Here is a 56143-nt window from a genome sequence, read left to right on the forward strand (position 1 = left end):
GAAGCTGTGCAGTAGCCTGCATCTGAGCATTAACCTCTGCAACACCACCTGCAACAACTTGCTGACGGGTGCGCTGTGTGTTCATTCTGGTAAGGGCTTCTCCCTGAAGCTGTGCAGTAGCCTGCATCTGAGCATTAACCTCTGCAACACCACCTGCAACAACTTGCTGACGGGTGCGCTGTATGTTCATTTGTGACAGAGCCTTACCATCAGCCTCGCTGAGCGCGCTGGTAGTAGCGGTAATTGCTGCAGGCTGACTATGGCTGATTGCCTCGCCAGATTCATCAGCGGCGGCAAGTTTGGCCCGTGAATAAGCGTCATGAACACGCTGCTGTGTGCCTGCGTCCTGATGCATGGCATTGTCAGCTATCGCGTCACCTAAGGCTGAGTTAGCTGCGGAAAATTGGTCTGCCTGTGCAGCATTGATAGAAGTAGTCGCAGCGATTACCAGCACAGCGATGGTTGAAAGTTTCATCCTGGTGTTTCCTGTTAAAGTCAGAACGCAAAGTTTTTTATCTATGCGAACAAAGTTGACACAAGTTGACACTGGGTTTTTTGCTCTATGACAACAAAGTGTGACATCAATCAAAATTTTGTTTCGATGCGGACTATCTTCTTTAACATCAGTTTTGCCAGGCGCTGCCGGGTTGGGCTAAAGAAAAGGGACTATCGTCGGTAGCCTGACGTCGGTGATAGCACCGCGACGTAATACCCGTTGCGATAGCTAACATTGCGTCATAGCGCTGCGGAACGGGCGGGCCATACGAGGGAAGGGGTTACGGCTTACAGGAAAATAGTCGTGATGGTGACTATGATAATTCTCTTACTTATCAGTCCTTGCCATTTATTCAGCGCGCTGAACCATCAGCAAATGTGTCTGTGCTGCCGACAGGTTAGCGTTGCGCTGCCGCTGCGGCAAAAAGTATACTGGGAATAGTGTTCCATTTTTTATAAAACAATAAGGCAAAAGCGTTATGGCGAAGGATGAGGTGGATAAACAGCCCGATTCGGTCTCTTCCGTACTGAAAGTGTTTGGCATTTTACAGGCGTTAGGCGAAGAGCGAGCGCACGGCATTACCGAGCTGTCACAGCGGGTGATGATGTCGAAAAGCACCGTTTATCGTTTTTTACAGACCATGAAGTCGCTGGGCTACGTTGCGCAGGAAGGCGACACGGAAAAATATAGCCTGACCCTGAAGCTGTTTGAGCTGGGCGCAAAGGCGTTACAGAATGTCGATCTGATACGCAGCGCCGATATCCAGATGCGCGAACTTTCCCGCCTCACCCGCGAGACGATCCACCTGGGCGCGCTGGAAGAAGACAGTATTGTTTATATTCACAAAATCGACTCGCTTTACAATCTGCGCATGTACTCGCGCATTGGTCGACGCAATCCGCTTTACAGCACCGCTATTGGTAAAGTGCTGCTGGCCTGGCGCGATCCGGAAGAGGTGAAAAGCATCCTGGCAGAGGTCAGCTTTCAGAAGAATACCTCCCGCACGCTTACGTCTACGGACGCGCTGATAACCCAGCTGGAACGGGTACGCGCACAGGGCTTTGGCGAAGATAACGAAGAACAGGAAGAGGGATTGCGCTGCATTGCCGTGCCGATATTCGATCGCTTTGGCGTGGTGATTGCCGGACTGAGCATCTCCTTCCCGACCATCCGTTTTACGGAAGAAGAGAAGGGCAACTATGTTGCGATGCTGCACCGTGCGGGCAGGCTGATATCGGAACAGATGGGCTATCGGGACTATCCGTTCTGAACCGACGGGCCGACAGCGCTCGGCCCGTCGCGGTTTCAGTTATCGATCACTTCACTGCTTTTTTTCAGCAAAGGGCAGTCGGTGACGCCGACAATGCCGCTGTCGCTGTGCAGATACTGGGCGGTAGTCATGCCGCGAGCGGTAAGATACTGGCATTGCAGCCCCATCCCTGCGACATTCTTATGGCTTCCGGCCAGTACGCCATAGCCGGTGACCAGCAGAGCCAGCCAAATCAAGACCAGCAGGCCAACAAGACGAACAAAAAATTTCATGCTTTCTCCTTTATGCGTCGGCCTTTCCCGTAGTCGCCGACGCCAGTACATTGTGAGCAGATACGCAAAACATTGTCAGCATACAGCAGTGCCGCCATAAAGCCTGCGCGAAGGTTCCTAAATTTCCATCAGCGCGCTATCAATTCGTTGATGAGCAGGTAAAATTCGGCTCATTATAATTATATGTAACATCAGGAGTATAGGTATGTTAAACGAGGTCGCCAACGGCGCGGCGGGAGCCGGTTTGCTTATCGGCATTATGCTTGTCGGGCTGGTCGCCTGGTTTTTTATCACTCGCGCCAGCGTCAGAGCTAATGAACAGATCCGCCTGCTGGAGGCGCTGCTTGACGAGCAGAAACGGCAGAACCAGCTGCTGATAAAGCTTGTCGGCGCGCGGCAGGTGCCGGCTGAAGATAACAATGAGACTGATTTTATTCGTTTAATTCCGGAGCGCTAATCGCTCCGGCACAAGGAGCACCGCATGGCCTGGCAAAACCCCTGGTACGATCCGCAAAAAGCGCACCACACGCCGGAAGGCTTCCGTAACCCTGAACAGGATCTCCGCCAGCCCGGTGATTTACAGCGCTGGCGCAAAGAGCGCAAGGCGCAGGGGCTGCCTTTTCCACCGGCGCAGGGCTACGATGCGTTTATTCGTCAGTGGTGGCAGCCTGCCGATTTAAGCGGCGAGGAGGATGCCGTCTGGTGGCTGGGCCATGCCTGCCTGCTGCTGCGCACCTCGGGCAAATACACGCTGATCGATCCCGCGCTGGCGTCGCGCGCGTCGCCGCTCCAATTTTACGGGCCGCAGCGCAAAACGCCTGCCGCGCTGAAAGTCGAAGACCTGCCCGCGTTGGATCGCGTACTGATTTCGCACAGCCATTACGACCATCTTGACTGGCCTACCATCAAACTGATCCTGCGTCATTTTCCGGACGTGCATTTTGTGGTGCCGCTGGGGCTGGCGCCCTGGTTTAAAAAACGCGGGGCGAAAAAGGTCACGCAGCTGGACTGGTGGGAAAGCGTCACCGATCGCGAAATGCAGATCTTTGCCGTTCCGGCGCGTCACTGGAGTATGCGTACGCCCTGGGATCGCAACCGCTCTTTATGGTGCGGTTGGGTAGTGAAGAGTCAGGGCGTAAATTTCTGGTTCAGCGGCGACAGCGGCTATTCCGAAAGCCTGCTGGAGATCCCGCGCAGGCTGGGGCCTTTCAACCTGGCTGCTTTGCCAACGGGCGCTTATGCGCCGCAGTGGTTTATGCGCGGACAGCATATGGATCCGGATGAGGCCATTTCGCTTCACCAGGCGCTGGGCCAGCCCGTCACCATCCCCATTCATTGGGGCGTATTTGAACTGGCGGACGAATCGCTGGATGAGCCGCCGCGCGTGCTGAGCGAAAAGATGCAGACAGCAAAGCTGGACGAGCGACGTTTCAGCGCGTGGAAAATTGGCGCGAGGATGCCCCTTAAAAATATAAATTAAGATTAATCCTGGTGAGAGAATTTAAAATGCGTACGCGCTGATATCAATGCCGGTTAATCCAAATAGATTGATGGTACTAATGGCAATTAAGCGGGAAGGGGGCTGCATTTAAATGGGGCAGGGAGAAATACATTTTCCTGATTTTGGTGCAGTTTAAATTTAAATATGAACCATATGCTCCTTTTGATACCCCAATGCCATTCTAATTTTGCGTGGCGCGGAGCCATCTTTAAATGAAGATTTTTGAGTAAGCAATGTCATATTTCTGCAATAAGCCAGATGGAAAATCGCCCGGAGCGCAGCGAGAAGCCGTAGACTTGGCCGCAGCGGCAGGCTAAGATGTGCTTAGAAAATTGCATGACCGACGGGCCTGTGCCATTCGGTTTTACTCTGGCGACGTTCAATAATTCCTTTGTTGATGTGCAATAAGTGCCGCAGACGTTTCAAATATGTGCGACAGTCCGACGACCTTATAAAAATGACTTGCCATTAATAATCGAATATGTGATAACGCTTTTGGTAAAACGGGGTACAGTTCTGTTTATGTATGGCATCTTCAGTAAAGAAGTTCTGAGTAAAGACGTTACGTTGAATACCGCTTCCTTGCCGAGCCTTAATTTATGCCTCATGCAGTTGTGTCTCTGATTTTTCTGTACGTCACGCCCCCGGGCGAATTAACACTCTAAGGAATTTGCAAAATGGCAAAGATTAAAGGTCAGGTTAAGTGGTTCAACGAGTCTAAAGGTTTTGGCTTCATTACCCCTGCAGACGGCAGCAAAGACGTGTTCGTACACTTCTCTGCTATCCAGGGCAATGGCTTCAAAACTCTGGCTGAAGGCCAGAACGTTGAGTTCGAAATTCAGGACGGCCAGAAAGGCCCTGCTGCTGTGAACGTCACCGCTATCTAATTTTCGATCTTGCCGTTGCCCGCGCGACGGTTCAGGCAAGCATCAGAATAATAAAGCCCTGCCGGTATCGGCGGGGCTTTTTCCTTTCCGGCCATGAAAACCTGCCCTGGCCTGCATATTTCCGGTAAACTGCCGCTCTTAACGTTACCGGAGAGTTGTTATGTCTTATCTTTGCCCGCTTTGCCATCATCCCTTGCTGCCCGATGCTTCCGGCTGGCGATGTGAAAACCGGCATCAGTTCGATCGGGCAAAAGAGGGCTACGTCAATCTGCTGCCGGTGCAGCACAAGCGATCTAAGCAGCCGGGCGACAGCGCCGAGATGATGCAGGCGCGACGTGAATTTCTGGATGCCGGGCACTATCAGCCTCTCCAGTCCAGCGTCTGCGATATTTTCCAGCGCATCCTGCCGCCCGAAAACGCCAGCGTGCTCGATATTGGCTGTGGCGAAGGCTATTACACCCACGCGGTGGCCGATATGCTGCAAAAAAACGGCGAGGCGGAAGTCCACGCGCTGGATGTATCCAGAGTCGCGGTGCGTGCTGGCGCTAAACGCTATCGCAACGTTCGTTTTTGCGTGGCGTCCAGCCACCGGCTGCCGTTTGCCAGCGAACAGTTTGATGCCGTGCTGCGTATCTATGCGCCCTGCAAGGCGGAGGAGCTGGCGCGGGTAGTAAAGCCCCACGGCTACGTCCTGACCGTTACGCCGGGGCCGCGTCACCTGCTGCAGTTCAAAGAGCTAATCTATCAGGAAGCACGCCTGCATGATGAAACGCCCGAAGCGTTGCCGGGCTTTACGCTGGTAGAGCAGCATTCGCTTAATTATTTAATGAGCCTTAACAGTGAGACGTCCGCCGCACTCTTGCAGATGACGCCTTTTGCATGGCGCGCCCGTCCTGAAGTCTGGGGCGTGCTGGCTACCACGCCGTCGTTTGAGGTTGAAACGGACTTTACGCTGCGCCTGTGGCAAAAGGAAAAGCCTGAGGCTGCGCAGCAGGCAGAGGCGCCTTCTTCTGGCGAATAGCGGAGCAGGGCCGTTTGTTACAGAACGGTCTTCTGTAAATGTAAGCAAATATTTTGACGTTGTCCCGTGCGCTGTTTACAGTAGAACTCCTTAATTTTTACAGGAGCCACGGGCCTGCGCCCTCCCTATGGATCGTCACCGAAGTTGTTTAACTAAGCCACCGGCCTACGCGGCCACTCTGACTTTGCCTTTTGATGGCGCTTATCTTTCCTTGTCTCCAGCCATAAGCTGCGCGATGGTGTTGCCAGTTTCTTTTTCCCCTATCTCTGTTCGGAGCCTGTCATGGAATTTCTCTTAGACCCGTCAATCTGGGCCGGTCTGCTGACGCTGGTCGTCCTTGAAATCGTGTTGGGAATAGATAACCTGGTTTTTATCGCCATCCTGGCCGATAAGCTGCCACCAAAGCAGCGTGATAAAGCCCGTCTGATAGGCCTGTCTCTGGCGCTGATTATGCGCCTGGGTCTGCTTTCTCTGATCTCCTGGATGGTGACCCTGACGCGTCCGTTGTTCAGCGTCGCGGATTTCAGCTTTTCGGGGCGCGATCTGATCCTGCTGGTCGGCGGTTTCTTTCTGCTGTTCAAAGCGACGATGGAGCTGCATGAAAGGCTGGAAAACCGTGAGCACATCGGCGGAGGCGCTAAGGGCTATGCCAGCTTTTGGTCCGTGGTTATCCAGATTGTGGTGCTGGATGCCGTCTTCTCGCTGGATGCGGTAATCACTGCCGTTGGCATGGTCAACAACCTGGCGATTATGATGACGGCGGTGGTGATCGCGATGGGCGTGATGCTGCTGGCCTCAAAACCGCTGACCCGGTTTGTCAACGCGCATCCTACAGTCGTGGTGCTCTGCCTCAGCTTCCTGTTGATGATCGGGCTTAGCCTGGTGGCGGAAGGCTTTGGCTTCCATATTCCAAAAGGCTACCTCTACGCGGCTATCGGCTTCTCTATTCTGATCGAGCTGTTTAATCAGATCGCGCGGGTGAATTTTCTTCGCCATCAGTCCAAAAGACCGATGCGTGAGCGTACCGCCGAAGCTATTCAGCGGCTTATGGGGGGACGACGCGGCGGCCATACGGATAACGGCGAACAGGAGAGCGAAACCCTCAAGCTGATGCCGCAGGAAACCTTTAAAGATGAAGAGCGCTATATGATTAACGGCGTGCTGACGCTGGCCTCGCGCTCGGTACGCAGCATTATGACGCCGCGCGGCGATATTTCCTGGGTCAACGCCGAGCGTCCGGCGGATGAAATCCGCGTGCAGCTGCTGGATACGCCGCACAGCCTGTTCCCCGTCTGCCGGGGAGAGCTGGATGAGATTGTCGGCGTCGTGCGGGCAAAAGAGCTGCTGGTGGCCCTGGAGCAGGGCATTGATGTTGCCACCTACGCTGCCGCTATGCCGCCGGTGATCGTGCCGGAAACGCTGGATCCGATCAATCTGCTGGGCGTGCTGCGTCGCGCCAGGGGCAGCTTTGTGGTGGTAAGCAATGAGTTCGGCGTGGTGCAGGGTCTGATAACGCCGCTGGACGTGCTGGAGGCGATTGCGGGCGAGTTCCCGGATGAGGATGAAACGCCTGATATCGTCGCTGATGGCGAAGGCTGGCTGGTGAAGGGCGGCACCGATCTGCATTCTTTGCAGCAGCTGCTGGATACCCAGATGCTGGTAAAGCCGGCAGACGATCATGCTTCGCTGGCGGGACTGCTGATTGCCCAGAAAGGCCAGCTGCCCCAGGCGGGCGAGGTAATAGCACTGCCGCCGTTCGCCTTCCAGATTGTCTCTGCTACCGACTATCGTATTGATCTGGTCCGCGTGACGCGGGAAAAAGCCCCGGTGGAAGAAGGCTAAACCTGACGAAACATCAGCCGCCGCCGGGCGGCTGATGTTCGCTAAGCCACTGAGGGAAACTTTCCAGCGGCATCGGTCGGGCAAACAGATATCCCTGCAACACATCCACGCCTTTCTCACGCAGGTAGGCCGCCTGAGCCGCCGTTTCCACGCCTTCCGCAACCAGGCTGATATTCAGCCGCTGCGCCAGGGAAATCACCATATCCGTAACGGTCGCGTTAATCGCGTCTGTCCCTATCGCCGCGGTAAAAACCTTATCGATTTTCAGCACGTCCGGGCTAAGCGTTTTCAGATAGGAGAGCGAACTGTGGCCGGTGCCGAAATCGTCAATCGCCAGCTTCACGCCGTTCTGGCGCAGCTGAGCCACCACGCGCTGGTCAACCTCCGGCAGCGCATCGCGCTCGGTCAGTTCCACAATCAGCTGCGGAGCCGGGTTCGCCGGCCACCAGAGCTGCTTCAAATCCGTCACGATTTGCCGGTCATGAAAATGGCTGGAAGCGACGTTGATGGCAATATGGAAATCGGAACGGGCCGGCAGCAGCGGCAGCTGGCTGACCACCTCGGTTAACACATAACGCGTCAGCGGCGCGATTAAATTATGCCGCTCGGCCAGCGGAATAAAAAGATCCGGCGATACCCAGCCCTGGCGGTCGTTATGCCAGCGCAGCAGCAGCTCGATGCCTTCGCATTCGCCGCTGCGGGCGTTAATCAGCGGCTGGCAGTACACCATAAATTCACGCGCGTTAATGCCGTAGCTGATCTGCCAGGCAAGGCTCATGCGGTTCGCGGTCGCCAGCCAGACAATGTAGCCGGACAGCAGGCTCAGCAGCAGCGCCAGCGGCAGCTGTTCAGGCAGCGCCAGCAGCGCCAGCCTGGCGGGCGCCGGCCCATACAGCGTGACGGAAAAAGGATAGCGCAGCGAGGCGTCCTGATAGCTGACTTCATCCTCGGACGGCAGCGCTTTTTCTATCAGGGGATTGCCGTATTCCAGGCTGTGTTCGCCTACGTTGAAAATAACGCGTTCCACCCACGGCAACTCAGGCTCAAGCAGGTAGTTGCTCATCAGCTCGATATTAACGAGTTGCAGGATCCCGGCCCTGTTGCCTGCTTCCAGCGGCGTCCACAGCAGCAGTACCGGTGATCCCTTAAGCAGATGATCGTCGGTGCTTAGCAACATTCGCTGATTGTTTACGGCCAGTTCGGGATAGGTGGCGCTGAAGGCAAGATTGGTACTGCCATAAATGCTGGAACAGTACATATTGTCCCGATCGACCAGGATAATTGATCGCACGGTTTGCAGCGAGGCCAGCTTTTCTACCAGCGGAAAACGAACCTGATCGCACGGCAGGCCCACCAGCCCCTGCGTATTATTAGCCGCCACGTCAAGCGGCGAAAAAAGGCGATCGAAACGCTGGATCGCTTTGCTGGCAAAAGTGTGCGACAGCTTTTCGATATGATTTTTTTCGACGATAAAGCGTAAAGCCAGGGTAAGGATAAGCACCAGCGCGGCGACTACCACAGCAATTAACAAGCGTCTGCGGCGAAACGCCCCAGTGGCTTCCTGTGACACTTGCATTAATGACCATCCTTAAAGCGAAACGCGAACCAGCCTGTTATCGGCAAAAGTAAGATTAAGTTTAGTCCTGAGAAATGAAAAACGGGGTTAAACAGCGGGTTGCCAACAGCAGAAATAGAGGGAAAAGGAAAGCGCCAGCGCCGCAGAAGGCGCTGGCGGAAAATCAGTCACACTGTACTTTTATCGCCAGGCCGCCGCGGGAAGTTTCACGGTATTTGGCGTTCATATCCTTGCCGGTTTCATACATCGTTTCGATCACTTTATCCAGCGAAACGCGTGCCTCGCTGGTACGCCGCATCGCCATGCGCGCGGAGTTAATCGCTTTTACCGAAGCAATGGCGTTACGTTCGATGCAGGGAACCTGCACCTGACCCGCAACCGGATCGCAGGTCAGGCCCAGGTTGTGCTCCATGCCGATTTCCGCCGCCACGCAAACCTGCTCCGGGCTGGCGCCCAGCAGCTCGGCCAGACCCGCCGCCGCCATTGAACAGGCCACGCCGACCTCGCCCTGGCAGCCCACTTCCGCGCCGGAAATCGAGGCGTTCATCTTGTACAGGATGCCGACAGCGCCCGCCGCCATAAAATAGCGGATAAAAATATCGGGACTGACCGAAGCGATAAAGTGATCGTAATAGGCCAGCACGGCCGGCACGATGCCGCAGGCGCCGTTGGTTGGGGCCGTCACCACCCGGCCGCCCGCCGCGTTCTCTTCGTTAACGGCCAGCGCAAACATGTTTACCCAGTCGATCACGTTCATAGGATCGCTGGAAAGTTTGTCGGAGGAAACCAGCAAACGGCGCAGCGCGGCGGCGCGGCGCGGTACGCGCAGCGGGCCAGGCAGAACGCCTTCGGTATTCAGGCCGCGATCGATACAGTCGCGCATGCTCTGCCAGACGTCCGCGAAATAGTGTTCGATCTCCGCCCGGCTGTGCAGCGCCAGTTCGTTCTTCATCACCATACCGGAAAGCGACAGGCCGGTTTCATGACAGTGGGCCAGCATCTCTTTCGCTGAGTTGAACGGATAGGGCACCGACACTTCGTTCAGCGTGGACTGGCCGAAATGCTCTTCATCGACGATAAAGCCGCCGCCGATGGAATAGTAGGTTTTGCTGTAAATCAGCTCGTCGCCCGAGAAGGCATGAATGCGCATACCGTTTTCATGCAGGGAGAGATTATCGCTGCGAAACACCATGCCGCCTTCGCGTGGAAAATCGACTTCGTGCGCGCCGCCGGCCAGCAGCAGACGCTGTCGCGCCTCTACATCACGAATAAAGGCCGGAATGCCGTCGATATCCACACTTTCCGGCGAGGCGCCCGACAGGCCCATAATAATCGCGATATCGGTGTGGTGCCCTTTACCGGTCAGAGAAAGCGAACCGTAAACGTCGACGGCGATGCGCGTCACATCGGTTAATTTGCCCAGGCTGACCAGATCGTCAACAAACTGTTTGCCGGCTTTCATCGGCCCCACCGTATGGGAACTGGATGGGCCTATGCCGATCTTAAACATGTCGAAAACGCTAATCACATTCTGCTCCCGGGTCCGCAGTTAATCGCTGGATAATATTTAATGGTAATCATCATGTGAACGATAGTCGCATGAAATAAACTAATCTTCTGCAGACAGAAAAGTTATTGCGGGCTGCATCACACTGGCGTCCGCTGCTTTTTTCTGCCTGACCTGAACTAAGGCAAACAAAAACCGGCCCGCTATGATTCGGGGCCGGTCTTTTGCGCTGCAATATAAAGGATTTACGCTAATTGTGAAGGGGTAAGGCAAACTAAAAGAGGGAATTTCTTTGCCGTTTTGCTGTAAAGCTCTGGCAAAGCGGGCAAGCGACGCTATTTTGTGCGAAACCGCTACTCTGTTACCTGCAGGCTGAGCTGGCGGATAATGCCCGCAGTCATGCCCCAGATAAAATAGTCGTCAAACCAGGAAAGCCAGATCCGGTGTGTTATGCCGTGGCGCTGGATATCCAGCGGTGCATAGCGCCCCAGCCGGAGTGCTTCCTGAAGCGGCATCTCAAAAACCGATTCCACCTCCGCTTCATTGGCGTGCCAGGCAAGATTATCAGGCAGAATGCCTACTACCGGCGTAACCTGAAAACCGGTGCTGCTGGTCACGGGTGGCAGCACGCCGATCACCTTTACGCTTTCAGGCGGAATAGCGACCTCTTCCTGCGCTTCGCGCAGCGCGGTGTAAATCAGTGACCGATCTTCATTATCCCGCATCCCGCCGGGGAAGGCGACCTGCCCGGCATGCTTGCGTAGCGTGGCGGCGCGTCGGGTCAGCAGCAGCGCAGGACGCGGACGGTTAATAATCGGCACCAGCACCGCCGCCTGGCGCGTGGGCAGCTGAGGCACGGCAGGCTCGGGCCGCTGTAGCTGAAAACGGGTGATAAAACGCTCCAGCGCCGGTGACGCGTCAGGCATGATAGTGCTCCAGACAGGGAAGAATGCGGTTTACCTTATCGAACGTTTCCTGATATTCCGACTGCTCGTCGCTGTCGGCCACGATACCGCCGCCAGCGGTACAGTAAAGCTGGCCCTTTTCCGCCGTCAGGGTGCGGATGGTGATGCTGGTATCCATGCGGCCGCAGACGCTGAGATAACCGATGCTGCCGCACCAGGCGTTGCGGCGGTGCGGTTCAAGCTCATCGATAATAGCCATTGCCCGTACTTTAGGCGCACCGGTGATAGATCCGCCAGGGAAACAGGCGCGCAGCAGATCGCAGGCCGTAAGCCCGGGTTTCAGCGTGCCGGTAATGGTACTGACCAGATGATGCACCGCCGGGAAAGGCTCTACGACAAACAGCTCCGGCACTTTTACCGTGCCGGGTACGGCTACGCGGCCAATATCGTTGCGCAGCAGGTCGACAATCATCAGGTTTTCCGCCCGATCCTTAGGCGACTGCGCCAGCTTCTCCGCCTGACGGCGATCGGCCTGGGGATCGCTCAGGCGCGGCAGCGTGCCCTTAATTGGGCGGGTTTCGATTTCGCCCGCCGCCATATGCAGAAAGCGTTCGGGCGAAAGGCTTAAGATGGCGCTGTCCGGCAGGCGAAGAAAGGCGCTGAAGGGCGCGCGGTTCTGGCGGGTCAGCGATCTGTATGCCTGCCATTCATCGCCGCTGTAGCTGGCCTGAAAGCGCTGGGCCAGATTGATTTGATAGCAGTCGCCGCTGCGCAGCCACGCCTGCACCTGACGGAACTTCTCGCCGTAGGCTTCACGACTCATATTGGAAGCCCAGGCGCTGGTCAGGCGAAAAGGCTCGGGCACCTGCGGCGTTTGTTCATCGAGCCAGCGCAGCCGTTGCGCGGCGTCGCCATGCGTGATCAGCGTCAGGGTCTGGCGATGGTGATCGGCAATCACCGCCCAGTCGTAAATGCCCACGGCCATATCCGGCGTGGTTAAATCCGGCTTCGCCCGCTGCGGCAGCTTCTCGAACCGCCGCCCCAGATCGTAGCCGAACAGCCCCAGCGCGCCGCCCTGAAAAGGGTAGTCGCTGCTTTCAGCCGCCTGCAAATTGCTCTCCTGCAACGTCTGATGCAGCAGAACGAGCGGATCCTGTTCGCTTTCCGTCACCAGGCCGTCACGTACTACGCAGGTCAGACCGCCGCAGGTGGTCAGCGTGGCGACGGGGTCGGCGACCATAATATCGAAGCGATTGTCGCTGTGTTCCGCAAAGCCGGAGTCCAGCAGCATCGCCCAGGGCTGATGGGCGACAACAGTAAACAGATCCCCGAGCGATTCGGGCGTATACTCCAGAGGATAATAAACAGGTGGCATGATTAAGGCAGATTAGAACTAAAACAGGCAGCAAGCCTGACATATTTTTCTGCTGCTGGCATCTGTTTGTTACGCGTGGAATAATTCCCGCGACTGAAACAGGAGCAATTATGATTAGTGGTTTACCGGCGCTGTCGCTTGAGCAGCAACAGCAGGCAGTGGAGCGTATCCAGGAGCTGATGGCCGACGGCATGAGCAGCGGACAGGCTATCCAGCTGGTGGCGGCTGAAATTCGCGAAACGCACACGGGCGAGATGATTGCCGTTCGTTTTGACGATGAAGATGAAGAGGATGAAGACGAGGCGCGCGAGCGGGCTAACTACCACGACGCTCACCACGCTGACGACGAAGAAGAAGAGTAAGTAAATGGCGCACCGCCCGGTGCGCCATAAGTTTATCTGGCGGCGACGATCTTGATCTCAACCAGATATTTCGGGTTCATCAGGCCGGCCTGCACGGTGCAGCGCACCGGCGCGTTGCCTGGCGACACCCAGGCGTCCCAGGCGCGGTTCATCGCCGGAAAATCCTCTTTGTGTACCAGAAAAATCGTGGCGTCCAGAATACGGCTTTTATCCGAGCCCAGGCGGGTCAGGATGCGGTCGATTACCGCCAGCGCGTTAGCCGTCTGCGCTTCGGCGTCCTCCTCCAGGTTTTCCGGCACGCTGGTGTAATAAATCGTATCGTTATGCACAACCGCTTCCGACATGCGGTGTTCCGGGTCAAGACGATCAATAGGCATCAGGTTCTCTCTTGTTATCACTTTAGTGGCCGATAGCCTGGCATAATGCCTGCGTGGTTGTCATCCCTCAGCATTCCTGTCGGCGGCGGGAGAATGCTATGCTGGCGCTCTGCCTTACTTTTTCTGCCTGGATTGATTATGCCCGCCATTGACGATCTTTTTCTGCGCCTGTCGCGCTCGCCGTTTCGGCAAAAATTCCATTTAGGCCACCGCGAATACCGCTATTGCCTGGACAAGGGCGAAGAGGAGATCGTCGCGCATGCTGCTGACTTTATTCGTGAGCGCCTTGCTCCCGCAGAGCCGGTTAATGACGGCAAGCAAACGCCGATGCGCGGTCATCCGGTATTTATTGCCCAGCATGCCACGGCCACCTGCTGTCGCGACTGCCTGAGCAAATGGCACCAGATACCTGCGCACCAGCCGCTAACGGCAGCGCAGCAGGCGTGGGTTGTGCAGGCGATCCTGCACTGGCTGCGGCTGGAGATGCAGCGGCCGCAGCCTCCCGCGCCGCGCCGCAAAAAAGACCCGACAAAGGATAAACAGCTCAGGCTGCTGTAAGGCCCGTGGCGGGATGTGGCTATAAAAACGAAATATGCATTAACAAAGTTAATTGAATTGATAAAGGGAAAGGCTTGCGATTTTACCGGTAACATTCTAATTTTGCTCTGGCAGGCAAATCCACTGGTAAAATAAGGGGTATTCGTATGCAATCTTCTAAGATTATTGTTTTAATTGAAAAAATAGCCATAGCCGTTTTTGCGGTTTTGCTGGTCTATTTTATCGCGACCGGCTTGCTTTCGGCGTCGGGCTGGGATCATAGCTGGCCTTACCCACACCGCTAAAGATGATTCTTTCACCAGGGAAAATAAAGCAGTGTTAATACTATAAGCGCCTCGCTACAGTGGCGCAGCCTCCTCCTTTTCTGCCCCCCCTTTCTTTGTGTCCGTTCGCGGCATAACATGCCTGATTCAGCTATAACCTTTTGATTTGTATTGGTTTGTATCCTTACGGTAATACTGCCATAATAGCCTGCTTTTTTTAACGGGCGGTGAGGATACGTGGTAAACGATTTTGCAGCAGACGGCGCGCTGGCGCAGGCCATTCCAGGCTTTAAGCCACGCGAACCTCAGCGCCTGATGGCGGAGGCGGTCACAACGGCCATCGATAACAAGCGCGAGCTGGTAGTAGAAGCGGGCACCGGAACCGGCAAAACCTATGCCTACCTGGCACCGGCGCTGCGCTCGGGTAAAAAAGTCATTATTTCTACCGGATCTAAAGCGCTTCAGGATCAGCTTTACAGCCGCGATTTGCCTACGGTCGCCCGTGCATTAGCATTTAAAGGGAAACTGGCGCTGCTGAAAGGGCGCTCGAACTACCTCTGCCTGGAGCGGCTGGAGCAGCAGTCGATGGCGGGCGGCGAGCTGGCGGCGCAGGCGATGAGCGATCTGGTGCACCTGCGCGGCTGGTCGAGCGAAACGGTGGACGGTGATATCAGCACCTGCGGCGGCGTGGCGGAAGACAGCCCGGTCTGGCCGCTGGTCACCAGCACCAATGACAACTGCCTGGGCAGCGACTGTCCTCTCTATCAGGACTGTTTCGTGGTGAAAGCGCGCCGCAAAGCGATGGACGCGGATGTGGTGGTGGTGAACCATCATCTCTTTCTGGCCGATATGGTGGTAAAAGAGAGCGGTTTTGCGGAGCTGATCCCGGAGGCGGACGTGATGATCTTTGATGAAGCGCATCAGGTGCCGGATATCGCCAGCCAGTACTTCGGCCAGCAGCTTTCCAGCAAGCAGCTGCTGGATCTCGCCAAAGACATCACCATCGCCTATCGCACCGAGGTGCGTGACGCCCAGCAGCTGCAAAAATCTGCAGATCGGCTGGCGCAAAGCGCGCAGGATTTCCGCCTGGCGCTGGGCGATCCCGGCTTTCGCGGCAATCTGCGGGAAGTCCTTAATAACGCCAATATTCAGCGCGCGCTGTTGCTGCTGGACGATGCGCTGGAGCTTTGTTATGACGTCGCGAAGCTGTCGCTGGGCCGTTCGGCGCTGCTGGATGCGGCCTTTGAACGGGCGGCGCTCTATCGCGGCAGGCTGAAGCGGCTGAAAGATGTCTCGCAGCCCGGTTTCAGCTACTGGTATGAGTGCAACAGCCGCCATTTTGTGCTGGCGCTGACGCCGCTGTCGGTATCGGATCGCTTCCGGGAAGTAATGGACGAGCGCCCAGCCAGCTGGATTTTCACCTCCGCCACGCTGGCGGTAAATGAGCAGATGACCCACTTTGTTGAAAGGCTGGGCGTCGCTGGCGCAGAAACGCTGATCCTTAATAGCCCGTTCGATTTCGCCAGCCAGGCGCTGCTGTGCGTGCCGCGCAATCTGCCTTCGCCCAATCAGCCCGGTGGCGCCAGACAGCTGGCGCGCATGTTGCTGCCGCTGATCGAGGCTAACAACGGCCGCTGCTTCTTCCTTTGTACCTCGCATCAGATGATGCGCGAGCTGGCCGAGCAGTTCCGCGCCATGCTGACGCTGCCCGTATTACTACAGGGAGAAACCAGCAAAGGCGAGCTGTTAAAACAGTTTATCGCGGCAGGCAACGCGGTGCTGGTGGCGACCAGTAGCTTCTGGGAAGGGGTGGACGTGCGCGGCGATGCGCTGTCGCTGGTCATTATCGACAAGCTGCCGTTTACCTCGCCTGACGATCCCTTGCTGAAAGCGCGCATGGAAGACTGTAAGCTGCGCGGCGGCGATCCGTTTGACGAGGTGCAGCTGCCGGACGCGGTTATCACGCTTAAACAAGGCGTCGGCCGCCTGATCCGCGACGTTGACGATCGCGGCGTGCTGGTGATCTGCGATAACCGCCTGGTGATGCGTCCCTACGGCGCGGTGTTTCTGAACAGCCTGCCGCCCACGCCGCGTACGCGGGATATTCAACAGGCGGTGGATTTCCTGCGGCCGCAGTAATTACCCGCGCAGTATGCTATGCTGCGCGCCGAAAATTTTGTCCCGCCTGAGGTAAAAATCCATGCGAATTTTAGCTATTGATACGGCCACCGAGGCCTGTTCGGTCGCGTTGCTGAATAATGGCAAGGTCACGGCGCATTTTGAGCTGTGCGCCCGCGAACATACGCAACGTATCCTGCCGCTGGTGCAGGCGCAGCTGCAACAAGAAGCGCTGACCCTGAACGAACTGGACGGACTGGCCTTCGGTAAAGGGCCGGGCAGCTTTACCGGCGTCCGTATCGGAACCGGCATCGCGCAGGGGCTGGCTTTGGGCGCGGCGCTGCCGTTAATCGGCGTGTCGACGCTGAAGACCATGGCGCAGAGCGCCTGGCGTTTACAGGGCGCCGATCGCGTGCTGGCCGCGATAGATGCGCGTATGGGCGAAGTGTACTGGGCACAGTATCAGCGCGACGAGCAGGGCGTCTGGCAGGGAGAAGAGACCGAAGCGGTGCTCAAACCAGAGGACGCGCTGGCGCGTATGACGCAGCTGAACGGTAGCTGGGCGATGGTGGGAACCGGCTGGCAGGCGTATCCGCAGCTGAGCGCGGAGAGTACGCTGACCTTACAGGCGACCGAGGTAACGCTGCCCTGTGCGGAAGATATGATCCCGTTGGCGGCGCTTGAGCTGGCGGCAGGCAATACGGTGCTGCCGGAAGAGGCGGAACCGACCTACCTGCGCAACGAAGTCACCTGGAAAAAGCTGCCGGGCAGGGAATAAGTCTGGCCGCGCCGCGCCTTAAGCTGCGTGAAACGAGCCGGGCAGAGAAAAACTCAGCAACTAATTGGCCCGAAAGGAGTCAAAGTGAGTAGTATCCCTGGAGAGTTTTTATGCGTAATAAACGGTTATTGCGGTCAGGTAGTTTGCTGTTAATTTCCCTGCTGCTGGCGGGCTGCGCCAGCGTGCCGGATTCCGTCAAAGGGCATTCGCCTACGCCGCAGCAGGATTTGGCGCGGGTGCTGAATGCGCCGCAGCTGTATGTCGGCCAGGAGTCGCGCTTTGGCGGCAAGGTGGTGAAGGTCACCAATCAGAACGGCTCGACCCGGCTGGAGATTGCCGCCATGCGGCTGGACGATTTTGCGCGTCCGCTGCTGGGCAGTCCGTCGATTGGCCGTATTTATGCGGATATCAACGGCTTTGTCGATCCTGTCGACCTCAATAATCAGATGGTGACGGTTGTCGGTACGATCAAAGGCACGGAAAAGGGCGAAATCGGCCAGGCGAGCTACCAGTTTGTCACGGTCGCCGTGACGGGCTATCAGCGCTGGCGCCTGACGCAGCAGGTTGTTTCACCGCAGCCGCCGATGGATCCCTGGATCTGGTATGGCCCGCCGCGCGGTCGCCATCGTGGCGGCTACTGGGGCCCGCCGCCGGGAATGATGTTCTATAATCCAGGGCCAGCGGAAGTGCAAACTATCCTGACCGAATAGCGCTCAGACCGAGCGTTACAGACCCGACGGCTGGTTTCCGGCCGTCGGGTTATTTTTTGGCTTCTCAAAACGAGAAGAAATTAGTGATATGCTTCGCAACCTCAAAACGGAACGGGCCAGCAAACTGGTACGCTGAGTTAATATAATGTTAACAGATGGAGCAGTTAAGAGGTTGTGATGACGACAACGTTGAGTTTCCGAGGTGTTTCCTTGAATAAGGTTTGGCTGAACCGCTACCCTGCAGATGTTCCCGCAGAAATCGATGCCGATCGTTATCCTTCCCTGATCGATCTTTTCGAACACGCCGCTAACCGCTATGCCGACAGGCCCGCCTTTATGAACATGGGCCAGGCGATGACCTATCGTAAACTGGAAGAGCGCAGCCGGGCTTTCGCCGCCTATCTCCAGCAGGGACTGGGACTGAAAAAGGGCGATCGCGTCGCGCTGATGATGCCCAACCTGTTGCAGTATCCGATTGCGCTGTTTGGCGTTCTGCGTGCAGGCATGATTGTTGTTAACGTCAATCCACTCTATACGCCGCGCGAGCTGGAGCACCAGCTTAACGACAGCGGCGCCAGCGCCATCGTCATCGTGTCAAACTTCGCCCATACGCTGGAAAAAGTGGTAGCGAAAACGCAGCTTAAGCACGTGATCCTGACCCGGTTGGGCGACCAGCTTTCCCCGGCTAAGGGCACGCTGGTTAATTTTGTGGTGCGCTATATCAAGCGGATGGTGCCGAAATACCATCTGCCGGGCGCTATCTCCTTCCGTCGCGTGCTGCAAGAAGGCTACCGGATGCAGTATGTCCGGCCTGCGATCGTGAACGACGATCTGGCTTTTTTGCAGTATACGGGCGGGACGACAGGCGTGGCGAAAGGGGCGATGCTGACCCATCGCAATATGCAGGCCAACCTGGAGCAGACCAAGGCGACCTATGGCTCGCTGCTGAAAGCGGGCGAAGAAACGGTAGTGACCGCCTTACCGCTTTATCATATTTTCGCGCTGACGGTGAACTGCCTGCTGTTTATCGATCTGGGCGGGGCGAACCTGCTGATCACCAATCCGCGCGATATTCCGGGGCTGGTGAAAGAGCTGGCGAAAAACCGCTTTACCGCCATTACCGGCGTCAACACGCTTTTTAACGCGCTGTTGAACGACAAAGACTTCCAGCAGCTGGATTTTTCCAGCCTGTCGCTATCGGCGGGCGGCGGCATGGCCGTGCAGAAAGCCGTTGCCGAACGCTGGGAGAAGCTTACCGGTCATTATCTGCTGGAAGGTTACGGCCTGACGGAGTGTTCGCCGCTGGTTTCGGTGAATCCTTACGATATCCGTTACCACAGCGGCAGCATCGGCCTGCCGGTGCCGTCGACCGATATCCGCATCGTGGACGGCGAGGGTAACGAGGTAGCGCCGGGCGAACCGGGCGAGCTTTGCATTAAAGGGCCGCAGGTTATGCCGGGCTACTGGAATCATCCGCAGGCCACCGGCGAGGTGCTGAAAAACGGCTGGCTGCACAGCGGCGACATTGTTACCGTCGATGCGGAAGGATTTATTCGCATCGTCGATCGGAAAAAAGATATGATTCTGGTTTCCGGTTTTAACGTTTATCCTAATGAGATCGAAGATGTGGCTATGCTGCATCCCAAAGTGCGCGAGGCGGCGGCGGTAGGCGTTCCTGATGCGGTAGCAGGCGAGACGGTGAAGATCTGCGTGGTAAAAAAAGACGCCTCGCTGACCAAAGAAGAGTTAATCGCCCACTGTAAGAAGCATCTGACCGGATATAAAATTCCTAAGATTGTCGAATTCCGCGACGAGCTGCCGAAAACCAACGTCGGCAAAATTTTGCGCCGCGAGCTGCGCGACGCGTCGGCAAAAACGACGCCGTAGCCGTAGTCAGGCGCACGCCAGTAACTTCTACGCCGGTTAAGCCGGCGTTTTTATTGAACCACACTGAGGCACAAGAAGCCGCAGCGAGAGGATCACCTTGAATTACACCATGATAACCACCAACGAGGCGCTGGCCGAAGTGTGCCAGGCCGCCCGTCAGGTTCCCGCCGTGGCGCTGGACACCGAGTTTGTTCGCACCCGCACCTATTATCCCGGCCTTGGACTGATTCAGCTGTTTGACGGCGAGCGGGTTTCACTGATCGATCCGCTTCCCATCAGCGAATGGACGCCGTTTCGTGAGCTGCTCCTCGATCAAAACGTCATTAAATATCTGCACGCGGGCAGCGAGGATTTGGAAGTTTTCCTGCATGAGTATGGCGTGCTGCCGGAACCGATGATTGATACGCAAATCCTGGCTGCTTTCACCGGCCGGCCGCTCTCCTGCGGTTTTGCCACCATTGTGGAATCTTTTACCGGCATCGCGCTGGATAAGAGCGAATCGCGCACCGACTGGCTGGCGCGTCCGCTGACGGAAAAGCAGTGTCACTATGCCGCCGCGGACGTCTGGTATCTGCTGCCGATTGCGCAGAAACTGATGGCGGAAGCCGAAGCTGCCGGTCGGCTCGACGCCGCGCTGAACGAGTGTGGCCTGCTGTGTCAGCGTCGCCGTACCGTTGTGGTGCCGGAAGAGGCCTGGCGCGACATCGCCAATGCCTGGCAGCTGCGTCCTCGCCAGCTTGCCGCGCTGCGCCTGATGGCCGCATGGCGTCTGGAGCTGGCGCGTGAAAAAGACATGGCCGTGAATTTTGTGGTGCGGGAAGAGAACCTCTGGAAGGTGGCGCGGTATATGCCGGGTTCGCTGGGCGAACTGGATCACCTTGGCCTGGGCGGCCAGGAAATACGATTCCACGGCAAGGCGCTGGTGGCGATGGTGGCGCAGGCCAATGCGTTGCCGGAAAGCGAACTGCCAGAGCCGGTCGCTAACCTGATCGACAATCCCGCCTATAAAAAAGTCTTTAAAGCGCTGAAGGCACTAATGGCGGAAGCGGCGGAGAAAAACGGCGTCAGTCAGGAACTGCTGGCCTCGCGGCGGCAGATTAATCAGCTGCTGAACTGGCACTGGAAGCTGAAACCGATGGGGACGCCGGAGCTGCTCGACGGCTGGCGGGGCGATCTGCTGCGCGACGACATTCTGGCGTTGCTGGCAGACTACTAACGACGCGGGCTGCCCGCAGCCCTTTTCCCCTGCAAACAGGCAGGGGAAAGTCAGGCGTGGCAAAGGCTCATTTCGGGGTTTCTTCTGCCTCAGGCAGCGTCACGTTAAGCTCCAGAATGGAGATATCGTCATCTTTCTGATCCAGTTTAACGCTCAGCATTTCCGGATCGATCTTCACGTATTTGCAGATAACTTCCAGAATGTCTCTTTTCAGCTGCGGCAGATAGTGAGGCTCGGCGTCGCCCCTCCTGCGCTCCGCCACGATAATCTGCAGCCGTTCCTTGGCTATATTGGCTGTGCTTTTTTTACGGGATAAAAAGAAATCAAGTAAGGCCATGTTTTATCCCCCAAACAGGCGTTTCAGGAAACCCTTCTTCTCTTCTTCAATGAAGCGGAAGGGACGTTCTTCACCCAGAAGACGATCGACGGTATCGGCATAGGCTTTGCCCGCGTCGGAATCGATATCCAGAATGACCGGTTCGCCCTGGTTAGATGCGCGCAGCACGGACTGATCTTCAGGGATCACGCCCGCCAGCGGAATGCGCAGGATCTCCAGCACGTCTTCCATGCTCAGCATATCGCCGCGGCTAACGCGCCCCGGATTGTAACGGGTGAGCAGCAGATGTTCTTTAATCGGATCCTGACCGTTTTCCGCGCGGCGAGACTTGGAAGAGAGAATGCCGAGAATACGGTCGGAGTCGCGGACAGAGGAGACTTCCGGGTTGGTGGTGATAATCGCTTCGTCAGCGAAATAGAGCGCCATCAGCGCGCCGGTTTCAATACCCGCCGGTGAATCGCATACGATGAAATCAAACGCCATCGTGGCTAAATCGTTAAGCACTTTTTCCACGCCTTCGCGGGTCAGGGCATCTTTGTCACGCGTCTGTGAAGCAGGCAGGATAAACAGATTTTCAGTACGCTTATCTTTAATCAGCGCCTGATTAAGCGTGGCGTCACCCTGGATGACGTTAACGAAATCGTAGACTACCCGGCGCTCACAGCCCATGATCAGGTCGAGATTTCGCAGACCGATATCGAAATCGATTACGACGGTTTTTTTACCTTTCTGGGCTAAACCGGTAGCGATGGCCGCGCTGGACGTGGTTTTGCCCACGCCTCCTTTACCCGATGTAACAACAATAATGCGTGCCATATAATAATTTTCCTTAAGAAAAGAAAGGGCTCGTGAGCCTGGCTCAGTTCAGTGTCTGTATAGTCAGGGCGCCATCTTTTAAGCAAAGACGTGACGCTTTTCCAAAAAATTCAGCAGGGATTTGGTCCATAATCCAGTACTCACCGGCAATGGACACTAACTCTGCGGATAAATTCGTGCAAAAAATCTGGCAGTCGCGATCGCCGCCGGCCCCGGCTAAGGCCCGGCCGCGCATCATGCCATAGATATGGATATTGCCGTCGGCTATCAGTTCGGCACCCGCGCTGACGCTGCTGGTGACGATCAGGTCGCTGTTTTTCGCGTATATTTGCTGGCCAGAGCGAACGGGCGCGTTGATGACGCGCGTTCTGGCCGCCGGGATCTCAACGGGCTTAGCCGGTTCCGGCGCTTCAGGCGCGGGCTTTTGTTCTTTGCCTTCAGACAGCAGCGGCAGGCCGGCACGAACAATCATGCGCTTGAGCGCCTCGTCTTTGCAGCCGCTGACGCCGACAATATGCAGGCCGGTCGACGCGATAGCCTGCTGCATTTGCCGCCAGTTAACCTCGCTGTTTAAGGTGGAAACATTCAGCACAACCGGCGCGTTTTTCAGGAAAGCGGGAGCCTGGCTGACTTTATCCTGAAGCGCCTGGCGCACCACATCCGCATCGTGGTGATGTAAGTGAACTACAGACAGAGTAAAACTGCTGCCCTTTAACTCGATTGGCGTTTGTGACATCTGTCCCGCTCAGTCCTGTTATTTCAAATCCCGGCGAAATCTCCGTCAGAGTGACGGTTAATCGCGCCCGGACGATATTCCGAAGTTCAGCAAGCATGTTATAGTTACTGCTATATTCAGGCAAGCCACCGACCAGGTTAATTCGAGTAAAAAATATGTTTTGTGTGATCTACAGAAGTCCTAAACGTGACCAGACTTATCTTTATGTTGAAAAAAAAGACGATTTCTCGCGCGTGCCTGCTGAACTGCTTCAGGGATTTGGTAAACCCCAGCTGGCGATGGTCCTGCCGCTGGACGGCAGTAAACGCCTGGCCAATGCGGACCAGGCAAAAGTGAAAACGGCGCTGCTGGAGCAAGGTTATTATTTACAAGTGCCGCCGCCGATGGAAAGTCTGCTTAAGATGCATCTGGAAAAAGGTAAAAAAGATTAATTAGGAATCATCTGCAAGCTATTTCCCCACCGCTTTTCTTCCCGCCGGATATTATTGACGGCGGGAAGCACGTAAAAAGGGCCTTTTATGAAGCAACCTCTCTTCACCACGCTTATTTTTTCCCTGCTGCTGGCCGGCTGTGCCAGCAAGAACAGTAAAGCCCTTGAGAAAAAAAACGCCGCGCCGGCGCAGCAGAAAACCACGCTGGCCGCAACCGGGCGCGATCCGGCGGAGTTTCCCGCCTATGTCGAGGAGCTTAAGCGCCAGGCGCGGGAGCAGGGCATAGATGCCGCCACTATCGACACTGCCTTCAGCAATATTCATTTCGTCGACCGCGCTATTTCTGCCGACCGTAACCAGTTAGAAAAGAAAGTCACGCTGGACGACTATCTGACGCGCGTGCTGCCGGAATGGAAAAAGCAGCGTGCGCGCGAAAACTTCCAGCAGTATTTGCCGCAGCTGCAAACGGCCAGCCAGCGTTATGGCGTGCAGCCGGAATATATAGTGGCGCTTTGGGCGATGGAAAGCAGCTTCGGCAAAATCCAGGGAAAAGAAGAGATCGTCTCTGCGCTCTCTACGCTGGCTTTTGAAGGACGCCGCGAAGCCTTCTTCACTAAAGAGCTGATGGCGGCGCTGCGGATTATTCAGCAGCAGCATATCAGCGCGGCGCAGATGAAGGGCTCCTGGGCTGGCGCGATGGGGCAGAATCAGTTTATGCCTTCTTCTTTCCTGCGCTACGGCGCGGACGGCGACGGCGACGGGCAAATCGATATCTGGAATAACGTGGAGGATGTGTTTGCTTCTACGGCCAACTATCTGGCAACGGAAGGCTGGAAGCCCGGCGGGCGCTGGGGCCAGGAGGTGATCCTGCCGGTCGATTTTGCTAAAGCGCAGGCAGGGCTGAAAACCGACCAGGCGAAATCGGTTGGCGACTGGCAAAAACTGGGCGTACGCTTCAGCGATGATGCGCCGCTGCCGGATAATGCGCAGCGCAGCTGGATTATTTTGCCCGACGACGCGCCGGGCCGGGCCTTTATGGTTTACGACAACTTCCGCGTCATTATGCACTGGAACCGATCATATTATTTCGCCATCAGTATCGGCATGATGGCCGACGCCATTTCTCAACAGGATGTGGTCCACTGACCACTCACGCAAACAGGCAGGGGAACAGTATGTATCAGCATCATAACTGGCAGGGCGCTTTATTAGATTACCCGGTGAGCAAAGTGGTCTGCGTAGGCAGCAACTATGCAAAACATATTAAAGAGATGGGCAGCGCGACGCCTGCTGAGCCTGTCCTGTTTATCAAGCCGGAAACCGCGCTGTGCGATCTTCGTCAGCCGCTGTCGATCCCGAAAGATCTGGGCGCGGTGCATCATGAAGTTGAGCTGGCAGTGTTGATTGGCGCCACGCTGAAACAGGCAACGGAAGAGCACGTGGCGAAAGCTATTGCAGGCTACGGCGTGGCGCTGGATTTAACGCTGCGTGACGTGCAGGCCGGCTGTAAAAAAGCGGGACAGCCGTGGGAAAAAGCGAAAGGCTTCGACAATTCCTGCCCGGTTTCCGGTTTTATTGCCGCCAGCGAGCTGGGCGCCGATCCGCAGGATATCGAGCTAAAGCTGAACGTCAATGGCGAAGTGCGTCAGCAGGGTTCCACTGCGGATATGATCCATAAAATCCTGCCGCTGATTGCCTATATGAGTAAGTTCTTCACGCTGCGCGCGGGCGATATTATCCTGACCGGCACGCCTGAAGGCGTTGGCCCGATGTCCTCTGGCGATACGCTGGAAGTGTCGCTGGGCGGACGCGGCGTGGCGACGCGCGTGCTGTAAGACTTGCAACTCAGGCCCGAACTGTTTATAAGGTGCGGGCTTTTAACTAAACAGGACAGCAAAATGAGTGATACCCCTTTCTGGCAGCAAAAGACGCTGGAGCAAATGAGCGATGAGGAATGGGAATCCCTGTGCGACGGCTGTGGCCAGTGCTGTCTGAACAAGCTGCAGGATGCCGATACGGATGAAATCTACTTCACTAACGTCGCCTGCAATCAGCTGAATATTAAAACCTGCCAGTGCCGTAACTACGAACGCCGCTTTGAGCTGGAAGAAGACTGTATCAAGCTGACGCGCGATAACCTGCCGACGTTTTCCTGGCTGCCGCCGAGCTGTGCTTACCGGGTGCTGGCAGAAGGCAAGAATCTGCCCGTCTGGCATCCGTTGCGCAGCGGCAGCAAGGCGGCGATGCACGCGGCACGTATTTCTGTTCGCCATATTGCCGTACGTGAAAGCGAAGTGCAGGACTGGGAAGATCACATCATCAATAAGCCGCGCTGGTACGGCAAGTAGATTGATTTGCCAAAATGCATTAACGGGCTGACAAATATCTTCAGTCCCGGCTGCTATCTGACTACGCAGTTTAGGTTTTGCCTATCTCAATGAGAATCAGCACCGCCTGGATAAGTTACGTCACTCTGCAAATAATCAGGGTATGACTACATACCGTGTGAGAGTGGGTTTCCATAACCCTTCAGCCCTGACTTTCAGGCAGCTTGATGAAATATTGGAACAGCAGAGGTTCTGGAGAACAGCATCGCGCAGCGCTACGTTTCGTTATTTTATGGAATATGAATACGAATCAGAGGTACGCGATCTGTGTGAGGTTTGTGAACTCGCCTACTCCCAGGCCTGTAAGGTTAAAAAATGCCCTTTGGTCATGGTCGTCGAGGATACGACTGAGGAAAAAACGCTTGCTGACATGCAGCAATAGCTGTTCTGTTGCGCACGTTAACGATAAAAGCGCAGACTAACTGCGGGACAGTCGTCCCGCTCTGTTTGCAGGCCCGGCTGTTATCCCCATTCCGAGAGATGAGCTTTAGCACGCTTAAAACAAGCTCAAACGCACTAGCGTTGCGCTTCGTCATTTGGCCTTCGGCCGTTCGCATAGTTTCACCCAAGAGAGCTAAACAAAAGCAGTCTGTTAGTGAGCAGTCTGCCCACAGATATGCGCACAGAACTACAAGGTAAACAGCGAGGTAGGGCAATGCATCTGTTTCATTGATGTTTTATTAAATATCAAAATGTAATTTTTTGTTTCTTTCGCCTTTAGGGTTATTCTTATTCCATTAGATAAATTATTATTCCTGAAAGGAAAATGATGCGCACATTATATTTAAATTTGTACACGTCGGTGTGCTTGTATAATTTTTTATTAAGCGAAGCGGTTAACATATTTGCGAATATAAACCTTTTATCTAGACTTAATAACGCAACACGAAATTCCCGGCGTAAAAGCCGGTTGCCAATTAACTAATGAAGTTTATATTCAGGAGGAAATTATGGCCGAACATCGTGGCGGTTCTGGAAACTTTGCAGAAGATCGTGAAAAAGCCTCTGAGGCAGGTAAAAAAGGTGGTCAAAACAGCGGCGGTAATTTCGCTAACGACCGTGAGAAAGCATCAGAAGCAGGCAAAAAAGGTGGCGAACATAGCCACGGCGGCGGACGTAAGTCTGAATAAAAGCGAACGGAAATATATCGCTTGATACGCCAACCCCGGCATTTTGTGCCGGGGTTAACTTTATTCAGGGTAAGCGAATAGTTTATTCAGAGTCGGTAAATATTTTGTCGCGTACTTTTTGCAGTCCGGATTAAGCACCCTTAATAGCGCCTTTCTTTTTTGCTTTCTTACCCCTCCAGTATTCTTCCAGATAAGGTATAAGTTCAAAAAACAAGATCCCGGCCAGAACACAGGCAATATATGCGTCAGGTAAAGGATCGGCTCGCTGATGAAGATCGAAGCGGGCAGGCTCTACGCCCAGACCGAACAGCGCCAGAAACTGCGACCAGTGTCGCGAAATCACCAGCAACAGCGCCATTAACGGCACCATCTCCAGAAAGCTGTGGATATGCTGCTCAACAGGTGATACTCGCCGGGCGGTTACGGCATAGCTGACATCCCATAATGCTGTTGCTTCGTGGCAGAAGAACATCACGATCATAAAGCCAATCACCAGCGCATTGATATCCAGAAAAAGCGCAGCGAGGAGCGGGGTGCCCATTTCCAGAAACATCAGAAGATGAATAAAGGTTTCTTTCAGCCCGGCGGTAGTCTCTATGTTTGTGGCTCTGTGACACAAATAGTCGGCAAAACCGGCAATAAGCCAGACAGGCAGCACAAAATAAAGCAGCAACAGCATCTGCGGATCAAAGTTTTGCATAGCAAAGGCTCATCAGTCTAAGAATGCATAAAGCATAGTCATGCAGAATAAAGATGCCAGAATAAAGCAGTGTTTCCTGGGTAATAATAAAGTTGCATAATTCCTGGAGCAAGGCAGAAAAAGCGGCTTATTAAACGCAAGGCGCCCATCGCTAAACGCTAAGTAAGCTATTATTCAATAGATGTGAATGCCACTACAGGGTATTGCTCCCAGTGTACTCAATAAGGAACACCAGATGCTCGCTTCAACAGTGGATAGTGATATTAGCAAGGTAAAAATGAAACCGATTCCTCTTGCCATGCTTGCCGTGGCACTTGCTTTGCCACAGCTTGCTTTAGCGGATGTTAAATGCGGGCCTTTTCGTCTGGCCGGGCAGACGGCGAACGGCAGCTGGGCGACCGTGGACGGCGTAAAAACCCGCAGGCAGCAGGTTAGCTGGCTGCAGCAGAAAGGCGATGTCGACAATGTGAAAATGCACTGGACCGTGGCCGCTACCAAATTTCAGGGCGATTACGGGATGACGTACCTGAATAAGGCGGGTAGCGCCACGCTGGATGTTGAGGTATTGCGTAGTAGCCGCAGCCAGATAAAAATTTCCGGCTCGTACGACTGTCGCAAGATCGATTAGCGTCTGGCATCCGTCAAGGGCAGTGCGCTACCGCCCTGATTTCCTTTGCTATGCTTAAAATCTTTACCCTTAACCAGGAGGTAAAGCGTTATGCATCGCAGAGAGTTTATCGGTTGCGGGGGCACACTGGTCGCCCTTTCGCTTATGTCTTCCACACCCGCCGCCACAGTCTCCGAAGCTTCGACACCGCCTCAGCTTGATAAACCCGTTTTGAAACTGAAAGGGATCGCTATTGGCGAAGGGCAGCCCAAAGTGATTATTCCCACCACTGACAGCAGCGAAAAGGCGGTTTTGGCTTTCGTTGATAAGATTGCGGACAGAAGCGATTTTCATATGCTGGAGCTAAGGCTCGATCCGCTGGACAACGTGGACGATACCGACGCGATGGCGGCTTTAACGCGGCAGGTGTTCTCGCGTCTTGGCGACAAGCTATTGCTGCTGACGTTTCGTACCAAAGCTGAAGGCGGCAAGAAGGCTATCAGCGATAAAAAGTATGCCGCGCTGTATCACGCCTTGCTGAAGGATGGCCAGTTCGATCTGCTGGATATTGAAATGTATCGCGACAGCGCCCTGACCGATCCGCTGATCGGGCTGGCACATCAGCAGGGGAAATACGTCATTCTCTCCAGCCATGAACTGCACGCTACGCCTGCTGCTCAGGAAATTATCGCCCGCCTGAGCGAGCAGCAGCGGCGCGGCGCGGATGTGTTGAAGCTGGCGGCGATGCCGAAAGGCCCGGAAGACGTGCTGACCCTGCTTAACGCTACGCTGGATATGCATCAGCATTATGCGCAGCGCCCGCTGTTAACGATGTCGATGGGTGAAACGGGCGTGCTGTCACGCATGAGCGGAGAACTGTCCGGTTCGGCGCTGACTTTCGCCATGTTTGGCGATGCTTCGGCGTCGGGGCAGGTTGACGTACAGGATCTGGGAAAAGTGCTGGAGGTGGTACATAAAGGCATGGGGGCATAAAGCAGCCACAGTCGCGCATCCTGACGTTCTGGCCGGAACGTTTTCAATGCGGCCTGTGGCCGGGGTCGGGGTGACGAAAGGCGTCGCCACCCCGTATTACATTAAGCCGTGACGGTGACCACTGAGACGTTCGTGGTCACCTGGTTGGTGGTGACGGAAGTGTCAACGGCGCCGACCTGTCCCTTGATCACGCAGCGATACTGACCGGCATCGGCGCTGGTGACGGCTGCCTTGCTCCAGGTAGCGCTTTTGGCATTGGCGATATTTGTCCAGGTGGTGCCGTTGGTCGATTTCTGCCACTGCCAGGTTGCCGCATCCTTAGCCGCAACGGTCAGGTTTAACGTGCCGCCCGCCGCAACGGAAACCGTGGCTGCCGGCTGGGTATCAATCTGCGGCGTAAAGGCGTAATAAGGCATCGCGTATTCAATCCCGTTGACGTTAATGCGCATCCACTGCCGTGGTTTAGATTGCTCTACCGGCACGGTAGTCGAAGCCTGGGAGCGGGTGCTGATCCCGGCGACATCATCCTGCGCGCCAAAACCGGCCTGGCCGTTGTTCATTGACATCCGCGCCTGCGCTGCCACGCCACCTTCCGGCGCTGCGTTTTGCGTCACGCCGCTCGGCGTAAACCTTGCCCAGCTGCCGTTATCCTCGCGCATTTCACCTGTGCCGCGAACGTGCACGCCATATTCTGCAATAGTATCAGGCAGCTTGACCCACAGGCCCGGCAGGATATCGTTAAAATCCTGAGGGATATACTGCACTTCGCTAATACCCGGCGTGCCTTCCATCCAGTAGCTTACTGCCGGAACCGAGCCCGCGCCACGCGCTACGTGGATATGCAGCGTACCGGCTGCACGGTCGTTCTGGATCGGCATGGCGGTGTCGCCACCGATGCCGCCGTAGGTACTGCGGCAGTCCACCTCAATTTTCCAGTGGCTGCCGGTTTTCGGCATCCGAAACGTACCGATATTCAACCAGCGCTGGCTGCTGTCAATGGTGCCGCGCAGCACGCCGCTCAGCCACTGCGCGCGCAGCGGATGGTCCAGATAGGTGCCGCTGTTTTGAAACAGCGACATGCCCATTTCATACCCGGAGAGTCTGGCGACAATATCGCTGCCGTCCGGGTTTTTCGGATAGCTGAACCAGGTTGCGCTGCCTGGCGCAGAAGTGCGGTCGTACTCCACGCCGGTCGGATTTGACCATTGCGACATAATAACGCGTGAATTAAAGAACACGGCATCGTAGGTAGAGGACTCAATGCTCAGCGCTTCAATCAGCCACTGGCCGTTGTTGATATCCATCGGAACGGCGCTGTGTTCGATCCAGCCGTTACGGATCAGGCCCTGACCATGACGAGGGATCCAGATAGCCGGCGCATAGCAGTACTGGAAGTTAAATTCCGTAAGCTCAATCGCCGTGGAGTGATCCCAGGCGCCGGACGGACGGTTGCTCCAGCCTACCTTAATCACCGGGCCCGCCACGCGGCTGCAGTAAATCTGGGTGAATTTACTGTCAAGACTGTCGAGGTAGTAAATCGCCGCTTCGCCGGTATTGCTGGCTTTAAAGTAGGAGACGTTGGCAAAGGTGCCGCCCACGCATTCGTTAGTGATAAACGGCTGTTTATTGGAGGCGGTATCGTTGAAAACGCCCACCGTTGCGCCAATCAGCATATTGGTTTTTTCGTCCTGCTTCACCGTTTGCTGGCCTTCCCACTCAATGCCGTAGATGGAAAAGTAGCGGTGGTTCAGCGCCAGCACGGCCGAAGCGGATTTGTCAGAGATAATACGCGTGCCGATCTGCTTGCCGAAGCTGGTGGTCACGCCGCGCATCACGAAATCGCCGGCGGCGAAGTAGCCGCTTGGGTTATAAGGCAGTTCCGAATGGTTGGCCGGGATTTTGTCGCCATAGGTGCGCAGGTCGAGCGGCTTAACCAGGTAGGTGCCCGTGCCGAAACGGATACCGACTTTGCTGGAAAGGCCGTCGGTAAAGCCGCGGGCGAAGCTGCCGGTCATAAATTCATACATCGCCTTAACGGCAGGCGCGCAGTCAACCTTGCCGCCCGGTACGGCGCCGAAGTCATGAACGGTTAACGCTTCAATATCGCTGTCGCGACGCCAGTGGTACGCGCCGCCGTTGCTGGCGATAAAGCCGCCGTCGTCCGCCGCCGCGACCAGATAACCGGTAAACCAACCTTCGCCGAAGGTGACAGAGCGGTCGCCGGCAGCGCGGGCATTCCAGGAGCTCAGGAAAACGCGTTCGCCTTCAGCGGCAGGTTTGCGAGCACGCAGCGCGGCGAATGAAGCAACTTCATTAAAAATCAGTGTATCAGCCATAATGTTTCCATCCTTTGTTAGTGAGTTTTTAACTGTATGTTTATACAGTAACTGCACTGTATTCCTTTGGTGAAGAATTGGCAATGGTGTTTTTTATTATTTATTTCATATATTTACGCGATTAGCTCGTTACGATTTAATAAGCGGCGTGATATTAACTTAACAATATTTCTTATGTTTTAAGCAGGTTAAAAAAGGGGAGGTAAACGGTGAAATGACGTTCTGAACCCGGCCTGGCTTTAAGGTGCCGGAGGGAGAAAGACAAAAAAATCCCCTGAGCGCGTGACTTCAGGGGAGGCGGGTTCAGGACTGAGGCTGACCGACAGGGCCGCTGCCGCCCGGTGCGCCCGGAGGCTGCTGTCCACTCGGCGGCGCCGGCGGCGGGCTGTGCGTATCATTGGCGCCCCAGTGGGCGCAGCCGGAGAGTAGCGTAACGGAAAAAGCAAAGGAGAGGGCTAACGCAATGTTTTTCATAGTTTCCCTTTTCGCATCGAAGTATGCCTAAAGCGTAGCCGCCTTGTTAAGGGCTGACAACGCGGCCTGCGGGAAAAGGCAAAGCCCGGCCGCCCGCAGACAACGGGCACGACCGGGAGGAGGAGTGCGTTTAGCGGGAAAAAAGATCGCGTTTTTTCGGCGTGAAAAACTGCGCAAGCAGCACCAGCAGGGCGACAACGAGGTAGGCGGCAAAGATAATCGTCATCCACTGCGGCATACCCAGCGAAAACAGCGACCACTGATTTTCCGCACAGTCGCCCGTCGCAACGAATACCGACGGCAGCCACTTATCAAGAGGCAGCCACTGCGGGAAGCGGGCGGCGAAATCACAGGTGGTAAAAGGATTCGGATGCAGCTGGATCATCGTATGCTCCCATGCCAGACGCACGCCTTCCACGGCGCTATAGATCCAAATCAGGATCGCCACCCAGCGCAACGGCGTTTTGGGGGCAATAGCGCCCACCAGCGCAGCGCCAAGAATACCGAACAGGGCGCAGCGTTCGTAAATACACATCACGCAGGGCTTTAGCAGCATCACGTGCTGGAAATAGAGCGCAACCATCTCCAGAGCAAAAGCCGTCAGCGCCATCAGCAACCAGGCGCCGCGACCACGAGAACGGCTATTAAAATAGTGCAACATAATCAATCCCTGTAATAAGCGTTGAACCGGCAGTGTAAACCAAAAGGGCTGCCGTGCCAGCCACTATGCGGTAAATTTACGCTGCTGAATACGGCGCGGCTTAGCCGCTGTGTAAAAAAATGTATCGCTTCGACGGCGCGCTGAAAGCGGCCACGGCTTAATAACGTAAATCAAGGGCTTAATTTCAGGAGAAATGCGATTTCGGCAGCGTTTTACGCTTTCGTCAGTCTAGGTGACGGCTAAGCCATCTGGTATGATGAGCCGAATTTTTGCAGCCCTGAACGCAACGGAAACAATACGCTATGGTTATTAAGGCCCAGAGCCCTGCGGGCTTCGCTGAAGAATATATTATCGAAAGTATCTGGAACAGCCGCTTCCCGCCGGGGTCAATTCTGCCTGCTGAGCGCGAGCTGTCAGAGCTGATCGGCGTGACCCGCACCACGCTGCGTGAGGTGCTGCAGCGCCTGGCGCGCGACGGCTGGCTGACCATTCAACACGGCAAGCCGACCCGGGTAAATAATTTCTGGGAAACCTCGGGCTTAAGCATCCTTGAAACGCTGGCGCGTCTCGATCATGACAGCGTGCCGCAGCTTATCGACAGCCTGCTTTCGGTTCGCACCGATATTTCCTCCGTATTTATTCGCCGCGCTATCCGTATTCATCCGGATAAAGCTGAGGCGGTTCTGGTCACCGCGCAGCAGGTAGAAGACAAGGCGGAAGCCTATACCGAGCTGGATTACAATATCTTTCGCGGGCTGGCTTTTGCCTCCGGTAATCCTATCTACGGCCTGATCCTTAACGGGCTGAAAGGGCTGTACACCCGCGTAGGCCGTCACTATTTTTCAAATCCGGAAGCGCGTCGCGTGGCGCGTGAATTCTATCAGCAGCTGCTGACGATTTGTCAGGCCCAGCAGCTGGACAAGATTGTGGAAACGGTGCGCGATTACGGCCATCGCAGCGGTGAAATCTGGCACGGCATGCAAAACACCATGCCCGCTGAATCCGGCATACGTCGTTAGTATTCCTGTAAAATCTCTGGATAAGCCGTAAAAAAGCCGGTCTTCAGCACCGGCTTTTCAGGTTATTACAGGGAAGAAGGTCGGGGCGGACAGCGGTCGAGGATTTCCGTGCTGCCGTCGTCGTTTTGCTGCTCCAGATGGACATCAAAGCCCCACAGGCGATGCACGTGCTTCAACACTTCGCGGCGGCTCTTATCCAGCGGCGCGCGGCTATGCGGCACGTAGCGCAGCGTTAATGAGCGATCGCCGCGCAGATCGACATCATAAACCTGAATATTAGGCTCCAGGTTGCTTAAATTATACTGCGCGGAAAGCTGCTGACGGATCGCCCGATAGCCCGCCTCGTCATGGATAGCGGCAATTTCCAGGAAGTTATTGCGATCGTCATCCATCACCGTAAACAGGCGGAAATCCCGCATGATTTTGGGCGACAGGAACTGGCTGATAAAGCTCTCGTCCTTGAACTCGCGCATCGCGAAGTGCAGCGTTTCCAGCCAGTCTGAACCGGCAATATCCGGGAACCAGTAACGATCTTCTTCCGTCGGCTCCTGACAGATGCGCTTGATATCCTGAAACATGGCGAAGCCCAGCGCGTAAGGGTTAATACCGTTATACCACTGGCTGTTATAGGGCGGCTGATAAACCACGTTGGTATGGCTGTGCAGAAACTCCAGCATAAAGCGCTCGCTGACTTTGCCCTCGTCATACAGATGATTAAGGATGGTGTAGTGCCAGAAGGTCGCCCAGCCCTCGTTCATCACCTGCGTCTGCTTCTGCGGATAAAAATACTGGCTGACTTTACGCACGATACGCAGGATTTCTCGCTGCCACGACTCCAGCAGAGGCGCGTTTTTTTCCATAAAATAGAGCAGGTTTTCCTGCGGCTCGTTGGGATAGCGTGCTGCTTCGGTATGGGTCGCCTCCGCTTCGCGACGCGGCAGCGTGCGCCACAGCATGTTCACCTGGCTTTGCAGATACTCTTCGCGGCTGCGCTGACGGGCCTTCTCCTCCTGCAAGGAGATCTTTTGCGGGCGCTTGTAGCGATCGACGCCATAGTTCATCAGCGCATGGCAGGAATCCAGCAGCCGTTCGACTTCCTCCACGCCGTAGCGCTCTTCACACTCGCTGATATAGTTACGGGCGAAAATCAGGTAGTCAACGATAGAGCTGGCATCCGTCCAGCTGCGGAACAGGTAGTTATTTTTAAAAAAGGAGTTATGGCCATAGCAGGCGTGCGCCATCACCAGCGCCTGCATAGTGATGGTATTTTCCTCCATCAGATAGGCGATACACGGATTGGAGTTAATGACGATTTCATAAGCCAGGCCCTGCTGACCGTGCTTATAGCGCTGTTCGGTTTCGATAAATTTTTTACCGAATGACCAGTGCGCGTAGTTGATGGGCATCCCGACGCTGGAATAAGCGTCCATCATCTGTTCAGAAGTGATGACTTCGATTTGATGCGGATAGGTATCAAGGCGATAGAGTTTGGCGACGCGGTCAATTTCTGCAAGGTAGACGTCAAGTAGATCGAACGTCCAGTCGGGACCGTCGCTGAGTCGTTGGCTGTTCGTAATGGACTCATCAAAGATAGTCGTCATAGCGCACCCCTTTTTTAAAACCGGTTTTCGACGTTACATCAGTAGCGACAAACATCCGTTTTCATTACGACCTGCCATGACGCTGCCGCCGTCGGAACAGGCCTGGAATTGAAGCCAGTAACTCAATGATAGTTCACTCTCTCCGATCGCTCAGGGGAATACAATGGAAATCTTCGGCAGAAAATAGAGCGGAAGCCGGAAAATCATTTTAACGTCAGGCAAAGCGCAAAAAATAATAATCCGGACAGGATAATATCCTGTATATAAGCGGAAAATATGGCGTAATCATATTCTGCTGCGGAAAGGAATAAATAGCGCCTTCATGATTATTTGCTGCTGCCGTCGCAACTATTGCAATATTAAACTCCGATTTATCATCGGCATCTTGTTTTTATTCCCGCCCAGGGTAAAAAAGAAGGGCAATATTTTTACAGGGCGTCCGCTGTCATCCCGCAGCTTTTTTCACCGCAGCGGCCGCCTGTATCCAGTGTATTCATCTTTAAGAAACCGGCGGTGGAGTAGCGATGCGAGTTGTCATTCTGGGAAGTGGCGTGGTGGGCGTGGCCAGCGCCTGGTATCTGGCCCAAAGCGGGCATGAGGTGACGGTTATCGACCGTCAGCCCGACGTGGCGCTGGAAACCAGCGCGGGCAACGCGGGACAAATTTCGCCCGGCTATGCGGCACCGTGGGCGGCGCCCGGCGTGCCGCTGAAGGCGATAAAATGGATGTTTCAGCGTCATGCGCCGCTGGCTATCCGCCCGGACGGCAGCCGTTTCCAGCTGGCCTGGATGTGGCAAATGCTGCGTAACTGCGATATGCGCCACTATCAGGAAAATAAAAGCCGCATGGTGCGCATCGCCGAATACAGCCGCGACTGCATGAAGGCGCTGCGCCATGAGACGGGTATTGCCTATGAGGGACGCCAGGGGGGAACGCTGCAGCTTTTCCGCACCGCGCAGCAGTTTGAAAGCGCCACCAAGGATATTGCGGTATTAAAAGAGGCGGGCGTGCCCTATGAACTGCTGGAAGCCAGCCAGCTGGCCGAAGCGGAACCCGCGCTGGCGACGACCAGGCATCTGCTGACCGGCGGTCTGCGCCTGCCTAACGACGAAACCGGCGACTGTCAGCTGTTTACTCGTCGGCTGGCGGAGATGGCGAAGGCGGCAGGCGTGACTTTCCGCTTTAATACGCCCGTCGACGCGCTGCTGCAGGAGCATAACCAGATTGTCGGCGTGAAATGCGGCGCTGAGATCGTGACGGCGGACGCGTACGTAGTAGCGTTCGGCTCTTATTCCACTTCGCTGCTCCGCGACATTATCGCTATCCCTGTTTATCCGCTGAAAGGCTATTCGCTGACTATCCCGATTACCAATCCGGAGGCAGCGCCCGTTTCCACGGTGCTGGACGAAACCTATAAAGTGGCGATTACGCGTTTTGATAACCGGATCCGCGTGGGCGGCATGGCGGAGATCGTCGGCTTCAATACCAAACTGCTGCCCGCCAGACGCGAAACGCTGGAGATGGTGGTGCGGGATCTCTATCCGCAGGGCGGCGATCTCGCCCAGGCGACGTTCTGGACCGGGCTGCGTCCGATGACCCCGGACGGCACGCCGATTGTCGGCCGCACGCCGTTTAAAAATCTTTATCTGAATACCGGTCACGGAACGCTCGGTTGGACCATGGCCTGCGGCTCCGGACAGCTGCTTTCTGATATTATCTCAGGACGCGCTCCGGCGATTGCCGCTGACGATTTATCGGTTATGCGCTATCTGCCGGGATTTCTGCCCACTACAGGCCCAATACTGCACGGCGCGCGCTAGTTTCCGCTTATAACAGGAGAAGTTATGTCTCGTCCTATTGTCGCAACTATCGACACCAGCGCGTTGCGGCATAACCTGGCCGTCGCCCGCCAGGCTGCTCCTCGCTCCCGCGTCTGGTCGGTGGTAAAAGCCAACGCCTACGGACACGGTATCGCTCGCGTCTGGCAAAGCCTGTCAGAGACCGACGGTTTTGCGCTGCTGAATCTTGAAGAGGCTATTCTGCTGCGCGAAAGCGGCTGGAATAAGCCCATCCTGCTGCTGGAAGGCTTTTTCCATGCGGATGAGCTGCCCATTCTGGATCGCTACCGGCTGACCACCAGCGTGCACAGCAACTGGCAGATCCAGGCGCTGGCGAAGGCGAAGCTTTCCGCGCCGCTGGATATTTACCTGAAAATGAACAGCGGCATGAACCGTCTTGGCTTTCAGCCCGCGCTGGTACAGCAGGTGTGGCACAAGCTTAAAACGCTGCCGAACGTTGGCGAGATCACGCTGATGGCGCATTTTGCCGAAGCGGAAAGCAATGAAGGCGTGACGGCGCCGATGGCGCGCATCAATCAGGCGGCGGAAGGGCTGAACTGCCCGCGCTCGCTGGCGAATTCGGCGGCGACGCTGTGGCACAGCCACACCCATTACGACTGGGTGCGTCCGGGCATTATCCTCTATGGCGCTTCGCCAAGCGGCGACTGGCAGGATGTCGCCAGCAGCGGGCTACGGCCGGCCATGACGCTGAACGGTGAAATCATCGGCGTCCAGTCGCTCAGGCGCGGCGATGGCGTAGGGTATGGCGCACGCTACCGCGCCAGCGACGAGCAGCGTATCGGCATCGTTGCCTGCGGCTATGCCGACGGCTATCCGCGCCATGCGCCAACCGGCACGCCGGTTTGGGTTGATGGCGTCAGAACGCAGATTGTCGGCGCGGTTTCCATGGATATGATCACGGTGGATTTGACGCCCTGCCAGCAGGCGGGCATCGGTACTCAGGTGGAGCTGTGGGGTAACAACATCAAAATCGACGAGGTGGCAAAAGCGGCCGGTACGGTAGGCTATGAGCTGATGTGCGCGCTCGCGCCTCGTGTACCGGTAAACGTCGTTTAAAGTTAAAGCGCGGTCAGCGTGCCGCGCACTTTTTTACTGTAGTACCAGGCCGTTCCCGTCAGTATCGCGCCCACCACCATCATCAGCGCCAGCGCGGATTTTTCCGCCAGCGGCAGCGCCATCGCCAACAGCCCACCCGACGCGCCGCCGGCCATCTGGATAAAGCCCGCCAGCGCGGAAGCGACGCCCGCCTGTTTCTGATAGGGCTCCAGCGCGTAGCTGGTGGCCGGGCCGACGGTAAAAGCCAGCCCGGCGACGGATACCGCCACCGGCAGCATATAGAGCGCCCAGTGATGCTGCCATGCCAGCGGTAACAGCAGCACGCCGCCCAACAGCATCACCGCGCCCAGCGTCATCGCCACGCTGCCCGTCGCCAGACAAATCGGGCGACCCACCTTGCGGATCATCTTATTCACCAGCACGCTGACCAGCATGATCCAGAAGCCGTTGGCGCCAAAGGCGATGGAGAACTGCAGCGCAGAGAGCTGGCCCTCGGTCATCAGCACCTGCGGCGCCAGCGAGACGTAAGTTAATACCATCCCCAGCGCGCCCGCGTTGGCAAAGGCGAAAGCCAGGAAGCGAGGCTGACGCAGGATCTGCCAGTACTGACGCAGCGGAATGCCTTTTACGGCCAGCGTGCCTGCCGGGCGGGTCTCCGGTAAAAAGAAAATCACCAGCAGACCAATGACGACCGCATAGGCGGTTAAAAACCAGAAGGGCGCGCGCCAGCCAAAGGCCTCGGCAAGAAAGCCGCCCAGCATTGGTGCCAGCGCGGGCACGATATTCAGCGCGCCGTTCAGAAAGCCATAGGCGCGGGCGGCATCGTCGCCGTCAAGCCTGTCGCGCACGCCGCTGAAGGCGACCACGGCGGTACAGCAAACGGCGCAGCCCTGCACCACGCGCGCGCAGAGGAACTGCGGCCAGCCGGAAGCGGTGGCGGCCAGCACGCTGCCAACGATATACAGCAGCAGCCCGGCCAGCGCCACGGGCTTTCTGCCCAGGTTATCCACCAGCGGGCCGGCGACAATCTGCCCCAGGCCCATCACCAGCAGAAACAGAGGAATAGTCGTTTGCACGGTGCTGACCGGCGTATTCAGCCCAAGCGCGATATCGGGCAGCGTAGGCAAATAAAGATCGATGCCAAGCGGTGCTAACAGAACCAGGCTGAGAAGAAGTAAGGTGAATTTTTGCATCGAGGCGGCGGCGTCCAGTAAAAAAAGCAAGCCGCACAGAGTAGTGATAACGGGGAGAAAAGAAAAGGAAAACTTATGGGGCGGTGCCGCAGCAGCCGCCCCGGAACTCAGTAAGCGCCGTCGCGACGCAGCACCACGCCAGCCGTTTTAAACAGGATGGCGATATCCGTCCACAGCGCCCAGTTTTTCACATACCAGGAGTCGAAATAGACGCGGGTATCGTAGTCGATATCGTTACGGCCGCTAACCTGCCACAGGCCGGTCATCCCCGGTTTCGCCATCAGATAATAGTCAACGTCGCCCGCGTAGCGCTCCAGCTCCGCTTCAATCACCGGACGCGGCCCGACCAGGCTCATCTCGCCACGGATCACGTTCCACAGCTGCGGCAGCTCGTCCAGGCTGGTTTTACGCAGGAAAGCACCGATTTTGGTTACGCGCGGATCGTTTTTCAGCTTGAAGTCTTTATCCCATTCGGCGCGCGCTTCGGCGCTGGTTGCCAGCAGCTCTTCCAGCACCTCTTTCGAGTTGGTGACCATTGAGCGGAACTTCAGGCATTTAAACTTCTTGCCGTCCTGACCGACGCGTTCGTGACCGTAAATTTTGTTACCGCCGTCCCGGCCCACCAGCCAGCAGATCAGGCCGAAAGCCGGGGCCAGGAACAGCAGCAGCAGCGAGGCGACCACCACGTCGAACACGCGCTTCAGGAAGCGTGAAGAGCGTTTGGCCAGGTTATTGCTGACGCGCAGGATCATCACTTCATGACTGAAGATAAAAGACATATCGGTGCCGTAGAGCGGCACGCCGCGCAGCGTCGGGACGACCGAAACGCTGCGGCATTTCTTTTTCGACAGCAGCTTGAGCCACTTATCGCGCATCGCCTGCTGCTCGTACTCCATGGCAACGATAAACTGGGTGTTTTCCAGATCGACCGTGTCCCAGACGATGTCCTTCGCGGTAATAACCGGCACGCCGTTCAGGCTTTCCGCGCCGGTATGGCCGTTAGAGGCGACAAAAGCTTTTACCTCATAGCCCAGGATCTCTTCGCTTTGCAGCGCCGCATAGGCTTCGCGGGCGTTTTTACCGGAGCCGATGATGATAGTTTGCTTCTGCCACTGTCCCGCTTTCAGAATGGCGTGCTTGACGCTGGAGCGCAGCAGCGGCACCAGGACCAGCGCATAGATCCAGGTGAAGCTCCACAGCAGACGGGAGAAATCCCATTTTGAAAACGCAATCAGCGCCAGGTCGAGCAGGGAGAAAATCACCAGGGTTTTAATGATCTCTTTCAGCTCAAACCAGAAAGGCTTGCGGTAGGTATAGTGACGAAGCCGCATCCAGAACCAGGCCGTACAGACCACGGACATCACAAACTGGGCGGTAAAGCGTATTTGCACTTCCTGCGGGGGAAGAAATATATCCAGGTTCCCCCAAATACCTCGTACGGTTGCCGTGGATAAAAACAGCGCCAGGTTAATGGAGATTAAGTCGCTAAGACTTAATGCCAGCTTGGCGATAATGTTTTTCCGGGTGCCGCTAAATGCGCGGCGACGGTCATTCAGTACCAGAGTACTTGCCATAATGCCTGCTCTCTTTTCATAAGGGATTGCTGACCTGACGAGGATCAAGCACGCGTTCAGGGGTTATCATACTGAAATTAAGTGTTTTAATTTCAGCGTATTAAATAGTTAACGGCCGTATGTTTCAGGAGATTAAATAAATGAAACACGTCGGCGTTGTTTCATCATGAAGCAGTGACAGAGTATGCAGGAGAGCAGAGAGTTAGTTAATACGGGTAATTCCTAAAATGGGAAAAATGCTTTTTGAAAGGAAATGGAAAGTAAACGAAGCGGGAAATTAAATTGCAAAAGATAATTTATGACAGGCGTATAACAAATATAAGACATTATTATAGCTCACCGCCGCGAAATAACGCGGCGGCAAGATAAGCGGCTTTGGTTCAGATTCAGGCTGGCTTTTTCAGTACCCACTGATCCTGCTCGGTATCGTAGTGACCGATAGCCAGATCGACAGGTTCGCCATCAATCCAGGCGGGCACGCTGGTCTCATTATCCCACCCGTCGAGCTGATAGCTCAGCGCCGGGTTGGTCTTGCAGGGAATAATGACCGTATCGACATTTTGCGCATCCAGCTCTGCGTCGATAATTTCATAGCGACCAATCTTTACGACATGACCCATGATTTTCTCCCTTCCGGATTAGACACGAACTTTAAGCGTAGTCGTTATTTGCCAGTCGGCCCCAGGATTATTCTCGCTCTTCCGCCATCCGCACGCCGATTTTCACTATTTCGTTATCCTGCTTTTCCGCCACGGTCCAAATCATGTTTTTCCATTCCACCTGATCGCCGACCACCGGCGCGCCGCCGATCATGCTGGCGACCAGATGCCCGAGCGTCTGCTGCATATTCATCTCTTCATCCAGCTCGATACCGTAAATTTCTGAAACGTCGTGCAGGCGAGCATCGGCCTGAAGAATAAAGTCGCCAAAGAAGCGCTGATCGAGCGAAACGGGCGGCGACTGGCTGAACAGTTTACCCAGTTCCGGCAGATCCTTTTCGCGGCCAATCACGCATAGCACGTCGCCTTCGCGCAGGCGGGTATTGCCGGTTGGATGCAGCAGCAGATTATCGCGGAAAAGCGCGGCGATACGCGTCTCGCGCGGCATTTTCAGCTCGCGTAGCGCGGCGCCGATACACCATTTATCAGCGCCCAGCTGGTAGACAAACTGCTCCCAGGGATTCTCAGGGTGGATATCCAGGCCCACGCGGGAAACAGGCGAGGCGGTAGGCGGCACGATCACCCTGGCTTTACGGGCAGCATAGCTGAGAGAGGTTCCCTGTACCATCAGCGAAACCAGCACCACAAAGAATGCGATGTTAAAGAACAGCGAGGCATGCGGCAGTCCGGCCATCATCGGGAAAACCGCCAGGATAATAGGCACCGCGCCGCGCAGACCAACCCAGCTGATAAAGAAGCGCTCACGCGTGGTAAATCCACGAAACGGCAGCAGGCCGACAAAAACGGAGAGCGGACGGGCAAACAGGATCAGCCACAGCGACAGCAGCATGGCCGGTAAGGCGATATTCCAGAGATCGGTAGGATTCACCAGCAGCCCCAACACCAGGAACATACCGATCTGGCTCAGCCAGGCCATGCCGTCAAAGGTTTGCAGAATGCCGTGCCGGTTGCGGATTGGGTTATTGCCCAGCCAGAAGCCGCAAAGATAGACCGCCAGAATGCCGCTGCCTTCCAGCACGGTGGTCAGCGCAAACACCAGAATGCCCCCGCTGACGGCCAGCAGCGGATAAAGCCCGCTGGGCAGCGAGACGCGATTAATCAGCTGCAACAGCCCCCAGCCGCCGCCCAGGCCCAGCACGATACCCAAACCAAACTGCTGAATAAGATGCACGATAAACATCCAGCTCAGGCCGGTCTGACCCTGTTCCAACATTTCGATCAGCGTGATGGTCAGGAACACCGCCATAGGATCGTTGCTGCCGGATTCCATTTCCAGCGTGGCGCTGACGCGTTCATTCAGCCCTTTACCGCCGAGCAGCGAAAATACGGCCGCCGCGTCGGTCGAACCGATAATCGCCCCGACCAGGAAGCCCTCAATCATGCTCAGGTTAAACAGCCAGGCGGCCGCCATGCCGGTCAGCCCGGCCGTAATCAGCACGCCGATGGTCGACAGCGAGAGCGCCGGGCCCAGCGCAACTTTGAACGAGCTGGCCTGGGTGCGCATTCCGCCATCCAGCAGGATCACCGCCAGCGCCAGGTTACTGATAAGGTAAGCGGCAGGATAATTATCAAAAGCGATGCCGCCAATGCCGTCCACGCCGGCCAACATGCCCAGCGCGAGGAAAATAACCAGAATAGGGATGCCGAGCTTTGAAGAGAAGGAACTGAGCAAGATGCTTGCCGCCACCAGCACTGAACCGATGATAAACAGACTATAGATAGCACTGGCTTCCAATGGGGCAATCTCCTGTATCTGATAAAAAAACTGCGTCGATGGCGAGGCGTAAGCATACCCTGAATATGGGAATAGGGGCAATTTTGTTTCGCCACGGCTGTTTTGGCGTATTTTCTGCTGCTGCAGCTAACAAGTGTATGATAATTTAGAAATTCTGGAACGATCGCGGGAATAATAGTAACAAATAGCCTGTGCTTTTGACATCAGAATACGATTAATGTCGTTAGCTTGAGAGGGACTAGCGGGAAGGATGGGAGCGAAACGGGAGAAAGAAGAGGTATTTACTGCATAATCAGCAGCGGTAAGCGTTGCATCGGACGTCGTTTTTAGCGTAAGCCTGGCCTGACGGCGGCGAAGGCTAAGGGAAGGGTATAAACGCTTAAGCATCGAAAGCGAAACGCAATGCACTCTTCAGGAGCAAGGTTTTTTCAGAAGGCTGCTGCCTGACCCAGGCATAAGTACGTTGCCCGGCCCAGCACGTCATTTTGCCAAAGCTGTAAATAGCCCGGGGTTGAAAGGCGGCTTCAGGCAGCGCTGAATGTTGCTAAGCGGGTAAGAAAATCAGCCAGCCCGAAATGCTGACTGATTTATCACTACTTTCAGGCGTTTTCCGCCTGCTTGTGGAAAAGCTCACGGAATACCGGATAAATATCTTCCGGCTCACGAATATGTTGGATAGCAAAGTTGTCGAACATCGCCTGTAAATGCTCATACTCGCGCCACAGCGTCTGATGGGCGCGGCGGGTAATTTCGATGTAGCTGTAATAACGCACTACCGGCAAAATATGCTTGGCCAGGATTTCATGACAGAGCGGTGAATCGTCCGCCCAGTTATCGCCATCGGAAGCCTGAGCAGCATAGATATTCCACTGCGCCGGATCGTAACGTTCTTTCACCACTTCATCCATCAGCTTCAGGGCGCTGGAAACAATGGTACCGCCCGTTTCCTGCGAGTAGAAGAACTCCTGCTCGTCCACTTCTTTCGCCTGCGTATGGTGGCGAATATAGACCACCTCGACGTTTTTATAGGTTCTGCTCAGGAACAGATAGAGCAGAATATAAAAACGCTTAGCCATATCTTTGGTGGCCTGATCCATGGAGCCGGAAACGTCCATCAGGCAGAACATCACGGCCTGGCTGGACGGTTCGGGACGCTTCTCAAAGTTTTTATAGCGCAGGTCAAAGGTATCGATAAAGGGCACGCGTTTAATACGGGCGCGCAGGTCGGCAATCTCCTGACGCAGGCGCTCTTCTTCCAGCAGCTGAGCCGGTTCGGCTTTCTGCACGGCTTCCAGCGCGGCCTCCAGCTCGCCCAGCATTCGCCGCTTCCCGGCGGTCATAGCCGTACGCCGCGCCAGCGAGTTCTGAAGCGAACGCACCACGCTGATATTTGCCGGCACGCCGTTAGAGGTGAAGCCGGCGCGATGCACCTTGTACTCGTTCAGCTGACGATGCTGATTCTTTTTCAGGTTCGGCAGGGCCAGATCTTCAAACAACAGATCCAGATACTCATCCTTAGAGATATTAAAGACGAATTCATCTTTGCCCTCGCCATCCTGACTGGCATTGCCCTGTCCGCTACCGCCGCCGCCGCCGCCTCCCTGAGGGCGTTCAACACGATCGTTTTGCACAAAATGGTCATTGCCGGGATGCACACGATGGCGCTGGCCGCCACGGCCCTGATGAAACACCGGTTCGTTGATATCATCAACGGGAATAGAAACTGACTCGCCGCTCTCAACGTCGGTTACCGAACGCTTATTAATGGCCTCGGAGATCGACTGTTTGATTTGCGACTTATAGCGGCGTAAAAAGCGCTGACGGTTCACCGCGCTTTTGTTTTTACCGTTAAGACGCCGATCGATAAAATAGGCCATAATTCCCCCAAACAACGTTGCCGTTGGGCCAGGTTTGCTGACCCACGGGAATGCATTTATGAAGTCGGGTTTAGGATGATTTTCTCACGCGCAGATACCATTCGCACAGCAGACGAACCTGCTTGCGGGTATAGCCTTTTTCCATCATACGGTCGACGAAATCATCATGTTTTTTCTGTTCATCCGTGGACGTTTTGGCATTGAACGAAATAACCGGCAGCAGTTCCTCGGTATTCGAGAACATTTTCTTCTCGATTACCGTGCGCAGTTTTTCATAGCTGGTCCAGTTTGGATTACGCCCGCTGTTGTGGGCACGGGCACGCAGCACAAAGTTGACGATTTCGTTACGGAAGTCTTTCGGATTGCTGATCCCGGCAGGCTTCTCGATTTTTTCCAGCTCCGCATTCAGCGATTCACGGTCGAACAGCTGGCCGGTATCCGGGTCGCGGTATTCCTGATCCTGGATCCAGAAATCGGCATAGGTTACGTAGCGGTCAAAGATATTCTGACCGTACTCTGAATAAGATTCCAGGTAGGCAGTCTGGATCTCTTTGCCAATAAACTCGGCATATTTCGGGATCAGATAGCCTTTCAGGTGCTCAAGGTATTTTTCGGCTAAATCCTGCGGGAACTGTTCGCGTTCAATCTGCTGCTCCAGCACGTAGAACAGATGCACCGGGTTGGCGGCAACTTCGGTATGATCGAAGTTAAACACGCGGGACAGGATTTTAAAGGCGAAGCGGGTGGATAAACCGTTCATCCCTTCATCGACCCCGGCGTAATCACGGTATTCCTGGTAGGATTTAGCTTTTGGATCGGTATCTTTCAGGCTTTCGCCGTCATAGACGCGCATTTTCGAGTAGGTGCTGGAGTTTTCCGGCTCTTTCAGGCGAGAAAGAATGGAGAAGCGCGCCAGCGTTTCCAGCGTGCCGGGCGCGCATGGCGCGTGCGTCAGCTCACTGTGGTCAAGCAGCTTGTCGTAGATCTTGATCTCTTCCGACACGCGCAGGCAGTAAGGCACCTTGACGATATAAACACGGTCAAGAAACGCCTCGTTGTTTTTGTTATTACGGAAGGTCACCCATTCTGATTCGTTGGAGTGCGCCAGAATGATGCCGTTGAAAGGCAGGGCGGAAATCCCTTCGGTACCGTTATAGTTACCTTCCTGGGTCGCCGTCAGTAAAGGATGCAGCACCTTGATTGGCGCTTTAAACATCTCTACGAATTCCATAATCCCCTGGTTAGCCCGGCACAGCGCGCCAGAGTAACCATAGGCGTCCGGATCGTTCTGTGCGTGGTTCTCCAGTTTGCGGATATCCACTTTACCCACCAGCGCGGAAATATCCTGATTGTTTTCATCGCCCGGTTCGGTTTTGGCAATGGCGAGCTGTTCCAGAATCGACGGCCAGACTTTTACAACTTTAAAGCGGGAGATATCGCCGCCAAACTCATGCAGCCGTTTGGCCGCCCAGGGCGACATAATGGTGCCGAGGTAACGCCGCGGCACGCCGTACTCTTTTTCAAGGATATTGGCGTCTTCCTGCGGGTTAAACAGGCACAGCGGATGATCGTTGACCGGGCTACGTTCGCCGTCGGCGCTGAGCACGTAAATGGGTACGCGCTGCATCAAAGATTTCAGACGCTCGGCAAGCGAAGATTTACCGCCGCCCACCGGGCCCAGCAGATAGAGGATCTGTTTCTTCTCTTCCAGCCCCTGCGCGGCATGCTTCAGATAAGAAACGATTTGCTCAATCGCTTCCTCCATGCCGTAAAACTCCTCAAAGGCGGGATAGCGTGCAATGACGCGATTGGAAAACAGTCGGGAAAGGCGTGGCTCCTGAGCAGTATCGACCATTATTGGCTCACCAATAGCCATTAATAGCCTTTCTGCCGCGTTGGCGTATGCACTACGATCTTGCCGGCAAACGGTAAGAAATTCCTGCAGTGTGAACTCTTCGTCCTTGGCAGCTTCATAACGCTGACGATAGTGATCGAATATATTCATAGCGATGCCCGTCCTTTCGTTTTTAGCACAGGTACCAGGAGCCTAATGAGGGAAAGCCCCTGAAGGAACTTATAATGAGTACAGCAACCCTTATGCCAACCTGACTTCTAATCGGGATACACAACAAAGATGGTTACTCTGCTCTTCAAACTTAGCGTCTTTGATTAAAGCTTAGTTGGCATTCAGGAAATTTCCTGAACCTCCTCGCATTTCTGATGCAATTTCAATAACAAAGTCAGAATTGATCTTAGCGCTGCCCCTTGCCTGATGCGGGCTGGCGGGATTTTGTAAATAAGCACGCCTGGTATCTTCAGGCGCTGGCAGCGTTAAAGTTGATTCTGCGTGCGGCAGAATCTTTAAAATTTTAAACAAATGATGTAACACTGATAAACTCACTCTGCTGATTGTTATATTTATGGAATGAATTAATTGTGAACTATTTCAAAGTTAGCGCGCTTGCCGTGCTTTTACCCGTTTGTTTTACCGCTGGCGTAGCTCATGCCAACCCGTTAACGCTTGGCGCCTCGGTGATTTACAGCCAAAGCCCTTATAAAGGCGGAGACGATCGTTATTACCCGGTACCGGTCATTAACTATGAAGGCGACAGCTTTTACGTGCGCAGCCTGACGGCGGGCTACTACCTCTGGAAAGATTCACAGGATCAGCTGTCGCTGACGGTGTTGGGCTCGCCGCAGAACTTCGATCCCGATGATACCGACAATAAACAGCTGAAAGCGCTGGATAAGCGTCATATGACGCTGATGGGCGGCCTGGCTTATCGCCATACGGCTGACTGGGGTACGATCAGGACGGTGCTGGCTGGCGATATGCTGGATAACAGCGATGGCTATATCTGGGATCTGACCTATTTATACAGCTTCCACTTCGGCGATTTCAGCCTGACGCCGGGCATTGGCGCGCTCTACAGCAGCGAAAACCAGAACGATTACTATTATGGCGTTTCTAAGAATGAATCGCGCCGTAGCGGATTGCGCAGCTACGAGGCCGACGACAGCTGGAACCCTTACCTGGAGCTGACGGCTGCCTGGTCGATTAATCAGAGCTGGAACGCCACGGTTGCCGGTCGCTATACGCGCCTGAGCGACGAGGTCAAAGACAGCCCGATGGTGGACAAAGATTCTCAGGTCAGCGTCTGGACCGGCATCAGCTACACCTTTTAATTAAGGCTGCATCATAAAAGGGCGCTCAGCGCCCTTTTGCATCATGATGGCGATCTGAAACAGTGCAGGAGGGCATGATGAACAAAACCGTAACTTTCTCCGACCAGAGCGTACCGGCTATCGGCCAGGGAACCTGGTATATGGGCGAGGAAAGCAGCAAGCGAGGCCAGGAAGTCGCGGCATTGCAGGCCGGCCTTGAGCACGGGCTGAAGCTGATTGATACCGCTGAAATGTATGCGGACGGCGGCGCGGAAGAGGTGGTAGGCGAAGCGCTGCGCGGCCGTCGCGACAGCGCCTGGCTGGTTTCAAAAGTTTATCCGTGGAACGCGGGCGTAGTGGATGCCGTAGAAGCCTGCGAACGCAGCTTACGTCGTCTGCAAACTGACTATCTCGATCTTTATCTTCTCCACTGGCGCGGCACTGTTCCGCTGGAAGAAACCATCACGGCGATGGAAAAGCTACAGCAGGCAGGCAAAATTCGACGCTGGGGCGTGTCAAATTTTGACAGTAGCGACTTAAAAGAACTGCTGGCCGAAGAGGGGGGCAACGCCTGCGCGGCTAATCAGGTGCTTTACCATCTGGCTTCGCGCGGCATTGAGTATGATTTATTGCCGGACTGCCAGCAGCATGCGATCCCGGTAATGGCCTATTGCCCTTTGGCGCAGGCTGGCCGACTGCGGCACGATTTGCTGACCCATCCTGTTCTGAACAATATTGCACAACAAAAGGGCATTACGACGGCGCAGCTGCTGCTGGCCTGGGTTATTCGCAAAGAAGGCGTGATGGCGATCCCTAAAGCCAGTTCGCTGCAGCACGTGGCTGAAAACGCCGCCGCGCTGGAAGTTGTGTTAAGCAATGAGGAGCTGGCGTTAATCAACGAAGCTTTCCCGCCGCCCAATCGCAAAATGCCGCTGGACGTGGTGTAGAACCGCAGGCGGGCATTGGGCCCGCCGTCTTCACTAAGCGCGTTTACGCACTTTAATCGTGGTTGCCAGCCGGGCCGGAGACTCGCCCGCGCTGACCATGGGCTGCGTCACGTGAGCCGTTTCCACGCATACCATGCTTTTATAGCCTTCGTTTGCCATATCGCTCATGCTGCACGAAAGCGCCGGGCCGGGATTCCAGGTGACAACGTCACTATGATAGTGATGATAAACCTCTATGATCCTGTTACCCGCCGTATCGTGGATAGTGCTGCAATCTTCCGGCTGGGTAAATATGCGATCGACGCGGTCAGGATAGGTTTGCCTGCCGTTTTCGGCACGGCCTTCAGCATTCTCTTTTACCTTATCGATATAAGGCTGACCCAGTCCGCTCACCTCTACGCCCGCGATATCCTCAACGGCAAAGTAAGTGTGCAGGGCACCGGTGGCCTGAAAGTCGCCGTGCGCTTCCAGCTCAATTTCACAGCGATCGCTGAAGCGGAAACGGGCAAACAGCGTAAAATCGTGCGGCCAGAATTTTTTCGTCTGCTCGCTGCTTTCCAGCGTCAGCGTCAGCATCACGCTTTCTTCGTTCTCGTCGTGCGCCGACAGCGTCCAGGGCAGCGAGCGGGCAAAGCCGTGCGCCGGTTCGCCGGCCGGGCCAAACCATGGCCAGCAGACGGGCACGCCGCCGCGAATGGCTTTGCCAGACGTCCACGCCGTTTTCTCACTCAGCCAGATAACCGGTTTCTCGCCGCTGGGCTGCCAGGCAACCAGCTGCGCGCCCTGAAGCGTCACCGCCGCGCGCACCTTCGGATGCGCGATAACGACTACGGGCAGCTCGCCCATTAAGCGCAGTGAAATATAGGGCGTGATTTGGTCGGCTACGGGCAGCGAAAAAAGTTTTTCGTTCATCGGAGCTCCTGTTATTCAACGAAAAAAAAGGGCGACCGCAGTCGCCCTCAGAATCAGCTAATCGCGATTATTTTGCGATATGTGCGATCAGATCCAGAACCTTGTTAGAGTAACCGGTTTCGTTATCGTACCAGGAAACCAGCTTAACAAAGGTGTCGCTCAGTGCGATACCGGCTTTAGCATCGAATACGGAAGTCAGGGTTTCGCCGTTGAAATCGGTAGAAACCACTTCGTCTTCGGTATAGCCCAGGATGCCTTTCAGCTCGCCTTCAGCCGCTGCCTTGATAGCTTCACAAATTTCTTTGTAAGAAGCAGGCTTAGCCAGACGCGCGGTCAGGTCAACCACGGAAACGTTAGGAGTAGGTACGCGGAAAGCCATACCGGTCAGTTTGCCGTTCAGCTCAGGGATCACTTTACCTACCGCTTTAGCTGCGCCGGTAGAAGATGGGATGATGTTCTGAGATGCGCCACGGCCGCCGCGCCAGTCTTTGTGAGACGGGCCGTCAACGGTTTTCTGGGTAGCGGTGGTAGCGTGAACGGTGGTCATCAGCGCTTCAACGATGCCGAACTTGTCGTTGATAACTTTTGCCAGCGGTGCCAGGCAGTTGGTGGTGCAGGATGCGTTAGACACGATTTCCTGGCCAGCATACGCCTTGTGGTTAACACCCATAACGAACATTGGGGTGTCATCTTTGGAAGGACCGGTCAGAACAACTTTCTTCGCGCCAGCCTGGATGTGTTTACGAGCGGTTTCGTCGGTCAGGAAGATACCTGTTGCTTCGGCAACCACGTCAACACCGACTTCGTCCCACTTCAGGTTAGCTGGATCTCTTTCAGCGGTAACACGGATGGTTTTGCCGTTAACAACCAGATGGCCATCTTTAACTTCTACGGTGCCGTCGAAACGACCGTGAGTAGAGTCATACTTCAGCATGTAAGCCATGTACTCGGCGTCCAGCAGATCGTTGATTGCAACGATTTCTACGTCAGAACGCTGCTGAGCAGCACGGAAAACGATGCGACCGATGCGGCCAAAACCGTTGATACCTACTTTGATAGTCATATATTCCACCAGCTGTTGTTAGTGAATAAAAGGTTGGCTGTAAAATTACAAAAACCTTATCAGGCGTCAAGCGGAATCGCTTCAATAGTTGCGACAAATCAAACCCTGGAGCAGGAATAATCGCCTGAAGACGCCTTCCGCGACGAGCGTCTTACCTTTAGTTTGGGGCATTCGGCCCGAATATAAAGGGGTCGGGATTTTAAAGGGTGATCCAGGTCACAATTTCATTGCCTGCTTACTTTCAGACTCCGCCTGAGCATGAAAAATCCCCTGACGTTGTTATGCATTTGTTAGAATGTAGAAATCTTCAGACCACTTTGCCAGAGATACCTGATATGGCCGAACGCCCACTGAAACCTGAAACCGATCTAAACGAAATGCAGCGCTACGTCACTCAGCAGCGCGGGACAGAGCCGCCGTACTCCGGCAAGCTGCTGCATAACAAGCACGAAGGGATTTATCACTGCCTCGTTTGCAACTCGCCGCTGTTTCTGTCCGGCACCAAGTATGATTCCGGCTGCGGCTGGCCGAGTTTTTATCAGCCCTACAGCGATGACGCCATCCGCTATCTGGAAGATGACTCGCACGGGATGCAGCGAATCGAGATCCGTTGCGGTACCTGCGATGCCCATCTGGGGCACGTTTTTCCCGACGGCCCTCAGCCGACAGGCGAGCGCTACTGCGTCAATTCCGCTTCATTAAGTTTCACCGATGAAGATGGCACTCAGATTAAAGGATAGACGTTATGGAGCTGGATGAGATCATTGCTGCCATGACGCCCGAGGTTTATCAGCGCCTGGCTACGGCGGTAGAAACCGGTAAATGGGCCGACGGCGTGGCCCTGACACCGGAGCAGAAAGAGAATAGCCTGCAGCTGGTGATGCTATGGCAGGCGCGTCACAACGACGAGCCGCAGCATATGAGCGTGGGCAAGGGCGGCGAGATGGTGACCAAAAGCAAGAAACAGCTGAAAGAGGAATTTGGCATCGATGACGACATCACGCCTATCAGGCTGCACTAACATCGTTTGATATCGTGATAAAGCTCGGCTACGTATTGATAACCGGGCGAGCAGGCCCTCTTAGCCTGGTGACTAAAAGCTGCATGGATGCGACGCCGAACGAGGCAGCGTCTGCGGCGCGGTTTAAATAATGACTGCGCCTTTAGCCGCCATTTCTGCCAGCGCGATTTCACTGTCCTGCGGTGACAGGTTTACGCCCCGACAGCCTGCGGCGACGACCTGAACCTGATAACCCAGCGCCAGCGCGTCCAGCACGCTGTATTTTACACAGTAGTCCGTCGCCAGGCCCATCATCGTCAGGCTGGTGACGCCCCGACTTTTCAGCCAGCTATCCAGCCTTGTTTTGTTGCGGTGGCCGTTATCGAAAAATGCGCTATAGCTGTCGATAAGCGGCTGCTCGCCTTTATAAATCTGTGTGGTCAGATAGCGCCGATCCAGCTCAGGGTGCAGCTCTGCGCCTGCGCTATGCTGCACGCAATGATCCGGCCACCCTATTTGCGGCAGGCCGTCCAGTTCGCCCAGCGTGCCCACCGATTGCCCCGACACTGACGCAAAGCTGCCGTGGTTAGCCGGATGCCAGTCCAGCGTTGCCACCACCGGCCGCTGAAGCCGATGAAATTCTGCCGCATATTGGTTAGCGACGGCGAGTGTGCTGTCGCCGTCCTTCACGGCCAGCGCGCCGCCGGGGCAAAAATCATTTTGCAGATCGATCAGGATCAGGGCCTGGTTCATGCTTATCTCACTTTTCGTCAGGAGTCAGCTCACCGCGCAAATTCACCTGCATTTGCTGGCGAACTTCATCGCTGGAAAGGTTCTGGCTGAGCAGGAAGTGCAGCTTGGTCAGCGTTGCCTCCACGGTCATATCGTAGCCGCTTACCACGCCCGCCAGCGCCAGCGCGTTCCCCGTCGCATAGCCGCCCATGTTTACCTTGCCGGACATACATTGCGTCAGGTTCACCACGACAATGCCGCGATCGGAAGCTTCTTGCAGCTCTTTCAGGAAAGCCGGATTCTGCGGCGCGTTGCCAACCCCGTAGGAGCGCAGGATCAGCGCTTTTACCGGCTGGCGCAGGAAGTTGCTCACCACGTCGGCAGAAATTCCCGGATAGATCGTGACGACGCCGACAGGCTGAGGCGTAATTGAGCGCACAATGAGCGGTCCCTGGCCCCCAGGAGCCGGAGGCGTGTTCAGACGACGAATATGGATACCCGCTTCCAGTAGCGGCGCCAGGTTAGGCGAGGCGAAAGCGTTAAAGCCGTCGGCATGGGCTTTAGTGGTGCGGTTACCGCGATAAAGCTGATTATTGAAGAAAAGGGCGACTTCATTAATGGGATAGTTAGCCGCGACAAACAGCGAATTAAGCAGGTTTTGCTGACCGTCGGAACGCAGCTCCGCCAGTGGGATCTGTGACCCTGTCACAATTACCGGCTTGGCCAGGTTTTCCAGCATAAAAGAGAGCGCGGAGGCGGTAAACGCCATGGTATCGGTGCCGTGCAGGATCACGAAACCGTCGTAATTATCATAATTAGCCTGAATATCATCCGCAATCGTTTGCCAGTCCTGCGGCGTCATATCGGAAGAGTCGATCAGCGGCTGGTACTCGTGAATGGTAAAATCCGGCATTTCGGCACGATGGAATTCCGGCATCTTCGCCAGCTGATTTTGCAGATGACCAGAAACGGGCACATAGCCATGCTCGGAACGCTGCATCCCGATGGTGCCGCCGGTATAGGCTACATAGATGGATTTTTTTTGCATGTGATTACTCAGGCTTGAAAAAGAGGGCAGTATAAGGGGAAAAACCGGGAAAAGCAGCCCGACCAGCGGGCTGCTTTCGGCTTATTTGACCTGGCTACAGGTCAGGCAGAACGCATAGCGGTTCTGCGGGTCGTTCAGGTTGTCGAGCAGGCCCGGCTGATTTTTCATCGCGGCCATTACGTCATACATTGGCGCAGGCAGATACGCTTGCAGCGCCTCGGGCAGCGCCGCACGTGCGGATGCGTCCATCTGGCTGAACAGCAGATCCATAAAGCCAGGCTCATCCTGATACCAGTTCAGCTGGTATTGCTTGAGATGCGCCAGCTCCGCCGCCTTCGCCACCGCGTCGTCGAAGTCGCCCAGCGCGTCGACCAGGCCATTGCTTTTGGCGTCGCTGCCTGTCCAGACGTGGCCCTGAGCGATTTGATCGATCTGCTCCGGCGTTTTGCCCCGCGAGCTGGCTACCAGACCCAGGAAGTTTTTATAGCCGTTTTCAATGCTCAGCTGCATCAGCTGCTGCACTTCCGACGGCAGTGCTTTGGTCGTCGTCACGTCCGCCAGCGGCGAAGTCGCCACGCCGTCGGTATGGACGCCAATCGCATCCAGCGAGTTTTCAACCGTATTGATCACCCCGAAGATACCGATAGAGCCAGTCAGCGTGCTCGGGCTGGCAATAATGTAATTCGCCGGCGTAGAGATCCAGTAGCCGCCGGAAGCCGCCATACCGCCCATCGACACCACGACCGGCTTGCCTGCCGCTTTGGCCGCCGCCAGCTCCTCACGAATGGTTTCAGACGCGCTGACGCTGCCGCCAGGGCTGTTGACGCGCAGAATAATCGCCTTGACCTTGTCATCCAGGCGCGCCTTGCGAATAGCCAGCGCGGTGGTATCGCCGCCGACGTTGCCCGGCGTTTCCTCGCCGTCCATGATCGCGCCGTTAGCCATGATGACGGCAATATTGCCGTTGGCCACCGGTTTGTCCTTCAGCGGGTAATCGTAGATGCTGGTGCCGTTAAAGTCCTGCGCCTGCTTGTCCCAGCCGAAAACTTTGCCCAGCTGCGCATCCACGACTGAACGAGAAGCCAGTTCATCCACCAGTTTGTTATCTTTTGCATAGCGCGCGGTATCGCCGCCTACTTTCTGCAGGCCATCAAGCACGCCCTGTGCGCCCGGGAACAGCTGCTGCGGCGTTACCTGGCGATTGGCAGCGACAGTATTAAGATAGTTTTGCCACAGCTCGCCAATCCAGCGGCTGTCCGCATCACGCGCGGCAGGCGACATATCATCGCGCAGGAAAGGCTCTACCGCCGACTTATAGGTGCCGACGCGGAAAACATGCGAGCTGACCTTCAGCTTGTCCAGCAGCGTTTTGTAGTAAAGCCCGTTGGTGGCGAAACCGTGTAAATCGACCGTGCCCTGCGGCGACAGATAGATCTTATTGGCGAAGCTGGCGAGGTAGTATTGCGCCTGGCTATAGCTGTCGCCCGTGGCGTAAATCTGTTTGCCGCTGTCGCGGAATTCGCGCAGCGCTTTGCCCATATAGCTCAGCGAGGGCTGATCGGCCCCGGCGAAATCGCGCAGATCGAGCACCATGCCGGTAATATTGGCATCGCTTTTCGCCTGGCGAATCGCGTCCACGACGTCAAACAGCGAATTCTCTTTCAGCCGATCGCTGCTGGTGCCAAGCAGCTGGCGGCCAATCTTGCTGAGCTTATTGCTGACCGAAGGCTTGTCGACAATCACACCGGCAAGGTCGACCACCAGCGCGCCTTTCTGCGTTTCCACAGGCGCGGAAGATTTGGTGAACTGAAAATAGACCACGGCGCAGATCAAAATCAGCAGCACCAGGAAAAGATTAAGAATAAATTCCCGAATAAAATTCAGCAGGTGCCAGGCCCATTTAAAAACGCCAGCGATCGCTCGCCACAAAGTGCGCATAGTCTCTCCATAATCGCGATAATAAACCCGGAAAATCGACGGAAACCAGCCCGTGCCGGGTCGGGATGGTGACATCCTAAAGAGCAGGGGCAAACTTGTCAGCAGGAAAAAGCGGAATGCTGTAACAAATCATCATCCTGTGCTAGCTTCAGCTGCTCAGCATTCTTATCAGGAGTAAGTTATGGACGCACTGGATCTGGTAGTCAACCGTCGTT

58 protein-coding genes (1 of these 58 cut by a window edge) are annotated in these 56143 nt (G+C 55.4%); 31 read left to right on the forward strand and 27 right to left on the reverse strand.

Features of this window, described 5'->3' with window-relative positions:
• A partial coding sequence (locus tag ACMGEE_RS00560; RefSeq protein WP_436829468.1) for a hypothetical protein occupies nt 1–475 on the reverse strand: 475 nt, incomplete at its 3' end.
• Nucleotides 476–974: 499 nt separating this feature from the next.
• On the opposite strand from ACMGEE_RS00560, the gene kdgR reads away from it, so the two are divergent.
• Complete coding sequence (gene kdgR / locus ACMGEE_RS00565; protein ID WP_253460823.1) at nt 975–1766, forward strand: DNA-binding transcriptional regulator KdgR; 792 nt, start codon at nt 975–977, stop codon at nt 1764–1766.
• Between the two features lie 35 nt (nt 1767–1801).
• Here the strand turns inward: kdgR and ACMGEE_RS00570 are convergent, their stop codons facing one another.
• Nucleotides 1802–2038: a YobH family protein gene (locus ACMGEE_RS00570; RefSeq protein WP_369894576.1), complete on the reverse strand. Its 237-nt coding sequence runs from the start codon at nt 2036–2038 to the stop codon at nt 1802–1804.
• A 205-nt stretch (nt 2039–2243) separates the two neighbouring features.
• Between ACMGEE_RS00570 and ACMGEE_RS00575 the strand changes: the two genes are divergently transcribed.
• The 6 genes from ACMGEE_RS00575 to ACMGEE_RS00600 all read left to right on the forward strand — a co-directional run bounded on the left by ACMGEE_RS00575 (nt 2244) and on the right by ACMGEE_RS00600 (nt 7289).
• Nucleotides 2244–2495, forward strand: coding sequence for a YebO family protein (locus ACMGEE_RS00575; RefSeq protein WP_253460829.1), 252 nt, complete (start codon nt 2244–2246; stop codon nt 2493–2495).
• Between the two features lie 24 nt (nt 2496–2519).
• Entirely contained in the window at nt 2520–3518 is a 999-nt protein-coding gene (locus ACMGEE_RS00580) for an MBL fold metallo-hydrolase (protein WP_436829469.1), read from the forward strand.
• Nucleotides 3519–4061: 543 nt separating this feature from the next.
• On the forward strand, nt 4062–4163 hold the full coding sequence (locus ACMGEE_RS00585) for a DUF2627 domain-containing protein (protein WP_253461303.1): 102 nt from the start codon (nt 4062–4064) through the stop codon (nt 4161–4163).
• 53 nt (nt 4164–4216) lie between these two features.
• Nucleotides 4217–4426 carry a transcription antiterminator/RNA stability regulator CspE gene (cspE, locus tag ACMGEE_RS00590; RefSeq protein ID WP_001062678.1) on the forward strand — a complete coding sequence of 70 codons (210 nt, stop codon included), beginning with the start codon at nt 4217–4219 and terminating at the stop codon, nt 4424–4426.
• A gap of 160 nt (nt 4427–4586) precedes the next feature.
• Entirely contained in the window at nt 4587–5447 is an 861-nt protein-coding gene (rlmA, locus tag ACMGEE_RS00595; RefSeq protein ID WP_301252796.1) for a 23S rRNA (guanine(745)-N(1))-methyltransferase, read from the forward strand.
• A gap of 282 nt (nt 5448–5729) precedes the next feature.
• Nucleotides 5730–7289 (forward strand): TerC family protein, encoded by a 1560-nt coding sequence (locus ACMGEE_RS00600; protein WP_301252794.1) that lies wholly within the window; start codon nt 5730–5732, stop codon nt 7287–7289.
• 13 nt (nt 7290–7302) lie between these two features.
• Here ACMGEE_RS00600 and ACMGEE_RS00605 read toward each other — a convergent pair whose 3' ends face one another.
• The 4 genes from ACMGEE_RS00605 to pabB form a co-directional block, all read right to left on the reverse strand.
• Complete coding sequence (locus tag ACMGEE_RS00605) at nt 7303–8865, reverse strand: cyclic di-3',5'-guanosine monophosphate phosphodiesterase PdeD (RefSeq protein ID WP_253460841.1); 1563 nt, start codon at nt 8863–8865, stop codon at nt 7303–7305.
• A gap of 163 nt (nt 8866–9028) precedes the next feature.
• Nucleotides 9029–10393 carry an L-serine ammonia-lyase gene (sdaA, locus tag ACMGEE_RS00610; RefSeq protein WP_253460844.1) on the reverse strand — a complete coding sequence of 455 codons (1365 nt, stop codon included), beginning with the start codon at nt 10391–10393 and terminating at the stop codon, nt 9029–9031.
• A 332-nt stretch (nt 10394–10725) separates the two neighbouring features.
• Complete coding sequence (locus ACMGEE_RS00615; RefSeq protein WP_253460847.1) at nt 10726–11298, reverse strand: CoA pyrophosphatase; 573 nt, start codon at nt 11296–11298, stop codon at nt 10726–10728.
• Nucleotides 11291–12652: an aminodeoxychorismate synthase component 1 gene (gene pabB, locus ACMGEE_RS00620; protein WP_436829470.1), complete on the reverse strand. Its 1362-nt coding sequence runs from the start codon at nt 12650–12652 to the stop codon at nt 11291–11293. Before pabB ends, ACMGEE_RS00615 begins: the two co-directional genes overlap by 8 nt.
• A gap of 110 nt (nt 12653–12762) precedes the next feature.
• Between pabB and ACMGEE_RS00625 the strand changes: the two genes are divergently transcribed.
• Entirely contained in the window at nt 12763–13014 is a 252-nt protein-coding gene (locus ACMGEE_RS00625) for a YoaH family protein (RefSeq protein WP_253460853.1), read from the forward strand.
• A gap of 32 nt (nt 13015–13046) precedes the next feature.
• Here ACMGEE_RS00625 and ACMGEE_RS00630 read toward each other — a convergent pair whose 3' ends face one another.
• Nucleotides 13047–13391, reverse strand: coding sequence for a RidA family protein (locus ACMGEE_RS00630; RefSeq protein WP_436829471.1), 345 nt, complete (start codon nt 13389–13391; stop codon nt 13047–13049).
• Between the two features lie 138 nt (nt 13392–13529).
• Between ACMGEE_RS00630 and ACMGEE_RS00635 the strand changes: the two genes are divergently transcribed.
• From ACMGEE_RS00635 to rnd, 7 genes are all read left to right on the forward strand, one after another.
• On the forward strand, nt 13530–13949 hold the full coding sequence (locus tag ACMGEE_RS00635; RefSeq protein WP_436829472.1) for a DUF4186 domain-containing protein: 420 nt from the start codon (nt 13530–13532) through the stop codon (nt 13947–13949).
• Between the two features lie 146 nt (nt 13950–14095).
• Nucleotides 14096–14233, forward strand: coding sequence for a hypothetical protein (locus tag ACMGEE_RS00640; protein ID WP_436829473.1), 138 nt, complete (start codon nt 14096–14098; stop codon nt 14231–14233).
• Between the two features lie 216 nt (nt 14234–14449).
• Nucleotides 14450–16351, forward strand: a complete 1902-nt coding sequence (gene yoaA, locus ACMGEE_RS00645) for a DNA repair helicase YoaA (protein WP_253453668.1) — start codon at nt 14450–14452, stop codon at nt 16349–16351.
• A gap of 61 nt (nt 16352–16412) precedes the next feature.
• Nucleotides 16413–17108, forward strand: coding sequence for a tRNA (adenosine(37)-N6)-threonylcarbamoyltransferase complex dimerization subunit type 1 TsaB (gene tsaB, locus ACMGEE_RS00650; protein ID WP_253453671.1), 696 nt, complete (start codon nt 16413–16415; stop codon nt 17106–17108).
• A gap of 110 nt (nt 17109–17218) precedes the next feature.
• The gene (locus tag ACMGEE_RS00655; protein WP_253453674.1) at nt 17219–17818 is read left to right on the forward strand and encodes a Slp family lipoprotein; all 600 of its coding nucleotides are present in this window, start codon (nt 17219–17221) and stop codon (nt 17816–17818) included.
• A 210-nt stretch (nt 17819–18028) separates the two neighbouring features.
• Nucleotides 18029–19705 carry a long-chain-fatty-acid--CoA ligase FadD gene (fadD, locus tag ACMGEE_RS00660; protein WP_253453677.1) on the forward strand — a complete coding sequence of 559 codons (1677 nt, stop codon included), beginning with the start codon at nt 18029–18031 and terminating at the stop codon, nt 19703–19705.
• A 109-nt stretch (nt 19706–19814) separates the two neighbouring features.
• Nucleotides 19815–20921, forward strand: a complete 1107-nt coding sequence (gene rnd / locus ACMGEE_RS00665) for a ribonuclease D (protein WP_301729718.1) — start codon at nt 19815–19817, stop codon at nt 20919–20921.
• 67 nt (nt 20922–20988) lie between these two features.
• Here rnd and minE read toward each other — a convergent pair whose 3' ends face one another.
• The 3 genes from minE to minC are packed head-to-tail and all read right to left on the reverse strand — an operon-like array spanning nt 20989 to nt 22810.
• Entirely contained in the window at nt 20989–21258 is a 270-nt protein-coding gene (gene minE, locus ACMGEE_RS00670) for a cell division topological specificity factor MinE (RefSeq protein ID WP_253453681.1), read from the reverse strand.
• A gap of 3 nt (nt 21259–21261) precedes the next feature.
• Entirely contained in the window at nt 21262–22074 is an 813-nt protein-coding gene (gene minD / locus ACMGEE_RS00675; protein ID WP_125287791.1) for a septum site-determining protein MinD, read from the reverse strand.
• A 43-nt stretch (nt 22075–22117) separates the two neighbouring features.
• Nucleotides 22118–22810 (reverse strand): septum site-determining protein MinC, encoded by a 693-nt coding sequence (minC, locus tag ACMGEE_RS00680; protein ID WP_369894648.1) that lies wholly within the window; start codon nt 22808–22810, stop codon nt 22118–22120.
• Between the two features lie 155 nt (nt 22811–22965).
• Here minC and ACMGEE_RS00685 point away from each other — a divergent pair, with 155 nt between their 5' ends.
• The 6 genes from ACMGEE_RS00685 to ACMGEE_RS00710 all read left to right on the forward strand — a co-directional run bounded on the left by ACMGEE_RS00685 (nt 22966) and on the right by ACMGEE_RS00710 (nt 26758).
• Entirely contained in the window at nt 22966–23241 is a 276-nt protein-coding gene (locus tag ACMGEE_RS00685; RefSeq protein ID WP_253453688.1) for a YcgL domain-containing protein, read from the forward strand.
• A gap of 87 nt (nt 23242–23328) precedes the next feature.
• Nucleotides 23329–24387 (forward strand): lytic murein transglycosylase, encoded by a 1059-nt coding sequence (locus ACMGEE_RS00690; RefSeq protein ID WP_253453691.1) that lies wholly within the window; start codon nt 23329–23331, stop codon nt 24385–24387.
• 29 nt (nt 24388–24416) lie between these two features.
• Entirely contained in the window at nt 24417–25076 is a 660-nt protein-coding gene (locus tag ACMGEE_RS00695) for a fumarylacetoacetate hydrolase family protein (RefSeq protein ID WP_436829474.1), read from the forward strand.
• A gap of 63 nt (nt 25077–25139) precedes the next feature.
• Nucleotides 25140–25589: a cysteine cluster protein YcgN gene (gene ycgN, locus ACMGEE_RS00700; RefSeq protein ID WP_253453697.1), complete on the forward strand. Its 450-nt coding sequence runs from the start codon at nt 25140–25142 to the stop codon at nt 25587–25589.
• Between the two features lie 142 nt (nt 25590–25731).
• A complete protein-coding gene (locus ACMGEE_RS00705) occupies nt 25732–26010 on the forward strand; it encodes a hypothetical protein (RefSeq protein ID WP_436829475.1) in 279 nt (92 codons plus the stop codon).
• Between the two features lie 568 nt (nt 26011–26578).
• Complete coding sequence (locus tag ACMGEE_RS00710) at nt 26579–26758, forward strand: con-10 family general stress protein (protein WP_301252782.1); 180 nt, start codon at nt 26579–26581, stop codon at nt 26756–26758.
• 130 nt (nt 26759–26888) lie between these two features.
• On the opposite strand, the gene ACMGEE_RS00715 is transcribed toward ACMGEE_RS00710, so the two are convergent.
• Entirely contained in the window at nt 26889–27458 is a 570-nt protein-coding gene (locus tag ACMGEE_RS00715) for a diguanylate cyclase (protein ID WP_436829476.1), read from the reverse strand.
• A gap of 235 nt (nt 27459–27693) precedes the next feature.
• Here ACMGEE_RS00715 and ACMGEE_RS00720 point away from each other — a divergent pair, with 235 nt between their 5' ends.
• Together ACMGEE_RS00720 and aroD are read left to right on the forward strand one after the other, a co-directional pair.
• Entirely contained in the window at nt 27694–28086 is a 393-nt protein-coding gene (locus ACMGEE_RS00720; RefSeq protein ID WP_436829477.1) for a hypothetical protein, read from the forward strand.
• A gap of 210 nt (nt 28087–28296) precedes the next feature.
• Entirely contained in the window at nt 28297–29058 is a 762-nt protein-coding gene (aroD, locus tag ACMGEE_RS00725) for a type I 3-dehydroquinate dehydratase (RefSeq protein ID WP_436829478.1), read from the forward strand.
• A 101-nt stretch (nt 29059–29159) separates the two neighbouring features.
• Here aroD and ACMGEE_RS00730 read toward each other — a convergent pair whose 3' ends face one another.
• The 3 genes from ACMGEE_RS00730 to dsbB all read right to left on the reverse strand — a co-directional run bounded on the left by ACMGEE_RS00730 (nt 29160) and on the right by dsbB (nt 32529).
• Nucleotides 29160–31394, reverse strand: coding sequence for an immunoglobulin domain-containing protein (locus ACMGEE_RS00730; protein ID WP_436829479.1), 2235 nt, complete (start codon nt 31392–31394; stop codon nt 29160–29162).
• Between the two features lie 303 nt (nt 31395–31697).
• A complete protein-coding gene (locus tag ACMGEE_RS00735; RefSeq protein ID WP_253453713.1) occupies nt 31698–31868 on the reverse strand; it encodes a hypothetical protein in 171 nt (56 codons plus the stop codon).
• Nucleotides 31869–31998: 130 nt separating this feature from the next.
• The gene (dsbB, locus tag ACMGEE_RS00740) at nt 31999–32529 is read right to left on the reverse strand and encodes a disulfide bond formation protein DsbB (RefSeq protein ID WP_253453716.1); all 531 of its coding nucleotides are present in this window, start codon (nt 32527–32529) and stop codon (nt 31999–32001) included.
• 302 nt (nt 32530–32831) lie between these two features.
• Here dsbB and fadR point away from each other — a divergent pair, with 302 nt between their 5' ends.
• Nucleotides 32832–33548: a fatty acid metabolism transcriptional regulator FadR gene (fadR, locus tag ACMGEE_RS00745; protein WP_253453719.1), complete on the forward strand. Its 717-nt coding sequence runs from the start codon at nt 32832–32834 to the stop codon at nt 33546–33548.
• A 65-nt stretch (nt 33549–33613) separates the two neighbouring features.
• Here the strand turns inward: fadR and ACMGEE_RS00750 are convergent, their stop codons facing one another.
• The gene (locus ACMGEE_RS00750; protein WP_436829480.1) at nt 33614–35149 is read right to left on the reverse strand and encodes a SpoVR family protein; all 1536 of its coding nucleotides are present in this window, start codon (nt 35147–35149) and stop codon (nt 33614–33616) included.
• 524 nt (nt 35150–35673) lie between these two features.
• Between ACMGEE_RS00750 and ACMGEE_RS00755 the strand changes: the two genes are divergently transcribed.
• On the forward strand, nt 35674–36969 hold the full coding sequence (locus ACMGEE_RS00755) for a D-amino acid dehydrogenase (protein WP_253453724.1): 1296 nt from the start codon (nt 35674–35676) through the stop codon (nt 36967–36969).
• A 24-nt stretch (nt 36970–36993) separates the two neighbouring features.
• The gene (dadX, locus tag ACMGEE_RS00760; protein ID WP_436829481.1) at nt 36994–38064 is read left to right on the forward strand and encodes a catabolic alanine racemase DadX; all 1071 of its coding nucleotides are present in this window, start codon (nt 36994–36996) and stop codon (nt 38062–38064) included.
• Nucleotides 38065–38066: 2 nt separating this feature from the next.
• On the opposite strand, the gene ACMGEE_RS00765 is transcribed toward dadX, so the two are convergent.
• The 7 genes from ACMGEE_RS00765 to ACMGEE_RS00795 form a co-directional block, all read right to left on the reverse strand.
• On the reverse strand, nt 38067–39257 hold the full coding sequence (locus ACMGEE_RS00765; protein ID WP_301252775.1) for a multidrug effflux MFS transporter: 1191 nt from the start codon (nt 39255–39257) through the stop codon (nt 38067–38069).
• A gap of 107 nt (nt 39258–39364) precedes the next feature.
• Nucleotides 39365–40831, reverse strand: coding sequence for an undecaprenyl-phosphate galactose phosphotransferase WbaP (gene wbaP / locus ACMGEE_RS00770; RefSeq protein WP_253453732.1), 1467 nt, complete (start codon nt 40829–40831; stop codon nt 39365–39367).
• A 386-nt stretch (nt 40832–41217) separates the two neighbouring features.
• Nucleotides 41218–41451, reverse strand: coding sequence for a DUF1480 family protein (locus ACMGEE_RS00775; protein ID WP_253453735.1), 234 nt, complete (start codon nt 41449–41451; stop codon nt 41218–41220).
• Nucleotides 41452–41518: 67 nt separating this feature from the next.
• The gene (locus ACMGEE_RS00780; protein ID WP_436829482.1) at nt 41519–43246 is read right to left on the reverse strand and encodes a potassium/proton antiporter; all 1728 of its coding nucleotides are present in this window, start codon (nt 43244–43246) and stop codon (nt 41519–41521) included.
• 599 nt (nt 43247–43845) lie between these two features.
• Nucleotides 43846–45123: a YeaH/YhbH family protein gene (locus ACMGEE_RS00785; protein WP_436829483.1), complete on the reverse strand. Its 1278-nt coding sequence runs from the start codon at nt 45121–45123 to the stop codon at nt 43846–43848.
• A 70-nt stretch (nt 45124–45193) separates the two neighbouring features.
• Nucleotides 45194–47128 (reverse strand): protein kinase YeaG, encoded by a 1935-nt coding sequence (gene yeaG, locus ACMGEE_RS00790; protein ID WP_125287770.1) that lies wholly within the window; start codon nt 47126–47128, stop codon nt 45194–45196.
• 171 nt (nt 47129–47299) lie between these two features.
• Nucleotides 47300–47512, reverse strand: coding sequence for a hypothetical protein (locus ACMGEE_RS00795; RefSeq protein WP_253453740.1), 213 nt, complete (start codon nt 47510–47512; stop codon nt 47300–47302).
• Nucleotides 47513–47559: 47 nt separating this feature from the next.
• On the opposite strand from ACMGEE_RS00795, the gene ACMGEE_RS00800 reads away from it, so the two are divergent.
• Nucleotides 47560–48309 carry a MipA/OmpV family protein gene (locus tag ACMGEE_RS00800; RefSeq protein WP_436829484.1) on the forward strand — a complete coding sequence of 250 codons (750 nt, stop codon included), beginning with the start codon at nt 47560–47562 and terminating at the stop codon, nt 48307–48309.
• 77 nt (nt 48310–48386) lie between these two features.
• Nucleotides 48387–49235 carry an aldo/keto reductase gene (locus tag ACMGEE_RS00805; protein WP_436829740.1) on the forward strand — a complete coding sequence of 283 codons (849 nt, stop codon included), beginning with the start codon at nt 48387–48389 and terminating at the stop codon, nt 49233–49235.
• 33 nt (nt 49236–49268) lie between these two features.
• Here ACMGEE_RS00805 and ACMGEE_RS00810 read toward each other — a convergent pair whose 3' ends face one another.
• A complete protein-coding gene (locus ACMGEE_RS00810; RefSeq protein ID WP_253453746.1) occupies nt 49269–50147 on the reverse strand; it encodes a D-hexose-6-phosphate mutarotase in 879 nt (292 codons plus the stop codon).
• Nucleotides 50148–50214: 67 nt separating this feature from the next.
• The gene (gapA, locus tag ACMGEE_RS00815) at nt 50215–51210 is read right to left on the reverse strand and encodes a glyceraldehyde-3-phosphate dehydrogenase (RefSeq protein WP_199746355.1); all 996 of its coding nucleotides are present in this window, start codon (nt 51208–51210) and stop codon (nt 50215–50217) included.
• A 335-nt stretch (nt 51211–51545) separates the two neighbouring features.
• Between gapA and msrB the strand changes: the two genes are divergently transcribed.
• Both msrB and ACMGEE_RS00825 read left to right on the forward strand, forming a co-directional pair.
• Entirely contained in the window at nt 51546–51950 is a 405-nt protein-coding gene (gene msrB, locus ACMGEE_RS00820; RefSeq protein ID WP_125287764.1) for a peptide-methionine (R)-S-oxide reductase MsrB, read from the forward strand.
• A 5-nt stretch (nt 51951–51955) separates the two neighbouring features.
• Nucleotides 51956–52231, forward strand: a complete 276-nt coding sequence (locus ACMGEE_RS00825) for a YeaC family protein (RefSeq protein ID WP_253453748.1) — start codon at nt 51956–51958, stop codon at nt 52229–52231.
• 123 nt (nt 52232–52354) lie between these two features.
• On the opposite strand, the gene pncA is transcribed toward ACMGEE_RS00825, so the two are convergent.
• From pncA to sppA, 3 genes are all read right to left on the reverse strand, one after another.
• Nucleotides 52355–52963: a bifunctional nicotinamidase/pyrazinamidase gene (gene pncA / locus ACMGEE_RS00830; RefSeq protein WP_253453750.1), complete on the reverse strand. Its 609-nt coding sequence runs from the start codon at nt 52961–52963 to the stop codon at nt 52355–52357.
• Between the two features lie 7 nt (nt 52964–52970).
• Nucleotides 52971–53990: an asparaginase gene (gene ansA / locus ACMGEE_RS00835; RefSeq protein WP_253453753.1), complete on the reverse strand. Its 1020-nt coding sequence runs from the start codon at nt 53988–53990 to the stop codon at nt 52971–52973.
• Between the two features lie 81 nt (nt 53991–54071).
• The gene (gene sppA, locus ACMGEE_RS00840) at nt 54072–55928 is read right to left on the reverse strand and encodes a signal peptide peptidase SppA (protein ID WP_436829485.1); all 1857 of its coding nucleotides are present in this window, start codon (nt 55926–55928) and stop codon (nt 54072–54074) included.
• A gap of 181 nt (nt 55929–56109) precedes the next feature.
• On the opposite strand from sppA, the gene ACMGEE_RS00845 reads away from it, so the two are divergent.
• On the forward strand, nt 56110–56143 hold the beginning of the coding sequence (locus ACMGEE_RS00845; protein ID WP_301252746.1) for an NAD(P)H nitroreductase. The gene runs 518 nt beyond the window's last position; the window shows 34 of its 552 coding nt (coding positions 1–34); it begins with the start codon at nt 56110–56112; its stop codon lies beyond the right edge, outside the window.

Source organism: Erwinia artemisiae (genome assembly GCF_051400835.1).
GTDB classification, from domain to species: domain Bacteria; phylum Pseudomonadota; class Gammaproteobacteria; order Enterobacterales; family Enterobacteriaceae; genus Erwinia; species Erwinia aeris.

Coding starts and splice junctions, on each gene's coding strand:
- kdgR (WP_253460823.1), top strand. CDS start 975: ATGGCGAAGGATGAGGTGGATAAACAGCCCGATTCGGTCTCTTCCGTA.
- ACMGEE_RS00570 (WP_369894576.1), bottom strand. CDS start 2,038: ATGAAATTTTTTGTTCGTCTTGTTGGCCTGCTGGTCTTGATTTGGCTG.
- ACMGEE_RS00575 (WP_253460829.1), top strand. CDS start 2,244: ATGTTAAACGAGGTCGCCAACGGCGCGGCGGGAGCCGGTTTGCTTATC.
- ACMGEE_RS00580 (WP_436829469.1), top strand. CDS start 2,520: ATGGCCTGGCAAAACCCCTGGTACGATCCGCAAAAAGCGCACCACACG.
- ACMGEE_RS00585 (WP_253461303.1), top strand. CDS start 4,062: ATGTATGGCATCTTCAGTAAAGAAGTTCTGAGTAAAGACGTTACGTTG.
- cspE (WP_001062678.1), top strand. CDS start 4,217: ATGGCAAAGATTAAAGGTCAGGTTAAGTGGTTCAACGAGTCTAAAGGT.
- rlmA (WP_301252796.1), top strand. CDS start 4,587: ATGTCTTATCTTTGCCCGCTTTGCCATCATCCCTTGCTGCCCGATGCT.
- ACMGEE_RS00600 (WP_301252794.1), top strand. CDS start 5,730: ATGGAATTTCTCTTAGACCCGTCAATCTGGGCCGGTCTGCTGACGCTG.
- ACMGEE_RS00605 (WP_253460841.1), bottom strand. CDS start 8,865: ATGCAAGTGTCACAGGAAGCCACTGGGGCGTTTCGCCGCAGACGCTTG.
- ACMGEE_RS00615 (WP_253460847.1), bottom strand. CDS start 11,298: ATGCCTGACGCGTCACCGGCGCTGGAGCGTTTTATCACCCGTTTTCAG.
- pabB (WP_436829470.1), bottom strand. CDS start 12,652: ATGCCACCTGTTTATTATCCTCTGGAGTATACGCCCGAATCGCTCGGG.
- ACMGEE_RS00625 (WP_253460853.1), top strand. CDS start 12,763: ATGATTAGTGGTTTACCGGCGCTGTCGCTTGAGCAGCAACAGCAGGCA.
- ACMGEE_RS00630 (WP_436829471.1), bottom strand. CDS start 13,391: ATGCCTATTGATCGTCTTGACCCGGAACACCGCATGTCGGAAGCGGTT.
- ACMGEE_RS00635 (WP_436829472.1), top strand. CDS start 13,530: ATGCCCGCCATTGACGATCTTTTTCTGCGCCTGTCGCGCTCGCCGTTT.
- ACMGEE_RS00640 (WP_436829473.1), top strand. CDS start 14,096: ATGCAATCTTCTAAGATTATTGTTTTAATTGAAAAAATAGCCATAGCC.
- tsaB (WP_253453671.1), top strand. CDS start 16,413: ATGCGAATTTTAGCTATTGATACGGCCACCGAGGCCTGTTCGGTCGCG.
- ACMGEE_RS00655 (WP_253453674.1), top strand. CDS start 17,219: ATGCGTAATAAACGGTTATTGCGGTCAGGTAGTTTGCTGTTAATTTCC.
- rnd (WP_301729718.1), top strand. CDS start 19,815: ATGATAACCACCAACGAGGCGCTGGCCGAAGTGTGCCAGGCCGCCCGT.
- minE (WP_253453681.1), bottom strand. CDS start 21,258: ATGGCCTTACTTGATTTCTTTTTATCCCGTAAAAAAAGCACAGCCAAT.
- minD (WP_125287791.1), bottom strand. CDS start 22,074: ATGGCACGCATTATTGTTGTTACATCGGGTAAAGGAGGCGTGGGCAAA.
- minC (WP_369894648.1), bottom strand. CDS start 22,810: ATGTCACAAACGCCAATCGAGTTAAAGGGCAGCAGTTTTACTCTGTCT.
- ACMGEE_RS00685 (WP_253453688.1), top strand. CDS start 22,966: ATGTTTTGTGTGATCTACAGAAGTCCTAAACGTGACCAGACTTATCTT.
- ACMGEE_RS00690 (WP_253453691.1), top strand. CDS start 23,329: ATGAAGCAACCTCTCTTCACCACGCTTATTTTTTCCCTGCTGCTGGCC.
- ACMGEE_RS00695 (WP_436829474.1), top strand. CDS start 24,417: ATGTATCAGCATCATAACTGGCAGGGCGCTTTATTAGATTACCCGGTG.
- ycgN (WP_253453697.1), top strand. CDS start 25,140: ATGAGTGATACCCCTTTCTGGCAGCAAAAGACGCTGGAGCAAATGAGC.
- ACMGEE_RS00705 (WP_436829475.1), top strand. CDS start 25,732: ATGACTACATACCGTGTGAGAGTGGGTTTCCATAACCCTTCAGCCCTG.
- ACMGEE_RS00710 (WP_301252782.1), top strand. CDS start 26,579: ATGGCCGAACATCGTGGCGGTTCTGGAAACTTTGCAGAAGATCGTGAA.
- ACMGEE_RS00715 (WP_436829476.1), bottom strand. CDS start 27,458: ATGCAAAACTTTGATCCGCAGATGCTGTTGCTGCTTTATTTTGTGCTG.
- ACMGEE_RS00720 (WP_436829477.1), top strand. CDS start 27,694: ATGCTCGCTTCAACAGTGGATAGTGATATTAGCAAGGTAAAAATGAAA.
- ACMGEE_RS00730 (WP_436829479.1), bottom strand. CDS start 31,394: ATGGCTGATACACTGATTTTTAATGAAGTTGCTTCATTCGCCGCGCTG.
- ACMGEE_RS00735 (WP_253453713.1), bottom strand. CDS start 31,868: ATGAAAAACATTGCGTTAGCCCTCTCCTTTGCTTTTTCCGTTACGCTA.
- dsbB (WP_253453716.1), bottom strand. CDS start 32,529: ATGTTGCACTATTTTAATAGCCGTTCTCGTGGTCGCGGCGCCTGGTTG.
- fadR (WP_253453719.1), top strand. CDS start 32,832: ATGGTTATTAAGGCCCAGAGCCCTGCGGGCTTCGCTGAAGAATATATT.
- ACMGEE_RS00750 (WP_436829480.1), bottom strand. CDS start 35,149: ATGACGACTATCTTTGATGAGTCCATTACGAACAGCCAACGACTCAGC.
- ACMGEE_RS00755 (WP_253453724.1), top strand. CDS start 35,674: ATGCGAGTTGTCATTCTGGGAAGTGGCGTGGTGGGCGTGGCCAGCGCC.
- dadX (WP_436829481.1), top strand. CDS start 36,994: ATGTCTCGTCCTATTGTCGCAACTATCGACACCAGCGCGTTGCGGCAT.
- ACMGEE_RS00765 (WP_301252775.1), bottom strand. CDS start 39,257: ATGCAAAAATTCACCTTACTTCTTCTCAGCCTGGTTCTGTTAGCACCG.
- wbaP (WP_253453732.1), bottom strand. CDS start 40,831: ATGGCAAGTACTCTGGTACTGAATGACCGTCGCCGCGCATTTAGCGGC.
- ACMGEE_RS00775 (WP_253453735.1), bottom strand. CDS start 41,451: ATGGGTCATGTCGTAAAGATTGGTCGCTATGAAATTATCGACGCAGAG.
- ACMGEE_RS00785 (WP_436829483.1), bottom strand. CDS start 45,123: ATGGCCTATTTTATCGATCGGCGTCTTAACGGTAAAAACAAAAGCGCG.
- yeaG (WP_125287770.1), bottom strand. CDS start 47,128: ATGAATATATTCGATCACTATCGTCAGCGTTATGAAGCTGCCAAGGAC.
- ACMGEE_RS00805 (WP_436829740.1), top strand. CDS start 48,387: ATGAACAAAACCGTAACTTTCTCCGACCAGAGCGTACCGGCTATCGGC.
- ACMGEE_RS00810 (WP_253453746.1), bottom strand. CDS start 50,147: ATGAACGAAAAACTTTTTTCGCTGCCCGTAGCCGACCAAATCACGCCC.
- gapA (WP_199746355.1), bottom strand. CDS start 51,210: ATGACTATCAAAGTAGGTATCAACGGTTTTGGCCGCATCGGTCGCATC.
- msrB (WP_125287764.1), top strand. CDS start 51,546: ATGGCCGAACGCCCACTGAAACCTGAAACCGATCTAAACGAAATGCAG.
- ACMGEE_RS00825 (WP_253453748.1), top strand. CDS start 51,956: ATGGAGCTGGATGAGATCATTGCTGCCATGACGCCCGAGGTTTATCAG.
- pncA (WP_253453750.1), bottom strand. CDS start 52,963: ATGAACCAGGCCCTGATCCTGATCGATCTGCAAAATGATTTTTGCCCC.
- ansA (WP_253453753.1), bottom strand. CDS start 53,990: ATGCAAAAAAAATCCATCTATGTAGCCTATACCGGCGGCACCATCGGG.
- sppA (WP_436829485.1), bottom strand. CDS start 55,928: ATGCGCACTTTGTGGCGAGCGATCGCTGGCGTTTTTAAATGGGCCTGG.